Annotated in this window: 53 protein-coding genes and 1 riboswitch (1 of these 54 only partly in view); of the genes, 31 read left to right on the top strand and 22 right to left on the bottom strand. The window is 69.5% G+C overall.

Features of this window, described 5'->3' with window-relative positions:
* Positions 1-705, top strand: partial view of a methyl-accepting chemotaxis protein gene (locus AC3EGR_RS12580; protein WP_488546823.1) — the 3' portion only. The gene continues 615 nt to the left of window position 1, outside the view; the window shows 705 of its 1,320 coding nt (coding positions 616-1,320); its start codon lies beyond the left edge, outside the window; it ends in the stop codon at positions 703-705.
* A 33-nt stretch (positions 706-738) separates the two neighbouring features.
* Here the strand turns inward: AC3EGR_RS12580 and AC3EGR_RS12575 are convergent, their stop codons facing one another.
* The 5 genes from AC3EGR_RS12575 to AC3EGR_RS12555 form a co-directional block, all read right to left on the bottom strand.
* On the bottom strand, positions 739-1,962 hold the full coding sequence (locus tag AC3EGR_RS12575) for an MFS transporter (protein WP_488546822.1): 1,224 nt from the start codon (positions 1,960-1,962) through the stop codon (positions 739-741).
* Between the two features lie 107 nt (positions 1,963-2,069).
* Positions 2,070-2,687 (bottom strand): hypothetical protein, encoded by a 618-nt coding sequence (locus tag AC3EGR_RS12570; RefSeq protein ID WP_488546821.1) that lies wholly within the window; start codon positions 2,685-2,687, stop codon positions 2,070-2,072.
* Between the two features lie 102 nt (positions 2,688-2,789).
* Positions 2,790-3,809 (bottom strand): cytochrome d ubiquinol oxidase subunit II, encoded by a 1,020-nt coding sequence (cydB, locus tag AC3EGR_RS12565; protein WP_488546820.1) that lies wholly within the window; start codon positions 3,807-3,809, stop codon positions 2,790-2,792.
* Entirely contained in the window at positions 3,806-5,206 is a 1,401-nt protein-coding gene (locus tag AC3EGR_RS12560; protein WP_488546819.1) for a cytochrome ubiquinol oxidase subunit I, read from the bottom strand. The genes cydB and AC3EGR_RS12560 overlap by 4 nt, the downstream gene beginning before the upstream one ends.
* A gap of 58 nt (positions 5,207-5,264) precedes the next feature.
* A complete protein-coding gene (locus AC3EGR_RS12555) occupies positions 5,265-6,290 on the bottom strand; it encodes an AraC family transcriptional regulator ligand-binding domain-containing protein (RefSeq protein ID WP_488546818.1) in 1,026 nt (341 codons plus the stop codon).
* Between the two features lie 80 nt (positions 6,291-6,370).
* On the opposite strand from AC3EGR_RS12555, the gene AC3EGR_RS12550 reads away from it, so the two are divergent.
* The 6 genes from AC3EGR_RS12550 (at position 6,371) to AC3EGR_RS12525 (ending at position 13,402) form a co-directional block, all read left to right on the top strand.
* Complete coding sequence (locus AC3EGR_RS12550; protein WP_488546817.1) at positions 6,371-7,993, top strand: carboxyl transferase domain-containing protein; 1,623 nt, start codon at positions 6,371-6,373, stop codon at positions 7,991-7,993.
* A gap of 2 nt (positions 7,994-7,995) precedes the next feature.
* Positions 7,996-9,132: an acyl-CoA dehydrogenase family protein gene (locus tag AC3EGR_RS12545; RefSeq protein WP_488546816.1), complete on the top strand. Its 1,137-nt coding sequence runs from the start codon at positions 7,996-7,998 to the stop codon at positions 9,130-9,132.
* Positions 9,133-9,155: 23 nt separating this feature from the next.
* Positions 9,156-9,851 carry a hypothetical protein gene (locus AC3EGR_RS12540; protein WP_488546815.1) on the top strand — a complete coding sequence of 232 codons (696 nt, stop codon included), beginning with the start codon at positions 9,156-9,158 and terminating at the stop codon, positions 9,849-9,851.
* Between the two features lies 1 nt (position 9,852).
* Complete coding sequence (locus AC3EGR_RS12535) at positions 9,853-10,632, top strand: enoyl-CoA hydratase/isomerase family protein (protein ID WP_488546814.1); 780 nt, start codon at positions 9,853-9,855, stop codon at positions 10,630-10,632.
* 1 nt (position 10,633) lies between these two features.
* Entirely contained in the window at positions 10,634-11,272 is a 639-nt protein-coding gene (locus AC3EGR_RS12530; RefSeq protein WP_488546813.1) for a DUF4126 domain-containing protein, read from the top strand.
* A gap of 141 nt (positions 11,273-11,413) precedes the next feature.
* A complete protein-coding gene (locus AC3EGR_RS12525; protein WP_488546812.1) occupies positions 11,414-13,402 on the top strand; it encodes an acetyl/propionyl/methylcrotonyl-CoA carboxylase subunit alpha in 1,989 nt (662 codons plus the stop codon).
* Positions 13,403-13,456: 54 nt separating this feature from the next.
* Here the strand turns inward: AC3EGR_RS12525 and AC3EGR_RS12520 are convergent, their stop codons facing one another.
* Positions 13,457-14,533, bottom strand: coding sequence for an alpha/beta fold hydrolase (locus tag AC3EGR_RS12520; protein WP_488546811.1), 1,077 nt, complete (start codon positions 14,531-14,533; stop codon positions 13,457-13,459).
* A gap of 68 nt (positions 14,534-14,601) precedes the next feature.
* Between AC3EGR_RS12520 and AC3EGR_RS12515 the strand changes: the two genes are divergently transcribed.
* The 6 genes from AC3EGR_RS12515 (at position 14,602) to AC3EGR_RS12490 (ending at position 18,120) form a co-directional block, all read left to right on the top strand.
* Positions 14,602-15,522 (top strand): 2-hydroxyacid dehydrogenase, encoded by a 921-nt coding sequence (locus AC3EGR_RS12515; RefSeq protein ID WP_488546810.1) that lies wholly within the window; start codon positions 14,602-14,604, stop codon positions 15,520-15,522.
* Positions 15,523-15,621: 99 nt separating this feature from the next.
* Positions 15,622-16,551: a hydroxymethylglutaryl-CoA lyase gene (locus tag AC3EGR_RS12510; RefSeq protein WP_488546809.1), complete on the top strand. Its 930-nt coding sequence runs from the start codon at positions 15,622-15,624 to the stop codon at positions 16,549-16,551.
* Positions 16,533-17,039 (top strand): YbaK/EbsC family protein, encoded by a 507-nt coding sequence (locus AC3EGR_RS12505; RefSeq protein WP_488546808.1) that lies wholly within the window; start codon positions 16,533-16,535, stop codon positions 17,037-17,039. The genes AC3EGR_RS12510 and AC3EGR_RS12505 overlap by 19 nt, the downstream gene beginning before the upstream one ends.
* On the top strand, positions 17,036-17,254 hold the full coding sequence (locus AC3EGR_RS12500; RefSeq protein ID WP_488546807.1) for a DUF1289 domain-containing protein: 219 nt from the start codon (positions 17,036-17,038) through the stop codon (positions 17,252-17,254). Before AC3EGR_RS12505 ends, AC3EGR_RS12500 begins: the two co-directional genes overlap by 4 nt.
* Positions 17,251-17,892 (top strand): 2-hydroxychromene-2-carboxylate isomerase, encoded by a 642-nt coding sequence (locus AC3EGR_RS12495; protein WP_488546806.1) that lies wholly within the window; start codon positions 17,251-17,253, stop codon positions 17,890-17,892. The genes AC3EGR_RS12500 and AC3EGR_RS12495 overlap by 4 nt, the downstream gene beginning before the upstream one ends.
* A gap of 78 nt (positions 17,893-17,970) precedes the next feature.
* Complete coding sequence (locus AC3EGR_RS12490) at positions 17,971-18,120, top strand: hypothetical protein (protein WP_488546805.1); 150 nt, start codon at positions 17,971-17,973, stop codon at positions 18,118-18,120.
* Between the two features lie 107 nt (positions 18,121-18,227).
* Here the strand turns inward: AC3EGR_RS12490 and AC3EGR_RS12485 are convergent, their stop codons facing one another.
* Both AC3EGR_RS12485 and AC3EGR_RS12480 read right to left on the bottom strand, forming a co-directional pair.
* Positions 18,228-19,328: an ABC transporter substrate-binding protein gene (locus tag AC3EGR_RS12485; protein WP_488546804.1), complete on the bottom strand. Its 1,101-nt coding sequence runs from the start codon at positions 19,326-19,328 to the stop codon at positions 18,228-18,230.
* A 95-nt stretch (positions 19,329-19,423) separates the two neighbouring features.
* Entirely contained in the window at positions 19,424-19,729 is a 306-nt protein-coding gene (locus AC3EGR_RS12480) for a hypothetical protein (protein ID WP_488546803.1), read from the bottom strand.
* 168 nt (positions 19,730-19,897) lie between these two features.
* Between AC3EGR_RS12480 and uvrA the strand changes: the two genes are divergently transcribed.
* A complete protein-coding gene (gene uvrA, locus AC3EGR_RS12475) occupies positions 19,898-25,762 on the top strand; it encodes an excinuclease ABC subunit UvrA (protein WP_488546802.1) in 5,865 nt (1,954 codons plus the stop codon).
* A 42-nt stretch (positions 25,763-25,804) separates the two neighbouring features.
* On the opposite strand, the gene AC3EGR_RS12470 is transcribed toward uvrA, so the two are convergent.
* The gene (locus AC3EGR_RS12470) at positions 25,805-26,368 is read right to left on the bottom strand and encodes a porin family protein (RefSeq protein ID WP_488546801.1); all 564 of its coding nucleotides are present in this window, start codon (positions 26,366-26,368) and stop codon (positions 25,805-25,807) included.
* 184 nt (positions 26,369-26,552) lie between these two features.
* A complete protein-coding gene (locus AC3EGR_RS12465; protein WP_488546800.1) occupies positions 26,553-27,113 on the bottom strand; it encodes a porin family protein in 561 nt (186 codons plus the stop codon).
* A gap of 132 nt (positions 27,114-27,245) precedes the next feature.
* On the opposite strand from AC3EGR_RS12465, the gene AC3EGR_RS12460 reads away from it, so the two are divergent.
* The 4 genes from AC3EGR_RS12460 to AC3EGR_RS12445 all read left to right on the top strand — a co-directional run bounded on the left by AC3EGR_RS12460 (position 27,246) and on the right by AC3EGR_RS12445 (position 31,033).
* Complete coding sequence (locus AC3EGR_RS12460) at positions 27,246-28,292, top strand: histone deacetylase family protein (RefSeq protein ID WP_488546799.1); 1,047 nt, start codon at positions 27,246-27,248, stop codon at positions 28,290-28,292.
* A 106-nt stretch (positions 28,293-28,398) separates the two neighbouring features.
* The gene (locus tag AC3EGR_RS12455; protein ID WP_488546798.1) at positions 28,399-29,361 is read left to right on the top strand and encodes a tripartite tricarboxylate transporter substrate binding protein; all 963 of its coding nucleotides are present in this window, start codon (positions 28,399-28,401) and stop codon (positions 29,359-29,361) included.
* Between the two features lie 92 nt (positions 29,362-29,453).
* Entirely contained in the window at positions 29,454-30,224 is a 771-nt protein-coding gene (locus AC3EGR_RS12450) for a gamma-glutamyl-gamma-aminobutyrate hydrolase family protein (protein ID WP_488546797.1), read from the top strand.
* Entirely contained in the window at positions 30,224-31,033 is an 810-nt protein-coding gene (locus AC3EGR_RS12445) for a gamma-glutamyl-gamma-aminobutyrate hydrolase family protein (protein ID WP_488546796.1), read from the top strand. The genes AC3EGR_RS12450 and AC3EGR_RS12445 overlap by 1 nt, the downstream gene beginning before the upstream one ends.
* Here the strand turns inward: AC3EGR_RS12445 and AC3EGR_RS12440 are convergent.
* Genes AC3EGR_RS12440 through AC3EGR_RS12430 form a run of 3 tightly spaced genes read right to left on the bottom strand, consistent with a single transcriptional unit; the run spans position 31,020 to position 34,771 of the window.
* Positions 31,020-31,844 carry an HAD-IIB family hydrolase gene (locus AC3EGR_RS12440; RefSeq protein ID WP_488547016.1) on the bottom strand — a complete coding sequence of 275 codons (825 nt, stop codon included), beginning with the start codon at positions 31,842-31,844 and terminating at the stop codon, positions 31,020-31,022. The genes AC3EGR_RS12445 and AC3EGR_RS12440 overlap by 14 nt on opposite strands.
* Before the next feature lie 11 nt (positions 31,845-31,855).
* Complete coding sequence (locus AC3EGR_RS12435) at positions 31,856-33,073, bottom strand: S41 family peptidase (RefSeq protein WP_488546795.1); 1,218 nt, start codon at positions 33,071-33,073, stop codon at positions 31,856-31,858.
* A 57-nt stretch (positions 33,074-33,130) separates the two neighbouring features.
* The gene (locus AC3EGR_RS12430) at positions 33,131-34,771 is read right to left on the bottom strand and encodes a peptide chain release factor 3 (protein WP_488546794.1); all 1,641 of its coding nucleotides are present in this window, start codon (positions 34,769-34,771) and stop codon (positions 33,131-33,133) included.
* 87 nt (positions 34,772-34,858) lie between these two features.
* On the opposite strand from AC3EGR_RS12430, the gene ligD reads away from it, so the two are divergent.
* From ligD to AC3EGR_RS12415, 3 genes are all read left to right on the top strand, one after another.
* On the top strand, positions 34,859-36,079 hold the full coding sequence (gene ligD, locus AC3EGR_RS12425; protein WP_488546793.1) for a non-homologous end-joining DNA ligase: 1,221 nt from the start codon (positions 34,859-34,861) through the stop codon (positions 36,077-36,079).
* 42 nt (positions 36,080-36,121) lie between these two features.
* Entirely contained in the window at positions 36,122-36,700 is a 579-nt protein-coding gene (locus tag AC3EGR_RS12420) for a DNA-3-methyladenine glycosylase I (protein ID WP_488546792.1), read from the top strand.
* Positions 36,701-36,809: 109 nt separating this feature from the next.
* Positions 36,810-37,793: a hypothetical protein gene (locus AC3EGR_RS12415; protein ID WP_488546791.1), complete on the top strand. Its 984-nt coding sequence runs from the start codon at positions 36,810-36,812 to the stop codon at positions 37,791-37,793.
* Positions 37,794-37,886: 93 nt separating this feature from the next.
* On the opposite strand, the gene AC3EGR_RS12410 is transcribed toward AC3EGR_RS12415, so the two are convergent.
* Positions 37,887-38,963, bottom strand: coding sequence for an ATP-dependent DNA ligase (locus tag AC3EGR_RS12410; protein WP_488546790.1), 1,077 nt, complete (start codon positions 38,961-38,963; stop codon positions 37,887-37,889).
* A gap of 74 nt (positions 38,964-39,037) precedes the next feature.
* Positions 39,038-39,109: riboswitch (S-adenosyl-L-homocysteine riboswitch) on the top strand.
* A gap of 61 nt (positions 39,110-39,170) precedes the next feature.
* On the opposite strand from AC3EGR_RS12410, the gene ahcY reads away from it, so the two are divergent.
* The 3 genes from ahcY to metF are packed head-to-tail and all read left to right on the top strand — an operon-like array spanning position 39,171 to position 42,208.
* Positions 39,171-40,607, top strand: coding sequence for an adenosylhomocysteinase (ahcY, locus tag AC3EGR_RS12405; protein WP_488546789.1), 1,437 nt, complete (start codon positions 39,171-39,173; stop codon positions 40,605-40,607).
* A 33-nt stretch (positions 40,608-40,640) separates the two neighbouring features.
* Entirely contained in the window at positions 40,641-41,384 is a 744-nt protein-coding gene (locus tag AC3EGR_RS12400) for a TlyA family RNA methyltransferase (protein WP_488546788.1), read from the top strand.
* Complete coding sequence (gene metF / locus AC3EGR_RS12395; RefSeq protein WP_488546787.1) at positions 41,381-42,208, top strand: methylenetetrahydrofolate reductase [NAD(P)H]; 828 nt, start codon at positions 41,381-41,383, stop codon at positions 42,206-42,208. The genes AC3EGR_RS12400 and metF overlap by 4 nt, the downstream gene beginning before the upstream one ends.
* A 24-nt stretch (positions 42,209-42,232) precedes the next feature.
* On the opposite strand, the gene AC3EGR_RS12390 is transcribed toward metF, so the two are convergent.
* Together AC3EGR_RS12390 and AC3EGR_RS12385 are read right to left on the bottom strand one after the other, a co-directional pair.
* Entirely contained in the window at positions 42,233-42,826 is a 594-nt protein-coding gene (locus AC3EGR_RS12390; protein WP_488546786.1) for an ATP-dependent Clp protease proteolytic subunit, read from the bottom strand.
* A 45-nt stretch (positions 42,827-42,871) separates the two neighbouring features.
* Complete coding sequence (locus AC3EGR_RS12385; protein ID WP_488546785.1) at positions 42,872-43,756, bottom strand: fructosamine kinase family protein; 885 nt, start codon at positions 43,754-43,756, stop codon at positions 42,872-42,874.
* Between the two features lie 236 nt (positions 43,757-43,992).
* Here AC3EGR_RS12385 and AC3EGR_RS12380 point away from each other — a divergent pair, with 236 nt between their 5' ends.
* Positions 43,993-44,499: a CAP domain-containing protein gene (locus tag AC3EGR_RS12380; RefSeq protein ID WP_488546784.1), complete on the top strand. Its 507-nt coding sequence runs from the start codon at positions 43,993-43,995 to the stop codon at positions 44,497-44,499.
* A 7-nt stretch (positions 44,500-44,506) separates the two neighbouring features.
* Here the strand turns inward: AC3EGR_RS12380 and AC3EGR_RS12375 are convergent, their stop codons facing one another.
* On the bottom strand, positions 44,507-45,394 hold the full coding sequence (locus AC3EGR_RS12375; protein ID WP_488546783.1) for a 23S rRNA (adenine(2030)-N(6))-methyltransferase RlmJ: 888 nt from the start codon (positions 45,392-45,394) through the stop codon (positions 44,507-44,509).
* Positions 45,395-45,642: 248 nt separating this feature from the next.
* Here AC3EGR_RS12375 and rplM point away from each other — a divergent pair, with 248 nt between their 5' ends.
* Both rplM and rpsI read left to right on the top strand, forming a co-directional pair.
* A complete protein-coding gene (gene rplM / locus AC3EGR_RS12370) occupies positions 45,643-46,080 on the top strand; it encodes a 50S ribosomal protein L13 (protein WP_488546782.1) in 438 nt (145 codons plus the stop codon).
* A complete protein-coding gene (gene rpsI, locus AC3EGR_RS12365) occupies positions 46,077-46,469 on the top strand; it encodes a 30S ribosomal protein S9 (RefSeq protein WP_488546781.1) in 393 nt (130 codons plus the stop codon). Before rplM ends, rpsI begins: the two co-directional genes overlap by 4 nt.
* A gap of 93 nt (positions 46,470-46,562) precedes the next feature.
* Here rpsI and AC3EGR_RS12360 read toward each other — a convergent pair whose 3' ends face one another.
* Positions 46,563-47,453, bottom strand: a complete 891-nt coding sequence (locus AC3EGR_RS12360) for a glycoside hydrolase family 12 protein (protein WP_488546780.1) — start codon at positions 47,451-47,453, stop codon at positions 46,563-46,565.
* Positions 47,454-48,199: 746 nt separating this feature from the next.
* On the opposite strand from AC3EGR_RS12360, the gene AC3EGR_RS12355 reads away from it, so the two are divergent.
* Genes AC3EGR_RS12355 through erpA form a run of 3 tightly spaced genes read left to right on the top strand, consistent with a single transcriptional unit; the run spans position 48,200 to position 49,778 of the window.
* On the top strand, positions 48,200-48,907 hold the full coding sequence (locus AC3EGR_RS12355) for a DUF6776 family protein (RefSeq protein ID WP_488546779.1): 708 nt from the start codon (positions 48,200-48,202) through the stop codon (positions 48,905-48,907).
* A 39-nt stretch (positions 48,908-48,946) separates the two neighbouring features.
* Positions 48,947-49,354 (top strand): bactofilin family protein, encoded by a 408-nt coding sequence (locus AC3EGR_RS12350; RefSeq protein WP_488546778.1) that lies wholly within the window; start codon positions 48,947-48,949, stop codon positions 49,352-49,354.
* 58 nt (positions 49,355-49,412) lie between these two features.
* Positions 49,413-49,778, top strand: coding sequence for an iron-sulfur cluster insertion protein ErpA (gene erpA, locus AC3EGR_RS12345; RefSeq protein WP_488546777.1), 366 nt, complete (start codon positions 49,413-49,415; stop codon positions 49,776-49,778).
* Here erpA and AC3EGR_RS12340 read toward each other — a convergent pair.
* Together AC3EGR_RS12340 and AC3EGR_RS12335 are read right to left on the bottom strand one after the other, a co-directional pair.
* Positions 49,775-50,881, bottom strand: coding sequence for an anhydro-N-acetylmuramic acid kinase (locus AC3EGR_RS12340; RefSeq protein ID WP_488546776.1), 1,107 nt, complete (start codon positions 50,879-50,881; stop codon positions 49,775-49,777). The genes erpA and AC3EGR_RS12340 overlap by 4 nt on opposite strands.
* Before the next feature lie 26 nt (positions 50,882-50,907).
* A complete protein-coding gene (locus AC3EGR_RS12335) occupies positions 50,908-52,227 on the bottom strand; it encodes a peptidoglycan DD-metalloendopeptidase family protein (RefSeq protein WP_488546775.1) in 1,320 nt (439 codons plus the stop codon).
* Between the two features lie 219 nt (positions 52,228-52,446).
* Between AC3EGR_RS12335 and tyrS the strand changes: the two genes are divergently transcribed.
* Positions 52,447-53,679, top strand: coding sequence for a tyrosine--tRNA ligase (gene tyrS / locus AC3EGR_RS12330; protein WP_488546774.1), 1,233 nt, complete (start codon positions 52,447-52,449; stop codon positions 53,677-53,679).
* Between the two features lie 66 nt (positions 53,680-53,745).
* On the opposite strand, the gene AC3EGR_RS12325 is transcribed toward tyrS, so the two are convergent.
* Both AC3EGR_RS12325 and AC3EGR_RS12320 read right to left on the bottom strand, forming a co-directional pair.
* A complete protein-coding gene (locus AC3EGR_RS12325; protein ID WP_488546773.1) occupies positions 53,746-54,432 on the bottom strand; it encodes an ankyrin repeat domain-containing protein in 687 nt (228 codons plus the stop codon).
* Positions 54,429-54,920 carry a GlcG/HbpS family heme-binding protein gene (locus tag AC3EGR_RS12320; protein ID WP_488546772.1) on the bottom strand — a complete coding sequence of 164 codons (492 nt, stop codon included), beginning with the start codon at positions 54,918-54,920 and terminating at the stop codon, positions 54,429-54,431. The genes AC3EGR_RS12325 and AC3EGR_RS12320 overlap by 4 nt, the downstream gene beginning before the upstream one ends.
* Positions 54,921-55,176 lie beyond the last annotated feature (256 nt).

The raw sequence follows: 55,176 nt of genomic DNA, 5'->3' as shown, positions 1-55,176 counted from the left end.
GCGAGCCAGATGGAGGAGCTGACCTCCACGGTGGCGCAGAACGCGGACAACGCCCGCCGCGCCAGCCGGCTGGCGGGCGAGGCCGCGGCGCTGGCCACGCGCGGCGGCGAGGTGGTGGGCCAGGTGGTGCACACCATGGGCCGCATCTCCGGGTCGAGCGGGCGCATCGCGGAGATCACCGGGGTGATCGACGGCATCGCCTTCCAGACCAACATCCTGGCGCTGAATGCCGCCGTGGAAGCGGCGCGGGCCGGCGAGCAGGGCCGCGGCTTCGCGGTGGTCGCCGGCGAGGTGCGCACCCTGGCCGAGCGCTGCGCGCAGGCGGCGCGCGAGATCAAGGCGCTGATCGGCGCCTCCGGCGAGGACGTCCAGAGCGGCGCGCAGCTGGTGGACACGGCCGGCACGGCGATGCAGGACGTGGTCCAGGCGGTGCGCGAAGTCAGCGCCGTCGTGGCGGAGATCGCCGCGGCGAGCGAGGAGCAGAGTGCCGGCATCGGCCAGGTGAACACCGCCGTGGCGCAGATGGACAACGTCGTGCAGCAGAACGCGGCGCTGGTGGAAGAGGCGACCGCCGCCATGGACTCGATGCGCGAGCAGGCCCGCGCCCTGCTGGAAGCGGTCAGCCGCTTCCATCTCGGCGACGCGGCCGACCCGGCCACGCCGCCCGCGCAGCAGCCGGTGCGCGCCGGCTGGCAGGGCGCCTAGCGAAGCCGGTGCCGGGCGCGATCGCGGCAGCCCTCAGGCGGGCTTGCGGGCCAGCATGAACAGCAGCGAGCCCGTGCCCGCCACCAGCGCGAGCAGCGTGAAGCCGATGCGGTAGTGGCCGCTGGCGTCGGCGAAGATGCCGGCGATCAGCGGGCCGGCCACCTGGCCGAGCGAGACCAGCACCGCCGACAGGCCCAGGATCATGCCGATGGACTGCAGGCCGAAGTAATCGGCGCGCAGCGCCTGCATGAAGGGCCCGCGCAGGCCCCAGGCTGCGCCGTGCAGCAGCGCGAAGGCGCCCAGCATCAGCGGGTGGACCGCCCAGGTCAGCATCAGCAGGCCCGCCATGTGGGCGAGCATGCAGCCGGCGGCGACGTGGCGCTTGTTCCAGCGGTCGCCCATCGCGGCGCCCAGCAGCACGCCGCCGGCCTGCGACAGCGTCATGAGGGTGATCACGAACCCGGCCTGCGGCAGCGTGTAGTGCAGGCCTTCCTTGATGTGCGAGATGGCGTGGACGTTGACCGCCGTCACGACCAGCAGGGCGAAGGCATGGCCCACGCCGAGCAGCCAGAAGGCGCGCGTGCGCAAGGCCTCGGCGGCGGTGAAGCTGCGCTCGCGTGCCGGCATGGTGCCGCCCAGCGTGGGCTCGTCGGGCGCAGGCGCCGGCTCGCCGTCCATGGTCTCGCCGATTTCCGCCGGGTTGCGCCGCACGATGCGTGCCAGCGGCAGGCCCACGGCCAGGAAGATCATGCTGGACGCGAACGCCACGTGCTGCCAGCCGAATTTCTGCATCGCCCAGGCCACCAGCGGCGCCGCGACGCCGCCCAGCGCGAGGCCCAGGCTCATGAGCGACAGCGCCCGCGCGCGCCAGCGCCGGAACCAGTGCACCAGCGCGACCGAGAAGGGGAAGTAGCCGCAGAAGCTGGTGCCGACCACGATCAGCAGCACCGCGCCGTAGAAGCCGGGCAGCGTCTCGACGCGGCTGAAACAGAAGAAGCCCGTCGCCAGCACGACGAGCCCGCACTGCACCAGGCGGCGCGGCCCGAAGCGGTCAACCAGCCATCCCAGCAGCGGCCCGAGCAGCGCGCCTTCCACCACCTGCAGCGCCGCGCCGCCGGCCAGTGCCGTCTTGCTCCAGCCCTTCTGCTCCGACAGGATCGCGACGTAGGCCCCGAACGCCTGCACCAGCAAGGCGGAATGCAGGAAGTGGATGGCGGCGCCGGCGAAGGAGATGCGCCAGCCGTAGAAGAGTTTCAAGCGAAGGCCCGGTGTTGCGGGCGCAGTGTAGCGGCGGGAAGCTGCGCGCCCGCGGCGTCCGTTGCGGCAGCAAGACGCGCGCTGCGCGGCCGCGGGCCGTGCGCGGATCAGCGCGTGCGGCTGATCCCGTCGACCACCATCCGCGAGCCGGAGGCGACCAGCACCACCTCACCGCCAAGCTGCACGTAGCGGTGGCCCGGCGGCAGTTTCGGCAGGCTGGCCAGCAGGCCGCGCGGCACTTCCGCGACCGCGGCCCCGCGCGGCATCGGCTCGCCGATCTTCCAGCCCGCGCTGGCGGCGGGTGCGGGGTGCTCCGTGTAGTACTTGCGTACGGCGGCCCGGTGCCGGTCGCCGAAATAGGCGCCCGCACCCAGCGGCTTGCGCGCGAAGTGCGTGCCGACGCCGACTTCGCTCAGGCGCATGCCGGGATCGGCGCGGTCGTCCAGCGCCTGCTTGGGGACGTGCCGCGCGGCATTCGCATCCTGCGCCGGCGGCGATGACGTGGTCGGGCCTACGACCTTGCGCACCGCGGAGGGCCGGGGTGCAGGCTCGGGCGTTCTTGCGGCTTGGGTCGGCGTGCCCCGCGCCGGGACGATCTTGTCGAGCGGCCGGCCGACCACGGCGGGTGCGACCGGGTCCGGCATGGGCGACTCGGCCAGGACGACCGGTGCGGCCACGAGCAGCAGGACGCCGGGCAGGAGCGACAGGCGGGGCATCACGGGCATGGGTTTCCTCGAAAGCGGCTGGTGCCGCCGAACCGGACTTTGAGGTCAGCCATGGGGACGGGGCTGTGCGTCCGTGCCCGTTTTGCGGGTCGGACGGCACCGCTAGTGGTAGCCCTGGCCCGGCTCCAGCTTGCCGCGGAAGAGGTAGAACACCACGGCCGTGTAGCCCAGGATGAGGGGGATGAGGATGGCCGCACCGACGAGGTAGAAGATCTGCGTGGTCGGGTGCGAAGCCGCATCCCACACCGTCATCACCGGCGGCACCAGGTAAGGCACGTTCGAAACGACCAGCCCGGCGAAGGCCAGCAGGAAGATCATCGTCGCGCTCACGAAGGGCAGGACGGCGCCCTTCCTGCGGATGCCCCACCAGCACAGCCAGGCGAAGAGCAGGGTCGCCGCAGGCACCGGCGCCAGCAACAAGGTGTTCGGGAAGCCGAACCAGCGCTCGCGGATGCGCGGGAACTGCAGCGGCGTCCAGATGCTGACGACGGCGATGAACGCCAGCAGCGCCAGCAGCAAGGGCAGCGCCAGCCGGCGCGCGCGCTCCTCGACCGGGCCGGAGGTCTTGAGCAGCAGCCAGGTCGCGCCGAGCAAGGCATAGCCCACCGTGACCCCGGCGCCGCACATGACGGTGAAGGGCGAGAGCCACCACCAGGGCGTGCCCGCGAACTGCCCGTCGCGCACGGGGATCTCCTCCAGGATGCCGCCGAGGACGAGGCCTTGGGCGAAGGCGGCGAGCGTGGAGCCGGCGGCGAACGCGATGTCCCACTTGCGGTGGTGCGGCTTGGCGACCCAGCGGAACTCGAAGGCGACGCCGCGGAAGATCAGCGCCAGCAGCAGCACGATCACCGGCATGTACACCGCCGGCAGGATCACGCCGAAGGCCTTGGGGAAGGCGGCCCACAGGGTCACACCGCCCAGCACCAGCCAGGTCTCGTTGCCGTCCCAGAAGGGCGCGACCGAGTTCATCACGAGGTCGCGGTCGGCTTCCTGCGGATAGAACGGAAAGAGCATGCCGATGCCCAGGTCGAAGCCGTCGAGCACCACGTACATGACCACGGTGAAGCCCAGCGTCAGCGCCAGCAGCACCGGCAGCAGTTCGCCGACCTGCGACTGGTTCATGCCGGCACCGCCTCCTTGCGATCGGGCTGGCCGCCGGCCAGCGGCCGGTTGGGCAGCGTGTCGGGGCCGGGCAGGGCGGCGTGCGGGCCCCTGCCGATCATGCGGTGCACGTACCAGATGCCCACCGAGAACACGACGAAGTAGACGAGCACGAACAGCAGCAGCGAGACCAGCACCTGCGAGGCGGCCACCGGCGACATGGCGTCCGCCGTGCGCAGCACGCCGTAGGCGATCCAGGGCTGGCGGCCGATCTCGGTGACCATCCAGCCGGCCAGCAGCGCGACGAAGCCGACCGGCCAGGAACGCGCCAGCAGCTGCAGGAACCAGCGCGCGCCTTCGATGCGGCGGCGCCAGAGCAGCCAGCAACCGAGCCAGCCGGCCGCGATCATCAGGAGTCCCAGGCCCACCATCAGGCGGAAGCTGAAGAACACGGGCGCCACGGGCGGACGGTCCCGGCGCGGATACTCCTTCAGGCCCTTCACCCGGCCGTCGATGTCGTGCGTGAGGATCAGGCTGCCCAGGCGCGGGATCGCGATCTCGGCGTGGTTGCGTTCCTGCGCGCTGTCCGGCCAGGCGAACAGGACCAGGTCCATCGGCCCCTTGTCTTCCCAGTGCGCCTCGATGGCCGCGATCTTGGCCGGCTGGTGCTTCAGCGTGTTGAGCCCATGCAGGTCGCCCACCACCGCCTGCAGCGGCGCCAGGATCGCGAGCATGCCCAGGCCCATGCGCAGCATCGTCATCGCCTCCTCGCGGAAGCGCCCGCCCAGCAGGTAGCGCGCGCCGGTGGCCGCCACCACGAGCGAGGTCGTGAGGTAGGTGGCGATCATCATGTGCGCGAAGCGGTAGGGGAAGCTGGGGTTGAAGATCACCTCGAACCAGGACACGGGATAGGTCACGCCGTTCTCGATGGCGAAGCCCGCGGGCGTCTGCATCCAGCTGTTCGCCGCCAGGATCCAGAAGCCGGAGAGAGCCGTGCCCAGCGCGACGAGCACCGACGCCAGGGTGTGCAGCCAGGGCGGGAAGCGGTTCCAGCCGAACAACATGATCCCGAGGAAGCTCGCCTCCAGGAAGAAGGCGGTGAGCACCTCGTAGGCGAACAGCGGCGCCAGCGTGTTGCCCACGACCTGGCTGAAGCGGCCCCAGTTCGTCCCGAGCTGGTATTCGATGACGATGCCGGACACCACGCCCATGGCAAAGGACACCGCGAAGATCTTGGTCCAGAAGCGCGCCAGCGTGTGCAGGTGCCGGCGCCCGGTCCACAGCCAGCGGATCTCCAGCGTGGCGATGAAGGCGGACAGCCCGATGCTGAACGCCGGGAAGATGATGTGGAAGGAGATGGTGAACGCGAACTGGACGCGCGACAGCAGCGTGGCGTCGATGCCGAACACGGTCTCCATGCACGTCCCTTTCGCGGTGAAGGGCGATGCTAGCAACGGCCTGCGCGGCCTTGGGGCGCTATTCGGCGTTGCGCAGTGCTGCCGGCGACAGGCCGGTCCACAGCCGGAACGCGCGCGAGAAACTCTTCTCGTTGCGGAAGCCCACGGCGGCGGCCACCTGCTTGACCGGCTTGTCGGTGCGGTAGAGCAGGTCCTTCGCGCGCTCCAGCCGTACCTCGTCCTTCAGCTGCTGCAGGCTGGCGCCTTCTTCCTTCAGCTGGCGGTGCAGCGTGCGCGGCGACACGTGCAGCAGCGCCGCGAGCGCCTCGGCGCTGTGGCTGCGCTCGGGATGCGCGGCGAGCGCCTGCCGCACCTGCGGCACCAGCAGCCGGTCGCGGCGGTACTGGCGCACGGTGATGGACAGGGCCCGCGGCAGCATCTGCGCCAGCGCCTTCTCGTCGCGCCGCAGGGGCAGCGTGAGGTACTGCGCGTCGAAGCGGATCTGCGCCTGCGCCGCGTCGAAGGACAAGGGCGCCGGGAACATGTGCGCATAGGCGGCCGCGTGCGGCGGCGCCGGGTACGGGAAGGCGGCGGCAAGCAGCGGGATGCGCGAATCGATGTACCAGCAGGCCAGGCCGTGCACGTTGCGCAGCAGGAAGGCCAGGCTCAGTTCGCGCACCTCGGCGGGCAGGGAGGCGCGTTCCTCGACCGCGATCGTCGCGACATTGCCGCCGACCGTCAGTGCGAGCGCCACGTCGTCGGTGAGCAGGCCGTGGTGGCGGCACCAGCGCCGCAGCGCCACCTCCAGCGTGGGCGCGCTGAGCGAGGCGCGCGCCAGCATCCCGTAGCTGCCCCAGGGCAGGCGGCGGCCGAAGGCGCCCAGGCCTTCGTCGTCCAGTTCCTGCATGGCCGCGGCGGACAGCAGTTCCATCTGGCGGGCGGTCATGCGACCGTCGGGCTGCTGCAGGGCGGCTGGCGTGATCTGTGCCAGGCGCAAGGCCCCATCCGGGCGCCGGCCGCGGCCCCGGTAGGCCGCCACGATCGCTCGCGCGAAGGCCATCGGCGTGGCGGCGGCGGGGGGCGGGGCGGGCGCGCGGGAGGCCATGCGGCAAGTGTAGTGGGCTGGCAGGATTTGCAACCTGTGGGGCAAACCGCGCGCGGCGGGTCCGGCTTAAGCTCGCTCGCATGACGATCCTGGAGACCCAGCTCAATCCCCGCTCCGCGGACTTCCAGGCCAACGCCGCCGCCATGCAGGCGCTGGTGGAGGACCTGAACACCCAGGTCGCGCTGCATGCGGCGGGCGGTGGCGAGGCGGCCCGCAAGAAGCATTCGGACCGGGGCAAGCTGCCGCCGCGCGAGCGGGTGCAGATGCTGCTGGACCCGGGCACGCCTTTCCTGGAGATCGCGCCGCTGGCCGCGCACGGCATGTACCTGGAGAAGGGCGGCGTCATGGCCGCGCCCTGCGCCGGCATGATCGCGGGCATCGGCCGGGTGAGCGGCATCGACTGCATGGTGGTGTGCAACGACGCCACCGTGAAGGGCGGCACCTATTACCCCATGACGGTGAAGAAGCACCTGCGGGCGCAGGAGATCGCGGCCCAGAACCGCCTGCCCTGCATCTACCTCGTCGATTCGGGCGGCGCCAACCTGCCGAACCAGGACGAGGTCTTTCCCGACCGCGAGCACTTCGGCCGCATCTTCTACAACCAGGCCAACCTGTCCGCGCAGGGCATCGCGCAGATCGCCGTGGTGATGGGCTCGTGCACCGCGGGCGGCGCCTACGTGCCCGCGATGAGCGACGAGACCATCATCGTCAAGGAGCAGGGCACGATCTTCCTGGGCGGCCCGCCGCTGGTGAAGGCCGCCACTGGCGAGGTCGTGAGCGCCGAAGACCTGGGCGGCGGCGACGTGCACACGCGCCTGTCGGGCGTGGCGGACCACCTGGCCATGAACGATGCGCATGCGCTGGCGCTCGCGCGCAGCGCGGTGGCGACGCTCAACCGGACCAAGGAGCCGCCGGTGCAGCTGCGCAAGCCGCAGCCGCCGAAGTACGAAGCCAGCGAGCTGTACGGCATCATCCCGACCGACGCGCGCAAGCCCTTCGACGTGCGCGAGATCGTCGCCCGTCTGGTCGACGGCTCGGAGTTCCACGAGTTCAAGGCGCGCTTCGGCGCCACGCTGGTGTGCGGCTTCGCGCACCTGGAAGGCATGCCGGTCGGCATCATCGCCAACAACGGCATCCTGTTCTCCGAGTCGGCGCAGAAGGGCGCCCACTTCATCGAGCTGTGCTGCCAGCGCAAGGTGCCGCTGGTGTTCCTGCAGAACATCACCGGTTTCATGGTCGGCCGCAAGTACGAGGCGGAAGGCATCGCCCGCCACGGCGCGAAGCTGGTGACGGCGGTGGCCACGGCCAGCGTGCCCAAGTTCACGGTCATCATCGGCGGCAGTTACGGCGCCGGCAACTACGGCATGTGCGGCCGCGCCTATTCGCCGCGCTTCCTGTGGATGTGGCCCAGCGCGCGCATCTGCGTCATGGGCGCGGAGCAGGCGGCCAGCGTGCTGGCCACCGTCAAGCGCGACGGCATCGAGTCGCGCGGCGGCAGCTGGAGCGCCGAGGAGGAAGCGGCCTTCAAGCAACCCATCCTCGACCAGTTCGGCAGGCAGTCGCACCCTTACTACTCCAGCGCGCGCCTGTGGGACGACGGCGTGATCGACCCGGCCGACACGCGCCGCGTGCTGGCGCTGGGGCTCTCCGCTTCCATGAACGCGCCCATCGCCGAGCCGAAGTTCGGCGTGTTCCGGATGTGAGCATGCAGGCCTCCATCTACGACACCCCGGAACACGAGTTGCTGCGCGACCAGGTGGCGCGCTTCCTCGCACGCGAGGTCGAGCCGCAGGCGCAGGCCTGGGAAGAGCAGGGCTTCGTCCCGCGCGAGGTGTTGCGGCGCATGGGGGCGGCAGGGCTGCTCGGCCTGATGTGGGAGCCCGAGTACGGCGGCGGCGGGGCCGACGCGCTGAGCAACCTGGTGTTCGCCGAGGCCTTGTCGCAATCGACCTTCGCCGGCTTCATCATCACCGTGCTGGTCCACACCGACATGGCCGGCCCGCACCTGCACCACGCCGGCAACGCGGCGCAGAAGGACCGGTACCTGCGCCAGCTCACCGCGGGCGAGAAGGTCTGCGCGGTGGCGATCACCGAGCCGGGCGCGGGCTCCGACGTGTCCGGCATCCGCACGCGCGCGGTGAGGGATGGCGATGGCTGGGTGCTGGACGGCACCAAGATGTTCATCACCAACGGCGTGCACGCGGACCTGTACTTCGTCGCGGCGAAGACGGGGCCGGGCAAGCGCGAGGTGTCGATGTTCATCGTGGAGAAGGGCACGCCCGGCTTCAGCGTCGGCCGGGCGCTGAAGAAGACGGGCTGGCTGTCCTCAGACACCGCGGAGCTGGTGTTCGACAGGGTCCGGATCCCGGCGGCCAACCTCCTGGGCGAGGAAGGCAAGGGCTTCTACTCGGTCATGAAGAACTTCCAGACCGAGCGCATCGCCCTGGCGGCGATGGCCGTCGGCCACTGCCAGCGCGCGCTGCAACTCACGCTGGACCACGTGCGCCAGCGCCAGGCCTTCGGCGGGCCGCTGTGGGACCAGCAGGTGATCCGCCAGCGCATCTCGATGTGGGATGCCAAGACCCGCGCGGCGCGCCAGTTCCTCTACCACTGCGCCTGGCGCGTGGCGCAGGGCCAGGACGTCGTGCAGGAGGTCTCCATGCTCAAGGCGCTGACCGGCGAGCTGGCCAACGAGGTGGTGCAAGGCTGCCAGCAGTTCCATGGCGGCATGGGCTATGTGCGGGAAACCGCGGTGGAGCGGCTCTGGCGCGACGCCCGCGTGCTGGCCATCGGCGGCGGCGCGACGGAGGTGATGCTGGAAGAGGTCGCCAAGCGATACTGAGCCGACACCGACGAGGAGACTGCATGCGCTTGTGTTTTCGTGCCTTGATCCCCCTGCTGGTCCTGGGGGCCGCCGCGGCCTCGGCGACCGATGCGCCGACGGTGGCCCTGCCCGCGCCGGTCGCCGACCACCAGCTGAGCTGGGGCGCCCGCACCCTGGTGCTGCCACCGGGCGACTGGACGGCGATCGCACGCGGCGAGGGGGCCATCCGCTCGCGCGGCGGCAGCGGCAGCGAGCGCCGCTCCTCGCACTACACGGTCTACGCCATGGACACGCAGCAGGGCCGCATCCGCTCCGGCGTCGTCCTGCGCCTTCCCGTGGACAGCACGCCGGTGGGGTGGTGGACCGACGACATCTGCAAGGCCGGCGAGCCGCTGCTGCGCGACGATTTCGGCAACGACCTGAAGCGGCCGCAGTGCCTGACGGTGCGCAGGATGCGCTCGCACCTGACCAGCGACGCCGATCCCTTCTATGCGCAGGCCAGGGAGTGGGCGAGGGCGCGCAAGGTGGACACCAGGGGCGCCTTCTACGAGGTGTACTACGCACGCATGGCCACCAACGACTTCGGCATGGTTCGCGTGTTTGTCCCGGTGAGCGCCTTCGCCGGTGACGACGAGGCCATCGCCTGGGCCCGGCAGCTGCCGCCTGTGCTGCAGCCCTTCTTCGAAAAACGCGTGACGCAGGCGAGCCTGCCGCCGCTGCCGCGCAAGGAAAACTGAGATGAAACACCTGACCCTGAACTTCGAACGCGGCGTGGAGACCGTCACGCTGAACCGGCCGGAGGTGCGCAACGCCTTCAACGACGAGGTCATCGCGGAACTGGCGGCCGTGTTCGGGGAACTGGCCAAGCGGCCGGAAGTCCGCTGCGTCGTGCTGGCGGGCAACGGCAGCGCCTTCTGCGCCGGTGCCGACCTGAACTGGATGAAGCGCATGGCCGACTACAAGCGCGAGGAAAACCTCGAGGACGCCATGGGCCTGGCGCGCATGCTGGAGGTGCTGTACCACTGCCCCAAGCCCACCATCGCGCGGGTGCAGGGCGACACGTACGCCGGCGGCATGGGCCTGGTCGCGGCCTGCGACATGGCCGTGAGCGTGGACACGGCGCAGTTCTGCCTGAGCGAGGTGAAGCTGGGGCTGATCCCCGCGACCATCAGCCCTTACGTGATCCGCGCCATGGGCGCGCGCGCCGCGCACCGCTACTTCCTGACCGCCGAACGCTTCGGCGCCGAGGAGGCGCTGCGGATCGGGTTCGTGCACCAGGTGGTGAAGGCGGAGGAACTCGACGCCGCGGTGGCGAACCTCGCGCAGTCGCTGGTGAGCGCCGGCCCGGAAGCCGTCAAGGCCTGCAAGAAGCTGCTGCACGACGTGGCCGGCCACGAGATCACGGCCGGCCTGGTGCGCCGCACGGTGGAAGGCATCGCCGACATCCGGGCGAGCGACGAAGGCCGCGAAGGCGTGCAGTCTTTCCTGGGCAGACGCAAACCCAACTGGTTGCTCTGACATGGACGCGCTGGGCCACCTCGTCGACACGCCGCAGCTGCTGGCCCTCGCGGCGGCGCTGGGCTGGGCAAGCGGCTTCCGTCTTTACGCCGCCGTGTTCCTCACCGGCATCGCCGGCTGGATGGGGTGGGTGACCCTGCCGCAAGGGCTGCACATCCTGCAGCACCCGGCGGTGCTGGGCGCCAGCGGCTTCATGCTGTTCGTGGAGTTCTTCGCCGACAAGATCCCTTTCGTGGACTCGATCTGGGATGCGATCCACACGGTGATCCGCATCCCCGCCGGCGCCGCGCTCGCCGCGGGCGCGCTGGGTGCGGACAGCCAGGCCATGACCCTGATCGGCGCTTTGCTGGGGGGAGGACTGGCGGCGACCAGCCATGCCGCCAAGATGACCACGCGGGCGGCGGTGAACACCTCGCCCGAGCCCTTCTCCAACATGGCGGTGTCGCTGGCCGAGGACGGCTTCGTCGTGTTCATGATGTGGCTGTCGGCCGCGCACCCGGTGGCCTTCGCGATCCTGCTGATCGTCAGCATCGTGCTGGCCGTCATCCTGATGGTGGTGCTGGTCAAGTTCCTGCGCAAGGTGCTGCGCGGGCTGCGTGAATTCTTCAACGGGCGGCCCATGCCGCGGGAATTGGGCTGATGTTCAAGAAGATCCTGATTGCGAACCGCGGCGCGCGCGTCAGCGCGGGGGTGCGCTCATATGCGCACGCGCATGTGAGCACACACCATATCGCGTGGCACGCGCCAGCGTGCGCAGGCGATGAGCCGCGGGGGGCGCGGCATGTTTAAGAAGATCCTGATTGCGAACCGCGGCGAAATCGCCTGCCGGGTCGCTGCAACTGCCAGGCGCATGGCCATCCGCACCGTCGCCGTGTATTCCGAAGCGGACGCCGGCGCCAAGCACGTGCACGCCTGCGACGAAGCGGTGGCCATCGGCGGCAGCGCGCCCAAGGACAGCTACCTGCGCTGGGAGCGCATCATCGAGGCGGCGAAGGCCACCGGAGCGCAGGCGATCCATCCCGGCTACGGCTTCCTCAGCGAGAACGAAGCCTTTGCCGCGGCCTGCGCGCAGGCCGGCCTGGTCTTCATCGGCCCGCCCGCCGCCGCCATCCAGGCCATGGGGCTCAAGGCCGAGTCCAAGCAGCTGATGGAGAAGGCGGGCGTGCCGCTGGTGCCCGGCTACCACGGGGCCGACCAGGACCCGCAATTGCTGCAGCGCGAAGCCGACCGCATCGGCTACCCGGTGCTGATCAAGGCCAGCGCCGGCGGCGGCGGCAAGGGCATGCGCGCCGTCGAAAAGGCGGAGGACTTCCTGCCGGCACTCGCGTCCTGCCAGCGCGAAGCGCGCAACAGCTTCGGCGACGAGGCGGTGCTGGTGGAGAAGTACGTGACCCGCCCGCGCCACATCGAGATCCAGGTGTTCGGCGACACGCAGGGCAACTGCGTCTACCTGTTCGAGCGCGACTGCTCGGTGCAGCGCCGGCACCAGAAGGTGCTCGAGGAGGCGCCCGCGCCCGGCATGACGCCGGCCATGCGCCGCCGCATGGGCGAGGCGGCGGTGGCGGCCGCGCGCGCCGTGAACTACGTGGGCGCCGGCACGGTGGAGTTCATCGTGGAGCAGCGCGGCGGCGAGATGGACTTCTTCTTCATGGAGATGAACACGCGGCTGCAGGTGGAGCACCCGGTGACGGAAGCGATCACCGGGCTGGACCTGGTGGAGTGGCAGCTGCGCGTGGCGGCCGGCGAGCCGCTGCCCCTGCAGCAGGCGGACCTGCGCATCCAGGGCCATGCGATCGAGGCGCGGATCTGCGCCGAGAACCCGGACAACAACTTCCTGCCGGCGACCGGCACGCTGCACGTGTACCGCAAGCCGGCGGCCGCCGCCTTCCAGCGCGGCGCGACGCGCATCGACGACGGCGTGCGCGAAGGCGACGCGATCTCGCCCTTCTACGACTCCATGATCGCCAAGCTGATCGTGCACGGCGCCACCCGCGAGGAAGCCCTGGCCCGCCTGGACGCGGCGCTGGCAGCGACGCACATCGTCGGACTCGCGACCAACGTGCAGTTCCTGCGGCACGTGGTGAAGAGCCGTTCCTTCGCGCAGGCCGATCTCGACACCGCGCTGATCCAGCGCGAGGCGGCGGTCCTGTTCCATCAGCAGCCCGTCGGGCTGGAGCTCGCGGCCGCCGCCGCCGTGGCCAAGACGCTCATCGACGAACGCGCCGCCTCAGGGGACGACCCCTTCAGCCGGCGCGACGCCTGGCGCTCGCACGGCGTGGCCACGCGCCGCCTGGAGTTCGACTTCGCGGGCCAGCACACGAAGGCGGAACTCACCACGCTGCACGATGGCGGCCTGGTGCTCGCGATCAACGGTGCCGCCGCGCCGCTCGCGTTCCGGCCCGTGGACGAGGCGATCGCGTTGCGCTACGGCGAGCGCCATGCGCGGGCGGTGGTCTACACGCTGGGCGAGGCGGACCACGTCTTCACCGCCGACGGCGCGACGCAGATCGTGTCGATCGACCTGCTCGCGCATGCCGGCGACGCCGCCGGGGAAGGCGGACGGCTCACGGCGCCCATGCCGGGCAAGGTGGTGTCCTTCTCCGTCAAGGCCGGCGACCAGGTCACCAAGGGCCAGCCGCTCGCCGTGATGGAAGCCATGAAGATGGAGCACACCATCGCCGCCCCGGCCGACGGAACGGTGCAGGAACTGCTTTACGCGCCCGGGGACCAGGTGGCGGAAGGAGCGGAGCTGCTGAAGCTGGCGGCGTAGCCGAAGGGCATGGCGTGCCGGGTCGAGCCCGGCATGCCATGCATCCGGTTCTCCTCACATCCCCAGCCGCGGCGCCGACTTCAACACGGCATCCAGTTGTTCCTTGTAGAACCGCGCCTGCCCCGTCGTCCCATGCCCCAGGGTCTGCTCGCTGGCCGGAATGACGTAGGCGCGGCCGTTCTTCACGCGCCTGATCTCGCGCTCGAGGATGCCCAGCTCGATGGGATTGCGCTCGTCGTCGGCGGCATTGATGGCCAGCAGGCTGGCGCTGATCTTCTCCAGCCCGATCGAGGGGTTGTAGTCGGCCGAGGACTCCCACTGGTAGATGTGGTCGTTGGCGTCGCCGTTGAACGCGCCGGGCTTCAACCTGGCGTCCAGCGCCGCGTCGGCCTTCTGCCGGTCCGGGCCCGCCTTCATGTACGAGTGGTTGCCGCCGCTGGTGGCCGTGGCAAAGAACACCGAAGCGAGCTGCAGGCTGGGCGGCTGCGCCGTGTAGTTGCCGTTGTTCCAGGCCGGGTCCGCCTTGATCGACTGCACCAGCAGGCGGCGCAGCATCCAGTTGCGGCCCGACATGGGCGTCGGCAGCGAGGCCATGGGCACCGCCACGTCCATGAAGCCGGGGTAGCGCTGCGCCCAGATCCAGGTCTGCATGCCGCCCATGGAGTTGCCGGTCACCAGCCGCAGGTGCTTCACGCCGAGGTGCTCGCGCACCAGGCGGTACTGCGCCTCCACCATGTCCTCGTAGCTGTACTTCGGGAAGTTCGTGCGCAGCCCGTCGGACGGCTTGCTGGAGCGGCCGGTGCCGATCGCGTCGGGCAGGATGATGAAGTACTTGCCGGCATCCAGCGGCTGGCCGGCGGCGAACAGCTCGCCCGCATAGCCGGGCGTCAGCATGCTGGCCGCCGAGCCGGTCGTGCCGTGCAGCACCAGCACCGGTTCGCCGGTCGGCTCGCCCACCGTGCTGTACCCGAGCTTCAGCTCCGGCAGCACCTGCCCGTTCTGGAACCTGAAGTCCTTCACCACCCAGCTGCCTTGTCGGGGCGCTGGATAGTCGGCGGCGAAGGCCTGCGCGGCGGCGAGCAGCAGGCCGGTGAGCGCCAGCCAGGCGGCGCGCAAGGGAAGTCGGGTCACGGTTTGTCTCCTTTTTTGGAACGGCCGGCGCAGCTTGTCACCGGCCGGGCTCCCGCACAATAGGGACCATGCGCATCACCGTCTGCTGCTCGGACACGAAGACCGCTCCCTGGATCGAAGGGTTGCGCTCGGCGCTGCCCGGTGCGGAAGTCACGGAATGGCAGCCGGGCGCGCCGCAGGCCGACCACGCGGTGGTGTGGGCACCGCCGCAGGCTTTCCTGGACGAGCAGCGTGGACTGAAAGGCATCTTCAACATCGGCGCCGGCGTCGACGCCCTGATGAAGCTGCGCCTGCCGCCGGACGCGCTCGTGGTGCGCCTCGACGACGCGGGCATGTCGGTGCAGATGGCGGAGTTCGTGTGCCATGCGGTGATCCGGCATTTCCGCGAGCTGGATGGATACGAGCGCGATGCCGCCGCGGGCAAGTGGGGCTTCCGCAAGCCGCGCCTGCGCGCGGACTTCCCGGTCGGCGTGCTGGGGCTGGGCGTGCTTGGCCAGCGCGTGGCGCGCGCGCTGGCGAGTTTCGAGTTCCCGGTGCGCGGATGGAGCCGCACGCGCAAGGAGCTCGACGGCCTTACCTGCTTTGCCGGCAGCGGCGAACTGGACGCCTTTCTCGCGGGCACCCGCGTGCTGGTCAACCTGCTGCCGCTGACGCCGGACACGGAAAACCTCCTGGACCGCCGCACGCTGGGCCGGCTGCTTCCCGGCGGCTACGTGATCAACGTTGCGCGCGGCGCCCACCTGGTCGACGCCGACCTGATCGCATTGCTCGACAGCGGTCATCTCGCCGGCGCGGCGCTGGACGTGTTCCGCACGGAGCCGTTGCCGCCCGGGCATCCGTTCTGGAAGCACCCGAAGATCGTCGTGACGCCGCACACGTCGGCCCGCACGCTGCGCGAGGAAAGCATCGCCCAGATCGCCCGCAAGATCCGCGCGCTGGCAACGGGAGAACCCATCGCCGGCGTGGTTGACCGGCAGAGAGGATACTAAACAGCTTCACTTCAGGAGGTCGCCGGCGGCTTCCCTGAAGTGCTTGGATCCACGCGCCGCCGCGCGGAGAAGGACAGGGAACACCTTGAGGTCACGCCCATGAAATATCCCAGCAGAGTCAAGCTCGTCGACGTCGGACCGCGCGATGGCTTGCAGAACGAGAAGCAGCCGGTGCCGGCCGCGGTGAAGATCGAGCTCGTGCACCGCCTGCAGGACGCGGGGTTGAAGGAGATCGAGGTCACCAGCTTCGTCTCGCCCAGATGGGTGCCCCAGATGGCGGACAACGCCGAGGTGATGGCGGGCATCCGCCGCCGCCCGGGCGTGCGCTACTCGGTGCTGGTGCCCAACATGAAGGGCTTCGAGGCGGCGATCGCGTCCGACCCCGACGAGATCGTCGTCTTCGGCGCCGCCAGCGAGGCCTTCAGCCAGCGCAACATCAACTGCTCCATCGCCGAGAGCATCGAGCGCTTCGCGCCCGTGGTCGAAGCCGCGCGCGCCAAGGACATCTACGTGCGCGGCGCGATCTCGGTCGCCGTCGGCTGCCCTTACCAGGGCGAGGTGAGCCCGCAAGGCGTGGAGCTGGTGGCGCGCCTGATGAAGCAGATCGGCGTGCAGCACGTCGGCGTCGCCGACACCATCGGGGTCGGCACGCCGCGCAAGGTGCAGGCCGCGATGGAGGCGGCGCTGAAGCACTACGCGCTGGACGATGTCTCCGGCCACTTCCACGACACCTACGGCCAGGCCCTGGTCAACACCATGGCCACCCTGGAAATGGGCATCTGGCAGTACGACACCTCGGTCGCCGGCCTGGGCGGCTGCCCGTACGCGAAAGGCGCGACCGGCAACGTCGCGACCGAGGACGTGGTCTACATGCTGCACGGCATGGGCATAGACACCGGGATCGATCTCGACCAGCTGATCGACGCCGGCAAGTACATCAGCGACTACCTCCAGCGCAAGCCGAACTCGCGCGCCGCCACGGCCATCCTGAACAAGAGGAACAACGAAGCATGTGCGGTGCCGAGCTGAACGCGCTGCCCGAAGGCGTGCAGCGCGTCGCGCGCGCCCTGCAGGACGCGGGGCATCCCCACGGTCCCGTGATGCTGGACGATGCCGCGCGCACCGCGCAGCAGGCGGCCGATGCGCTGGGCATCGCCGTGGGCCAGATCGCCAAGAGCATCATCTTCCGGCGCAAGGCCGACGATGCGGCCGTGCTCGTGATCACCTCCGGCGACCGGCGCGTGGACGAGAAGAAGGTCGATGCGATCGTCGGCAAGACCGGGCGGGCGGATGCGGAGTTCGTCAAGACGAAGACCGGGTTCTCGATCGGCGGCGTGTCGCCCATTGCGCATGCCCAGGCCCCGGTCACGCTGATCGACCGCGAGCTGTTCCGCTTCGAGGAGATCTGGGCCGCGGCGGGCCATCCGCACGGCGTGTTCAAGCTGCGGCCGCAGGACCTGGAGAAGCTCACCGGCGCGCCGGTGGCGGACGTGGTGCAGCCGCCGCCGCAAGCATGAACAGCGCGCGCGAGCTCCTGCTCGAACGCGCGGCGGCGCTGGACGAGGAGCCGCGCGTGCCCTCGCCGTGCATCTCGGTGTGCCGCATGGACGCGGTGACCGGGCTGTGCGAAGGGTGCTTCCGCACGCTGGAGGAGATCGCGGCCTGGGGCATGGCCTCGGAAGAGGAGCGGCGCGTCGTCTGGGCGCGGCTGGTGCAGAGGGCGGCGGCATGAAGCACATCACCTTCCACTTCGACGTCATCTCTCCCTACGCCTATCTCGCGTTCGAGAAGCTGCCCGAGGCCTTGAAGGGCCTGAGCTACCGCGTGGACTACCGGCCGGTGCTGTTCGCGGGCCTGCTCAAGCACCACGGCCAGCTCGGACCGGCGGAGATCGCGCCCAAGCGCGACTGGACCTACCGGCAGGTGCTGTGGCTCGCGAACGCGCACGGCATCCCGCTGCAGTTGCCGGCGGCGCATCCGTTCAACCCGCTCGCGCTGCTGCGGCTGGCGCTCGCGTGCGGCCGCGACGGACTGGTGAACCGCTTCGTTGCGGAATCCGTGTTCCGCCACGCATGGCGCGGCGGTGCCGACGCCGCGGACGCGCAGCGGCTCGCGGCCTTGCGGGCGCAGCTGCAGCCGCAACGCGATCCGGCGTCGGAGGAAGTGAAGGCGGAACTGAAGTCCAACACCGAGGCCGCCATCGCACGCGGCCTGTTCGGTGTCCCGACCTGCGAGGTGGACGGCCGCCTGTTCTGGGGCTTCGACGGCCTGCCCATGTTGCGCGACTACCTGGAAGGCAGGGACTGGTTCGCCTCCGGCGCCTGGGAGCAGGCCGCGGTGCTGCCGACGGGGCAGGTGCGCCGGCCGTAAGCCAGCGTTGGCGGCGCGTCAGGGCGGGGTCAGAGGCACCGCGCAGAGTCGTGCCCCAGCATCCCAGGAGACAACCCCATGTGGAAACTCGCCATCGGCTTCGCCGTGTTCGCCGCCCTCACGCTCTTCGTCCTCTTCCAGGCCGGCGACAAGGTCGACATGGGCGGCGAGAAGCACGGCATGGAGGCCGCCGCGCCGGGCAGCGCGGCTTCGGACGCGAAGCACTGAGCCTTTGCCTGTCCTTGCGGGCGTGACCCGCCATCCCTGGGCCTCCCTGTCAGGCGCCGCATGGATCCCGGGGCGAGCCCGGGGGACATTCCAGGGCGGCGCCAGGCCTAGCGCTTGAACTTCCCGTCCTGCCCGATGATCGACAGGTCGGCGAAGTCGAGGCCGGTGTGGTCCTCGGGACCGTAGCTCACTTCCAGCCCGCCGAGGTCGTAGCTGCGCATGTTCTCCAGCGCGGCCTGCAGCTTGGCGCGGGTCGGGCTGGGGCCGGCGCGGCGCAGGCCTTCGACCAGCACCTTGGCCGCAGCGTAGCCTTCCAGCATGGCCGGGGTGAGCTCGACGTTCTTCGGCTTGGCCAGGGCCATGGCTTCCTTGATGAAGCCGTAGGCATACGAGCGCTCGTACGGGAAGACCTGCGTGACGATCACGCCGCGCGCGCTGTCGCCCAGGCTCTTCACGAAGCCGCTCGACGCGTTGTTGGACAGGGTCACCACCTGCGCCGCCGACTTCGCGGCGCGCAGCGCCTTCACGCCGTCGGCCACCGCATTGCCGGACGCGATCCAGACGATGGCCTGCGCATCCTTGGCCGTGACCGCGGGAATGATGGTGCCGAAGTCGGGCTTCAGCCGGTCGGCCTTGATCACGGCCAGCGGCTGGAAGCCGGCCTTCCCGAAGCCCTTCTGCGCGCCTTCCAGGCCATCCTTGCCGAAGGAGTCGTCCGCGTAGATCACCGCGATGCGGCTCACGCCCAGCGTGTGCAGGTGGGTGACGGCCTTCTCGGCCTCGCGCTGGTAGGTGGCACGCACGTTGAACACGTACTTCTTCACCGGGTTGTGCAGCGACATGGCACCGGTGGAGGGAGCGATCAGCGGAACGCCGTACTGTTCCAGCAGCGGCACCATCGCCTCGCTGTGCGGGGTGCCCCGGCACAGGAACAGCGCGGTGACGTTCTTCTCCTCGATGAGAACTTTGGCATTCGCGGCGGCGATCTTGGGATCGAACTTGTCGTCCATGGAGACCAGCTCGATCTTCTGCCCGTTCACCCCGCCCTTGGCGTTGACGTGGTCGAGCCACAGCCGGGCGCCGTCGGTGGTTTCCTTCACCCCCGCCGCGACGATGCCGGAGATGCCGGCGGTCTGGCCGATGACGATCTGGGACAGCGCCCAGGCAGGCGCCAGCGCGGCGAGCGCGGCCACGATAAGTCTCTTCACGACGTCCTCCTCCAGGGCACGCGGAAGCGCACCCGGACCCAGTGTAGGCGCCTACTCAGCCGTGCGCTAAGGTGTTACCCCGTAAGAAGTGCGTACTAAGTCGTGCCCACGAGTTCTGCGGGCAACACCTGGCGGAAAGCGGGGACCAGCGCGTCGATGCGCTCGATGGCCTGGGCCTGGCAATGCTGGCTGGAGACCACCTGGAACACGGCGTCGCGCAGAAGCCAGAGCTCCTGCGCCCTTTCCGCCATGTGCAGGCGCCACCGCACGCGGTCGACTTCGGTGCCTTCACAGTCTTCCAGCACCGCGAGCAGCTGGCCGCGAATGCTCTCCACCCCGGCCGGGGGCGCGCGGAACTGCCATTCGAAGGGGCTGTTGAGCCAGCTGGTCCATGCGGCCATGGGGGGCGTCCGGGGCTAGGGGTGCCGCAAGATAGGTGGCCGCCCCCGATTTCGGGTGTAGGACAGCGCCGATTGCCGTCGTAGGACAGGGATAAGGCCCAGCGCGCCGGCACGATCCGGGTCGCGTCCCTAGAATCTTGGGCCTCGTTCCCGGAAGGCCCCCTCTCCATGTCCCAAGGCTCGATCCGCATCCGCGGCGCCCGACAGCACAACCTCAAGAACATCGACATCGACCTGCGGACCGGCGAGCTGACGGTCGTCACCGGTCCCAGCGGCTCCGGCAAGTCCAGCCTCGTGTTCGACACCCTCTACGCCGAAGGCCAGCGCCGCTACGTGGAGACTTTCTCCGCCTATGCGCGGCAGTTCCTGGAGCGCATGGACAAGCCCGCCGTCGACCGCGTCGAAGGCGTGCCGCCGGCGATCGCCATCGACCAGACGAATCCCGTGCGGTCCTCGCGCTCCACCGTCGGCACGATGACGGAGCTGAACGACCACCTGAAGCTGCTGTTCGCGCGCGCCGCGCAGCTGTTCGACCGGCAGACCGCGCTGCAGGTGCGGCACGACACGCCGGAGACCATCTACGAGCAGCTGATGGAGCGCACCAGGGAGGGCGATCCGCGGCTGGTCGTGACCTTCCCGGTGGAGCTCCCCGGCGGCACCAGCGCCGAGGAAGTGGAGCAGTGGCTGGCCGCCAGCGGCTTCACCCGGGTGCAGGCGGAGCGCGAAGTCGCCACGGTCACCGGGCCGCGCAAGATCCTCGACGTGGTGGCGGACCGCTTCCGCATCCAGGGCGTGGAGAAGGTGCGCGCGATCGAGGCGATCGAGGTGGCGCTCAAGCGCGGAGCCGGACGCCTGGCGGTCTATGCGGGCGATGCCCCCGACCCGGCCCTCCCCCAGGGGCGGAGCGAGCAGGAAGTGTGGAAGTTCTCCACCGGCCTGCACTGTCCCGAGTCCGACATCCGCTACACGGACCCGGTGCCTTCGATGTTCTCCTTCAACTCGCCGGTGGGGGCCTGCGAGGTTTGCCGCGGCTTCGGACGCGTGATCGGCGTCGACTACGGGCTGGTGATCCCGAACGACAAGCTCACGCTGCGCGCCGGCGCCGTGAAGACCTTCCAGACGCCGGCCTGGGCCGAGAACCAGGACGACATGATGAAGTACGCGGAGTCGGCGGGCATCCCGCGCGACACGCCCTGGTCCAAGCTCACGCAGGAGCAGAAGAACTGGGTGATCCACGGCGCGCCCAACTACCGCGAGGGCAACTGGAACCGCCAGTGGTACGGCGTCAAGCGCTTCTTCCAGTACCTGGAGAGCAAGGCCTACAAGATGCACATCCGGGTGCTGCTGTCCAAGTACCGCAGCTACACCCCGTGCGAGGCCTGCGGCGGCGCCCGCCTGAAGACCGAGTCGCTGCTGTGGCGCCTGGGCAGCAAGGAAGACGCCGACGCGGCGCTGGAGCCGGCGCGACGCTTCATGCCGGTGGGCGTGCAGTGGTCGCGCGAACAGCTCGAAGCGCTGCCCGGCCTGACCGTGCACGACCTGATGCTGCTGCCCATCGAGCGGCTGCGCCGCTTCTTCGACCGCGTGGAACCCGAGGCCGAGGCGCATGCCGGTGCCGGCGAACTCCAGGCGCTGAAGCTGCTGTTCGACGAGATCAACACGCGCCTGAAGTACCTCGTCGACGTCGGCATCGGCTACCTGACGCTGGACCGCCAGAGCCGCACGCTGTCGGGCGGCGAAGTGCAGCGCATCAACCTGACCACCGCGCTGGGCACCTCGCTGGTGAACACCTTGTTCGTGCTGGACGAGCCCAGCATCGGCCTGCATCCGCGCGACATGGGCCGCATCACGCAGGCCATGCACAGGCTGCGCGATGCCGGCAACACGCTGGTGGTCGTGGAACACGATCCCGCGGTGATGGTCGCGGCCGACCGGGTCATCGACATGGGGCCGGGTCCCGGCGAGAAGGGCGGGCAGGTCGTGTTCGACGGCACCGTGGACGCGCTGCGCAACGCCGACACGCTCACCGGCGCCTATCTCGGCGCGCGCAAGCATGTCGGCATGGGGTTCAAGCGGGCGGTGACGGAGTCGACGCCGCGCCTGGTGCTGGAGGGCGCCCGCGAGCACAACCTGCGGGACCTGTCGATCGAGTTCCCGCTGCAGCGCCTGGTCGTCGTCACCGGCGTGTCGGGTTCGGGCAAGTCCTCGCTGGTGCAGGACATCCTGGCGCCGGCGCTGCTGCGCCACTTCGGCCGCTCCACCGAAACGCCGGGCGCGCACGATCGCCTGCTGGGGGCGGACCACCTGGGCGACGTGGTGTTCGTGGACCAGTCGCCGATCGGCAAGACGGCGCGATCCAACCCGGTGAGCTACGTGGGGGCGTGGGACGCGATCCGCGAAATCTTCGCGACGTCGCCGCTGGCCAGGCAGCGCGGCTACACCGGCTCGAAGTTCTCCTTCAACTCGGGCGACGGCCGCTGCCCGACCTGCGGCGGCTCGGGCTACGAGCACGTGGAGATGCAGTTCCTCTCCGACGTGTACCTGCGCTGCCCCGATTGCGACGGCAAGCGCTACCGCCCCGAGATCCTGGAGGTCACCATCGAGCGGCAGGCCATCGGCGCGGTGGTGCCGCGCGTGCTCAACGTCGCCGACGTGCTGGAGCTCACGGTGAGCGAGGCGGCGGCGCTGTTCGCCAGCGACCGCGACGTGATCCGCGCGCTCCAGCCCATCGTCGACGTGGGGCTGGAGTACGTGAAGCTGGGGCAACCGGTGCCGACCCTGTCGGGCGGGGAGTCGCAGCGCCTGAAGCTGGCGGGCTTCCTGGCGGAGGCGGCGCGCGGCGGAACGCAGAGCCGGCAAGGCGTGGCCAAGAGGGGCACGCTGTTCATGTTCGACGAGCCGACGACGGGCCTGCACTTCGACGACATCGCCAAGCTGATGCGCGCGCTGCGCAAGCTGCTGGAGGGCGGCAACTCGCTGGTCGTGATCGAGCACAACCTGGACGTGATCCGCGCGGCCGACTGGCTGGTGGACCTCGGGCCGGAGGGGGGCGACGGCGGCGGCCTGCTGGTGGCGGAAGGGCCGCCGGAGGAAGTGAAGCTGCATCCCACCTCACACACGGCGCTGGCGCTGCGCGAGTACGACGCGACGCTGGGCACGTTCGTGGCGGAGCCGCGGGTGAAATTGGAATCTGACCCCAATTCGCGTCCCAACGCGATCCAGATCGTCAACGCCAAGGAGCACAACCTCAAGAGCCTCAGCGTCGACATCCCGCACGGCAAGTTCAGCGTGATCACCGGCGTATCGGGATCGGGCAAGTCGACGCTCGCCTTCGACATCCTGTTCAACGAAGGCCAGCGGCGTTATCTCGAATCGCTCAACGCCTATGCGCGCTCGATCGTGCAGCCGGCCGGCCGGCCGGAGGTGGATGCGGTCTACGGCATCCCGCCGACGGTGGCCATCGAGCAGCGGCTGTCGCGTGGCGGGCGCAAGTCCACCGTCGGCACGACGACGGAGGTCTGGCACTTCCTGCGCCTGCTGTACGTGAAGCTGGGCCTGCAGCACTGCGTGCACGACGGCGCCGAGGTGCGGCCGCAGACGCCGGACAGCATCGTCGCGCAGATCATGAAGCGCTACCGCGGCCGGCACGTCGGGCTGCTGGCGCCGCTGGTGGTGAACCGCAAGGGCGTGTACACGGAGCTGGCGGACTGGGCGCGGCCGCGGGGCTACACGCACCTGCGCGTGGACGGCAACTTCCTGCCGACCACGGGCTTCCCGCGCATCGACCGCTTCAAGGAACACACCATCGAGCTGCCGGTGTGCGACCTGGACGTGACGCCCGCCAACGAGGCGCTGCTGCGCGAGAAGCTGACGCTGGCGCTCGAACACGGCAAGGGTGTGGTGCACGTCCTCGCGCCGCTGGACGAACTGCGCACGGCCTTCAGCAAGGGCCTGGCGAAGCACGAGGGCATCGGCAAGGTGGAGGTCTTCTCCGTGCTGCGCGCCTGCCCCGTCTGCGCCACCAGCTACCCCGAGCTGGACCCGCGCCTGTTCTCCTACAACAGCAAGCATGGCTGGTGCCCCGACTGCGTGGGCACGGGCGTGAAGCTGACGCGCGAGCAGCGCAAGGCGCTGGACGACACGCTGCTGGCCGACGGCGAGGACAAAGGCCGCGAACAGACCTTCGCCGAAGTCGAGGTGGAGGACGTCTCGGACGAAGCCTGCCCCACCTGCCACGCGACCCGCCTGAACGCGCAGGCGCGCGCGGTGCTGTTCGACCGCGCGCCGATCTCCGACATCGCCGCCTTGTCCGTGCGCGAGGTGCGGGCCTGGGTCGAAGGGCTGTCCACGCGCGACGTGCTGAGCACGCGCGAGCAGGGTATCGCCCGCGACCTGATTCCGGAGATCCGCTCGCGCCTCGAGTTCCTGGAGGAAGTGGGCCTGGGCTACCTCACGCTGGACCGCGGCGCGCCCACGCTCTCGGGCGGCGAGGCGCAGCGCATCCGCCTCGCCGCGCAGCTGGGCTCCAACCTGCAGGGCGTCTGCTACGTGCTGGACGAGCCCACGATCGGCCTGCACGCACGCGACAACCAGATCCTGCTGGACGCGCTGCACAAGCTGGGTGACAAGGGCAACACGCTCGTCGTGGTGGAGCACGACGAGGACACGATCCGCCGCGCCGACCACATCATCGACATCGGTCCCGGCGCCGGCAAGCGCGGCGGCCGCGTGGTCGCGCAAGGCACGGCGCAGGAGGTCACGCAGGCGCCGGACTCGCTCACCGGCCGCTACCTGCTGCACGCAATGAAGCACCCGCTGCGGCCGCGCCGCGCCGTCGACCCGATGGCACATCGCGCGCCGCTGGGCTTGCCGGTGGCCGAGACGCCGATGCCCATCACCAAGGGCAAGAAGCCGCGCTCGCTGCTGGCGCAGATCGCCAGCGCGCTGCCGCAGCCCGAGGCCGGCCCCACCGGGTTCCTGCGCCTGGAGGGTGCGAACCTGCACAACCTGGACGACGTCGCCATCGACGTGCCCCTCAAGCGCCTGGTGGTCGTCACCGGCGTGTCCGGGTCCGGCAAGTCGACGCTGGCGCGCGACGTGCTGCTGCACAACGTCCAGATGGTGGTGCAGCAGCGCTCGACCAAGGCGGGTCGCGACGCCGACGCCGCCGGCAAGCGGCCGCGCTGGGTGGGCGCGAAGTCGCTGGCCGGCTACCAGTCCGTCGACCGGGTGCTGGAGGTGGACCAGACGCCGATCGGCAAGACGCCGCGTTCCTGCCCCGCCACCTACATCGGCTTCTGGGACACCATCCGCAAGCTGTTCGCGGACACGCTGGAGGCGCGCGCGCGCGGCTACGGGCCGGGCCGCTTCTCCTTCAACACCGGCGAGGGCCGCTGCCCGACCTGCGAGGGGCAGGGCGTGCGCACCATCGCGATGAGCTTCCTGCCCGACGTGAAGGTGCCGTGCGAGGCCTGCCGCGGCGCCCGCTTCAACCCGGAGACGCTGGCCGTCACCTGGCGCGGCAAGAACATCGGCGACGTGCTGCAGATGGAAGTGGACGAGGCGGTGGAGTTCTTCGGGGCCATGACCAACATCAGCCATCCGCTGCAGCTGCTGCGCGACGTGGGCCTGGGCTACCTCACGCTGGGGCAGCCGTCACCGACGCTTTCCGGCGGCGAGGCGCAGCGCATCAAGCTGGTGACGGAGCTGTCCAAGGTGCGCGACGACGTCACGCGCCGCGGCCAGAAGGCGCCCCACACGCTGTACGTGCTGGACGAGCCGACCGTGGGCCTGCACATGGCCGACGTGGAGAAGCTCATTCGCGTGCTGCACCGGCTGGTGGACGGTGGCCACAGCGTGGTCGTGATCGAGCACGATCTCGACGTGATCGCCGAGGCCGACTGGATCATCGACCTCGGCCCGGACGGCGGCTCCGCCGGCGGCAAGGTGGTCGCAGCCGCGCCGCCCGAGGAGGTGGTGCGGCTCGGAACGCACACGGGCAAGGTGCTGGCGCCGGTGCTGGCGCGGAGCTGAGCAGGCGCTGGCGGGCCGCGCGTCGCGGCCCGCCATGCTTGCCTAGAAGTGGTAGCCGAAGCCGAGCGTCAGGCCGTCGACCTTGTGGTTGCTCTGGTTGGAATAGCGCATCCAGTCCAGCCCGACGTACATCCGCGGGTTGAAGCGGTAGTTGATGCCCAGGCCCCACGCGAAGTCATCGTCGCTGTGGGACTCGTTCACCAGGCCGTTGTTGGTCGACTCCGCCTTCACTTTCGTGTGGGCGTATCCGAGGCGGCCGAACAGCTCGAGCTGGTTCATGACGTAGCGCGGCTTGATGAAGATGCCGTACATCGTCTTCAGGTCGGCGTCCACGTTGGTGGAGACGCCGTTGACGACGATGTTCTTGTCGTCCTTGTTGGCGCCGAAGGCGGCCATCACCTCGATCGCGGCCATCGGGTGGACCTCCCAGCCCAGCACGCCGCGGACGGCGCCGGGCCGGAAGCTGGTGCCCGCGGCATCGATCTTCATGAAGGTGTAGCCGAGCTCGCCGTACAGCGTGGATGCCGTGGGCATCGCCATCTGCGCGTGCGCGCTGCCAAGCGCGAAGAGTGCTGCGGCGGCAGCCGCCGTGACCATGCGTTTCATTTCGTTTCCTGTCCTGAGTGTCTTTGTGGAGCGGCTCGGGGGAGCAGCCTTCGGCAGTGTCGAGTCCGCTCACGCGGGGCGTCCATTGGACGAAAGGGCATGCGCGTCGTCCGCGCAACAGGTCGCCCCGAAAACAAAAAAGGCCCGCGACAAGCGGGCCTGAGCATGGCAGGAAAGAGGTGCTTCAGAAGCGGTACTTGAAGCTGACGGTCCAGCCGTCGACCTTCGTGTCGCCCTTGTCGTAGTAAACGGTGTAGTCCAGGCCGACGCCCATCCGCGGGTTGAACATGTAGTTGGCGCCCAGGCCCCAGGAGAAGTCGTCGTCGCTGTCGGAGCCGCTGCCGGTGAGGCCGAGGGCGGAGACCGACGTCTTCACCTTGCTGCGGGCCCAGCCGAGGCGGGCGAACAGCTCGATCTGGTTGTTCCAGGTGTACTTCGGCTTCAGGTACAGGCCGTAGGAGTTCTGCAGCTTGATGTTGACGTTCGTGGGCACGCCGAGCACCGAGACGGTGGTGTCGTCGTCGTTCACGCCGCCCATCAGCATCAGTTCGGCGCCGAGGTAGGGATGGAAGTCGTAGCCCAGGATGCCGCGGATGGCGCTCGGGCGCACCGAGAAGTCGCCGCCGTCGATCTTCAGGAAGGTCCAGCCCAACTCACCGTAGGCGTTGGCGGTGGAGAACTGCTGGGCGTGGGCGCTGCCCAGCATGGCGAGGGCGGCGGCGGCCGCGATTGCGAGTCGTTTCATGGGTTCCCTGTGGATGGTTGCTGTTTTTTCTCTGGCGACCCCGCGTGGGGTTACGCCAGTGTCAAAGAACGCGTGCGCGCGCGTCAACAAAGCGTGATGCCGCCGCGTAGCCTTCGCGCCACAATCCAGAACATGCAGGTTTTTCACAACGATCGCCACGCGCTGCACCATGGCCGCCACGAGATGTTCCGCGGCCGGCTGGTGCCTTGCTTCGAGGTGCCCGCGCGTGCGGACTTCGTGCTCCATGAAGTGCAGGTCCGGGGGCTGGGGCCGGTGCTCGACGCGCCGGAGGTGCCGCTGGAGGTGCTGGAACGCATCCATGCGCCGCGTTACCTTCAGTTCCTGTCGACGGCCTGGGAGGAATGGCTCGCACTCGACCCCGCGAATGCGCAGCGCGATGCGCTGCCCTCGTACTGGCCGATCCGCAGCTTCCGCAGCGACGTGCTGCCGGCAAGTTTCCCGGCGCGCATGGGACTGTTCTCCTTCGATGCGGGCTCGCCGATCACGGTCGGCACGTGGAGCGCCGCGCGGCAGGGTGCGGCCTGCGCGGCCGCCGGTGCGCGCGCGCTGCTGCAGGGCGCGCGCAGCGCCTTTGTGCTCACGCGTCCCCCCGGCCACCATGCGGGACATGATTTCTTCGGCGGCTATTGCTTCCTGAACAACGCGGCGATCGCCGCGCAGGTCCTGCGCGACGGCGGGATCGATCGGGTCGCGGTGCTGGACATCGACTACCACCACGGCAACGGCACGCAGGCGATCTTCTACGAGCGGCCGGACGTGTTCTTCGCCAGCGTGCACGGCGATCCGCACACCGAGTACCCCTACTACCTCGGTTACGCCGACGAGCGCGGCGCCGGGGCGGGGCTGGGTTGCAACCTGAACCTGCCGCTGCCGCGCGGCACCGGCTTCGCGCGTTGGCGCGAGGCGCTCGCCACGGCCTTGCAGGCGATCGCAGCTTCGGGGGCGCAGGCGCTGGTCGTGTCGCTGGGCGTGGACACCTTCGCGGGCGACCCGGTCGCGGGTTTCATGCTCGCAAGCGACGATTACCTTCGCGTCGGCGAAGACCTGGCGGCGGCGGGACTGCCGACACTGTTCGTGTTCGAAGGCGGCTACGCGGTGGCGCAGGTGGGCGTCAACGCGGTCAACGTGCTGGAGGGCTTCGCGCAGCGCAGCGCCTGAGTCGCCTGAGTCGCCTGCGCGACGAGTGCCGGGACACTCCCGATGCTGGGTGCAGCGTTCCTGCGCTCCAATGGCGGCTTTCGCCTTCCGCCACACAGGAGTCCCGATGCGCCGTCGCCATCTCATCCAGCTCGCCGCCGCTGCCCTGGCCGTCGCGAGCGCGGGTGCCCAAGCCCAGGCCTTTCCCGCCAAGCCGATCAAGCTCGTGATCGCCTTCCCGGCGGGTGGCCCCACCGACATCACCATGCGCCAGCTCGCCGACAACGCCGGCAAGATCCTCGGCCAGACCGTGGTGGTCGACAACAAGCCCGGCGCCGGCGGCACGCTGCCCGCGCAGCTGCTGCAGACGTCCGCCGCCGACGGCTACACGCTGGCGCAGATCCCGCTGGGCGTGTTCCGCCTGCCGTACACGACCAAGATCAGCTGGGACCCGGTCAAGGACATCAGCTACATCATCAACGTCACGGGCTACGCCTTCGGCATCGCCGTGCCCGCCGACAGCCCGTTCAAGAACTGGAACGACTTCGTCGCGTACGCCAAGGCGAATCCCGGCAAGCTGAGCTACGGTTCCACGGGCACGCTCACCAGCCCGCACCTGACCACGGAACTGGTCGCGCAGATGGTGGGCATCCAGCTGAACCACATTCCCTACAAGGGCAGCGCCGACCTCGCCACCGCCATCTCCGGCGGCCACATCATGGCGATGGCCGACTCCACCGGCTTCGCGCCGCTGGTGCAGGCCGGCAAGGTGCGCGTGCTCAACACCTGGGGCGAGAAGCGCCTGGACAAGTTCCCCGACGTGCCGACGCTCAAGGAGCTGGGCATCGACGTCGTGCAGAACTCGCCCTTCGGCATAGGCGCGCCGCGCGGCACGCCGCCGGAGGTCGTGAAGAAGCTGCACGACGCGTTCAAGAAGGCGATGGAGGAGCCCAGCTACCAGCAGGCCCTGGCGCGCTACGACATGGTGCCGATCTACATGGATTCCGCGCAGTACACGCGCTTCGCGCAGGACACTTTCGCGCGCGAGAAGGCGCTGGTGGAGAAGCTCGGGCTCGCCAAGCCGAACTGAGCTGGGCGTCGGCATCGTCCGACGCGCGCAGGCGCCGGCGCGGCCAGCACGGCCGCGCGCGGCAGGGCACCATGGGCGGGCGAGACCGCCGCATGCCCAAGCAGAAGTTCCACAAGCCCCTGGTGTGGCTGCCTGCCTGCCACCGCAACCTGGACCTGGACGATCCCGGCGGCTACAGCGTGCTCGCCGACCGCTATGCGCTGGCGGTGACGCAGCTCGGGCTGCAACCGGTGCTCTATCCGATGGCGCAGGTGGAGGACATCCCCTGCCTGCTGCCGCTGGTGGACGGCGTGCTGCTCACCGGTTCGCCCTCCAACGTGGAGGCCACGCACTTCGGCGCCACCGCGCTCCCCACCGACCTGCTCGATCCGCGCCGCGACCAGCTCACGATGCATCTGGTGCGCCAGGCGATCGTGACGCAGGTGCCGTTGTTCGGCGTGTGCCGCGGCCTGCAGGAGATCAACGTCGCGCTCGGCGGCAGCCTCTACCAGACCGTCCACGTGGAGAGCGGCATGCTGGACCACCGAGAGCCGGAGCACGAGGACCTTGCCGTGCAGTTCGCCGAACGCCATGACGTGCTGCTGGCACCGGGCAGCCGCTTCGCCGAATGGGCAGGGGGCACCCGGGCCAGGGTGAACTCGCTGCACGGCCAGGGCATCAAGCGCCTGGGCGAAGGGCTGGTGGCCGAGGCGCACGCGCCCGATGGCCTCGTCGAAGGCGTGCGCGTGCAGGGCGCGGGTGCCTTCGCGTATGGCGTGCAATGGCACCCCGAGTGGCGCCACGAGCAGCATCCCTTCTACCAGCGCACGCTGGAGGCCTTCGCCAGGGCCTGCCGCGCGCACCTGGAGCGGACGGAGGACTGATGGCGCCGGCGCCGGCCGTGCCCCTGGTCTGGGTGGTGGCGAGCCACCGCCTGCTCACCGGCCCTTCGCGCCACGAGCAGCTCTATACCGTGATGGACCAGGCCGGGCAGCGCACGGTGCTCAACATGGGGCTGCAGCCGCTCTGCTATCCGCGCGTGCCGCCCGAGCGGCTGGAGCCCTTGCTCGCGGGCGTCGACGGCATCCTGCTGGGCGGCTCGGACACCAACGTGGACCCGCGGCTCTGGGGCGAACAGCCCGCCAGCGGGCAGTTCGAATACGACCACGAGCGCGATGCGCTGGCGCATCCCCTCATCCGCCTGGCCATCGCCCGGCGCGTGCCGGTGCTGGGCACCTGCCGCGGCTCGCACGACATCAACGCGGCGCTGGGCGGCAGCCTGCACCAGTGCCTGCGCGACCGGCCCGGCACGGTCAAGCACTGGGAGGACCCCGACGAGGACCTCGAGGAGCAGTACGCGGAGCGGCACTTCGTGACCTGCACGGCCGGCGGCGCGCTCGAGCGCATCGCCCGCATGCACCGCTTCCCGGTGAGCTCGCTGCATTCGCAGGGGGTGGACCGCCTGGGCGAAGGGCTGGTGGCGGAAGCGCATGCCGACGATGGACTCGTGGAAGCCTTCCGCTGGCACGCGGAGGAAAGTTTCTGCTGGGGCTTCCAGTTCCATCCGGAGTGGGGCTGGCGCTGGCACCCCGCTTACGGGCGCATCATGAACGCGTACGTGCGGGCGTGCTGGGAGCGGCTGGCGGGCCGGACGGGCGCGAAGGAGTGGCCGCTGACGCCTATCGTTGCTTGATGCAGGGCGAGGGCATGCCCTGGCGGGCCGCGAGGATCGCGCGCGCCACTTCTGCAAACCCCGCGCCGCGCTCCCCCTGCGTCACATACCGCGGCTTGTGCGCCAGCTGGGCCTCGAACCGGCGGATGTTCGCCACGCCGACGCTGTGCGGGAAGTGCTCGAACATCAGCACGTCGTTGGTCGAATCGCCGACGTAGACCCAGCGATCCAGCTCCGCATCCAGATCGCGTCCCAGCAGTTCGCGCACGACCCAGCGCGCGCCCGCCAGCTTGTGGTGGCCGCCGTACCAGCCGTTGACGTGGATGGAGCTGACCGTGGCGTTCATGCCTTCGCTGCGCATCAGGGCGACGACGTGCTCGATCGCCTCGGCCGGCAGGCGCGTGAACTCGCTGTGGTCGATCGCGATGTCGGTCTCGCGGCCGCTGCTGTCGCGCGACAACGTCGCACCGGGCACTTCGCGCAGGATGCGTTGCGCGACCTGCTGCATGCGCTCGTAGTTGGCCGCGCGTTCGGCGGCGTCCTGGAGGTAGAGCTTGCCCAGCGCGCCGGAGCGCGCATCGCGTGCCAGCGCCACCGAGCCGTTCTCCGCCACGATGGCATCGACCGGCCAGGACAGCGCGAAGGGCTCGCTCCAGCCCACCGGACGCCCGGTGATCGGGATCACGTGCAGGCCCCCGTCCGCCAGCGCGGCGAGCGCCCCCAACGCGTCCGCCGTCACCGCACCCTCGGTGGTGAGCGTGTCGTCGATGTCGGTCAGGACACCGCCGATGCGCGCACGCTCCACCGCCGGCCAGGTGGCCAGCGGCGCCATGCCGCGTGCGCTCAACGCTGGTCCGGCCGCAGCAGGCGACCCGCCCAGACCGCCCGCCGCGAGGTCTCGTCCTTCAGGTGCGGCCTGGACGCGCTCTGGACGCCGGTCGCCGTGCCGCCCGGGCAGGCGCCGGTGTCGATGTAGGACTTGGCGGCCGCCAGCAGCGGGTCGCCGCTGCTGCCCGCCGCCGCCGTGCTGTCCTGCACCTCGCAGGTCGGCGTGAAGCCCGTCGTGTAGTCGCCGAAGCCCTTGGCGTTGGTGCCCTGGAACTCGATCGGGAAGTAGGCCAGGCCGCAGTTGTTCCTCTGCCGGAAGCCATACGGCTTGCCGCAGGTGGTGGTGCCCACGCGGACCACCTGCACGTCGATGCCGCGCAGGGAGTTGATGATGGATTCGCTGGCGGAGCAGGTCTGGCCCGAGGTCAGGACGAACACGCGCTGCAGGTTCAGCTGGGGCAGCGGCGTCCCGACCGGGTTCTGGCTTTCCGCGAACTGCACGGTGTTGCCGAACACGAGGGTGCTGGCGTCCGACTCCGCCGTGCGCTTGTCGTTGTAGCGCAGGCGTTCGAACACCTGGCCGGCCTTGGTCGGGCCCGTCACCATCGATGCCGCGGTCACCGCGATGTAGAGGAAGCCGCCGGAATTGGCGCGCAGGTCCAGGACCAGGTCCTGCACGCCTGCGTCGCGCAGCTGCCGGAAGGCCGCGATCAGCTGGTCCTGTGCGCCGACCTCGTGGTCATTGAACTGGATGTAGCCGAAGCGCCGGCCCCCGGCGGTCGTGTCGGAGAAGACCACCGGGACGAGGTTGCCGGTGCCGGCCGAACGCAGCTGCGTCGTGTCGAACTGCGCCGGCGCGCCGAGCAGGGCCTGCGCTTGCGACACGGGGATGACGGCGCTGAAGTGGTCCTTGGGCACGCCGTTCACGTCGGGCGTGCGCACGAGCAGGGCGTTGAAGTAGTCCGGGACGCTGCTGAACGCCGCCGGATCGACGTCGCGGATTTCGTTGTACCAGAGGTAGACCTCGTCCAGGTAGGAGCGGACGAAGCGCTTCTGCGTGTCCAGGGAGCAGCCGGCGACATCGCCTTCGAACTGCGCGGATGCGCCGAAACGGCCGGTCGCGCCAGGCCCCGGCGCTCCACCGCTGTCGCCCCCGCCGCCGCCGCAGCCGGCGAGCAGCAGCAGGGCGGCCGACCAGGCGGTGACGGTCCGGAACAGTGGGTTTTTCTTCATGTGTACTTCTCCCATCGACGCCGGATTATGGCGACGGGCACGGTTGCGTGGGGGCGTTCAGGCCGCGCTTTGCAGAGCAAGCCCTGCGTGTTCGCGTAACAGATGGAAATGAATCTTCGGGAAGCGTTCCTGGGCCAGCCGGACGTCGTACGGCGAGGTGCAGAGGAAGGCGAGCGCATCGGCCGCATCCAGCGCCAGCCTCTGCGGGTAGGCGTCGGTGAACGCCTTGAGCTCGGCCGGCGTGTCCGCCGTGATCCAGCGCGCCCCGGTGTACGGGCTGCTCTCCAGCCGGACGTCGCAGTCGTACTCGGTCTTCAGGCGATGCTGCACCACCTCGAACTGCAGCTGGCCGACCGCGCCCAGCAACATGGGGCCGCCGATTTGCGGGCGGAACACCTGGATCGCACCCTCTTCACCGAGCTGGGCCAGGCCCTGCTGCAGCTGCTTGGTGCGCAGGGGGTTGCGCAGCACCACGACCTGGAACAGTTCGGGCGCGAAGAAGGGCAGGCCGGTGTACTGCAGGTTCACGGAGCCGTCGGTGATCGTGTCGCCCAGCTGCACGCCGCCGTGGGTGGTGAAGCCGATGATGTCGCCGGCGAAGGCTTCGTCCACCGCTTCGCGCCGCTGCGACAGGAAGGTCACCACCGACGTGGGACGCAGCTCCTTGGACGTGCGCTGCACCTTCAGCTTCATGCCCGGCGTGTACTTGCCCGAAGCCATGCGCACGAAGGCGATGCGGTCGCGGTGCGAAGGATCCATGTTGGCCTGCACCTTGAACACGACGCCGGAAAAGGCTGCGTCGTCGGGTTCGACGATGCGCTCCACCACCTGGCGGTTCACCGTCGTGTGGCTCTTGCGGGACTGCGGCGGCGGGGCGAGGTCGACCAGCGCGTCCAGCACCTCCATGACGCCGAAGTTGTTCACGGCCGAGCCGAAGAACACCGGCGTCTGCTTGGCGGCGAGGAAGGCGCCGTGGTCCCAGTCGGGGGAGGCGCCGGTGGCGAGCTCCATGCTCTCCGCGGCGGAGTCGTACTCCGGGCCGAAGCGCTGTGCCAGCGTGCCGGCGTCGGACAGCGCGATCGTGTCGAAGTCCTGCGGCCGCCGCTCGCTGCCCGACTCGAACACCGTCATGGCCTGCGTGCGCAGGTTCATGATGCCGCCGAACAGCTTGCCCTTGCCGACCGGCCAGGTCATGGGCACGCAAGGCATGCCCAGCTCGCGCTCCACCTCGTCCAGGATGTCCAGCGGGTCGCGCACCTCGCGGTCCATCTTGTTGACGAAGGTGATGATGGGCGTGTCGCGCTGGCGGCACACCTCGATCAGCCGCCGGGTCTGCGCTTCCACGCCGTTGGCCGCGTCGATGACCATCAGCGCCGCGTCGACCGCCGTGAGCACGCGGTAGGTGTCTTCGGAGAAGTCCTTGTGGCCGGGCGTGTCCAGCAGGTTGATCACGTGGTCGCGGTACAGCATCTGCATGACCGAGGAGGCAACCGAGATGCCGCGCTGCTTCTCGATCTCCATCCAGTCGGAGGTCGCATGGCGCGACGCCTTGCGGCCCTTCACGGCGCCCGCGATCTGGATCGCGCCGGAGAACAGCAGCAGCTTTTCCGTCAGCGTGGTCTTGCCCGCGTCGGGGTGGGAGATGATGGCGAAGGTGCGGCGGCGCCGGACTTCGGCGCCCAGGGGCGAGGCGGACAAGGGGGGCTCCGGAATAACAAACGGCCGCGCTCTGTTCACGGCCGTGTCTGACTCGCCATTGTCCCATGCCGGTGTAGTTTGGGTCCCATGGCGACGGCAAAGGACGAGGTCACGCTGGAGATTGGCGGGCGGGAGGTGATCATCACCCACCCGGGAAAGCTGCTGATCCCGTCCGCGCAGGTCAGCAAGCTGGACCTCGTGAACTATTACCTTGCCGTGGCCGACGGCGCCTTGCGCGGTGCGGGCGGGCGGCCCTGCATCCTGGTGCGCTACCCGAACGGGATCGCCGACGAGTTCTTCTTCCAGAAGCGTGCGCCGGCCAAGCGGCCCGACTGGCTGGAGGTGGCCGAGATCCACTTTCCTTCCGGGCGCAGCGCGCAGGAGGTCGTGCCGCGCCATCCGGCCGACCTTGCCTGGATGGCCAACCTGGCCTGCCTGGAGCTGCATCCGCATCCCGTGCGCGCCGAAGACCTGGACCATCCCGATGAGCTTCGGGTGGACCTCGATCCCGTGCCGGGGGTGGAGTGGCCACAGATCCAGCAGGTCGCGCAGGTCGTGCACGAGGTGCTGACGGAACTCGGGCTCAAGGGCTGGCCCAAGACCTCGGGCTCCCGGGGCATCCACGTGCTGGTGCGGATCGAGCCGCGCTGGACCTTCGACGAGGTGCGGCGGGCCGCGCTGGCCCTCGCACGCGAGGTCGAACGCCGGGCGCCGACGCTGGCGAGCAGCAAGTGGTGGAAGGAAGAGCGGCAAGGCGTGTTCGTCGACTACAACCAGAACGCCAAGGACCGGACCGTCACCTCCGCGTATTCGGTGCGGCCGAAGCCGGATGCGCGCGTGTCCGCGCCGGTGAGCTGGAAGGAGCTGGCGGAGTGCGATCCGGCGGACTTCACCTTGCACACCATGCCGCAGCGCTTTCGCAGCATCGGCGATCCGCATGCGGACATCGACCAGTGGCCTTGCTCGCTGGAGCCGCTGCTGGGGCTCGCCGATTCGCAAGGGCAAGGCGATGCGCCCTGGCCGCCGCACTATCGCAAGGGCGCCGACGAGCCGCGCCGCGCCCCGCCTTCGACCGCGCCGCGCGTGAAGAAGCCGCTGATCGAGGTCGCGCGCAGCCAGCGCGAGATCGAGGCGGTCGCGGCGGCGGAGGAATGGAAGGCGAAGCACCCCAAGGCCGCCGCGCACCTGCAGGCGGCCGACGTGCTGGTCGACCGCATGCGGGGAACGTCGTCGCTCTGGTACCGCGTGCGGATCAACCTGGAACACGTGCCGGCCCGGCTGCGGCCGAAATCGGACAAACCGCGCTGACGGCATTCCCGCCGGCGCGGGAATGACGGAAGATCCGCGCCCATGGCGAACAAGAACCCGACGCGCTGCGCCTGGGCCGAGGGCGACGACGCTCTCATGGCCCGCTACCACGACGAGGAATGGGGCGTGCCGCAGCGCGATCCGCGCATGCTCTGGGAGATGCTGGTGCTCGAAGGCTTCCAGGCCGGGCTGTCCTGGCGGACCATCCTGCACAAGCGCGAGGCATTCCGTGCCGCCTTCGCCGGTTTCGATCCCGTGAAGGTCGCCCGCTTCGGCGACAACCAGGTCGCGAAGCTGCTGGAGAACCCGGGCATCATCCGCTCGCGCGCCAAGATCGAGGCGACGATCGCTGCCGCGAAGATCTACTGCGACATGCAGCAGCGTGGCGAGGACTTCGCGGACTTCTGCTGGGCGTTCACGGACGGCAAGGTGCTGCGGGGGGACGGCCAGCACGTCCCCGTGAGCACGCCGAAGTCCGAGGAGATCTCCAGGGAGCTGAAGCGACGCGGCTTCAAGTTCGTGGGGCCGGTGATCGTGTATGCCTGGATGCAGGCCGTGGGGATCGTGAACGACCACGCCGCCGACTGTTTCCGCCGCCGCAGCGCACCGGCGAAGAAGTGACGGCGTGATCCTGCGCCTTGTGAACGAAGCCACCGCCCCATTGCGCGATCCCGCTCGCGCCGTTCGCCGCCCCCGCACTTAGCATCCCCCGCACCACAGCGGAGGTGCCATGGAGAAGAGGAAAGGGATGCTGCGCTGGTGCGCGGTACTGGCTTGCGCGGCCCTCGTGGCCTGCGGCGGCGGCGGCGGTACAGGGGCAGCCGGCGGTGCAGGCGGCGCCGGAGACAGCGCGCTGGCAGCCGGCCGGCCGGCGGCGGACAGCCGCAACGGCGACTACGTGATGTATGCGGGCGATGCGCGCGAATACACGCTGAGCCTGGACTTCGACGCCCGCAGCTACCGCGTGACCGGCAACGGGCAGGACCTGTCCGGCTCCCTCGGTGAAACCGCGACCCCCGGCCGGTTCGGTTTCGACCGGACGAGCGCCACCCCGGCGACGCCGAATGCGCCGAGGTTCGACTGGTTCCAGGACACCGTGGTTGGCGGCTTCCGCCTGCCCTCCGGCACCGTGCCCTTCATCGCCGCGCGCTCCTTCGCCACGTCGCTGGCCGAGGCGGCGGGAACCTACAACATCCTCGTGGCGACGCGGGACACGGCAGGGCCGCCGAACACCACGGTGTCCAGCGGCGAGCTGCTGGCGTCCGGCCGGCTGCGCACCTGCACGGACCCGTTGATCGTCAGGATCTCGCGCTGCGCCAGCGTCGCCATGGCGAACGTCACGGTCGATGGCAACCGGTTCACCGCCGACACCGGAGCAGGCAGCTATTCCTTCCGCGTCGCCAAAATCGGCTCCGAGCGCATCTACCTGCGCGCCGGGGCGTCCGGCGCAAGCGCGCGCCGGCTCGAGGTGGGCATTCCGGAGGGCAGCTTCGCGGACGGCAGCTTCAACGGCGCCACAGCCGGGGCGACGGGACCTTCACCATCATTGACGCAGCGGCGTACCGGGCGAACTGGCACGACGGAACGAACAACCTGGCCCTTGGCGGCGGGGTCGCCACGCTGGGCGCCGACGGTCCCCTCGGAATGGTGGGCATCACCACGCCGGACCAGGGCCACTTCCTCGCCCTCCGCAACAGCGAACTGGTCGTCGTGATGGCCGGCCCCAACAACGCCAGCGTGCCCGGGTACGTGGAGTTCGGGAAGAAGTAGCCCCCGGGGCGTGGGCTGGCGGCCGCACGCGTCCGGCCTAGGCCCCGAACACCTTCGCCAGCTCGAAAGGCGTGGTCACCTCCATCTGGTCGTAGCGGCAGTCCTGCGCCGGCTTGTCCGGACGCCAGCGCAGGAACACGGCGGCATGGCGGAAGCGGTTGCCCTGCAGGTGGTCGTACTTGACTTCGCAGACGCGCTCGGGCCGCAGCGGCTCCCAGCTCAGGTCCTTGCCGCCGCTCCAGCGGCTTTGCGCGCCGGGCATGCGCTGCGCGTCGCCCACCGCCGCGCCGCCCCATTCGCGCCAGGGGTGCTCCTGCAGCCCGTCCTGGCGCAGGGGCGCCAGCTCCTCGACCAGCTGTTTGCGCATCTCCATGGTGAAGGCGGAGGTCACGCCGACGTGCTGCAGCACGCCGGCGTCGTCGTAGAGGCCCAGCAGCAGCGAGCCGACGGCGTCCTGGCGGTCCTTGTACCAGCGGAAGCCCGCCACCACGCAGTCGGCGCTGCGCACGTGCTTGATCTTCAGCATCGCCCGCTTGCCCGGCTGGTAGGTGGCCGATTCCAGCTTGGCGATCACGCCGTCCAGCCCCGCGCCTTCGAACTTCTGCAGCCATTCCTCGGCCTGCGCCCGGTCGCGCGTGACCGGCGTCAGGTGCAGCGGCGGTTTGGCCTTGCCCAGCAGGCGCTCCAGGCGCTCGCGCCGTTCCCCTTGCGGCAACTCCATCGTCGATTTGCCGCCGGCCGCCAGCAGGTCGAAGGCAACGAAGCTGGAGGGCGTCTCCTTGGACAGCCTGGCCACGCGCGAAGCCGCCGGGTGCAGGCGCATCTGCAAGGCGTCGAAATCCAGCCCCTGCTTCGTCGCGACGACGATCTCGCCATCCAGCACGCAGCCCCTGGGCAGCAGTTCGTGCAAGGCCTTCTCCAGTTCGGGGAAGTAGCGGTTCAACGGCCGCAGGTCGCGGCTCTGCAGGTAGGTCTGCTCGTTGCCGCGGAACACAAGAGCGCGGAAGCCGTCCCACTTGGGCTCGAAGAGGAAGCCGGGTTCGGCGGGCAGCACGTCGGCGGTCTTCGCCAGCATGGGTTCGATGGGAGGGGCGGGTTGTCCGGCGGAAGCCATGCCGCCTTGTACCGGAATCGGGGCTTTTCGTGGGGGTACGGTCGTGCATCCGGCCCCTTTCCCTTAGAATCGCGGCAACCGAGGAGCGTTGCAGCGTCCGCCATGGACGCGAGGCTCGGTGAATCCTGCAACGACGCTCACCCACGCTTCCGTGCGGTGAGAGCTCCGGAAGGGTGGGTTCCACCACCTCTACGTTCCGGAGCCACCATGAACGCCGTTCTCAAGCCCGCTGCCCCCGCCGACAGCGTGATCACCGACATTTCCCTGGCCGACTGGGGCCGCAAGGAAATCCGCATCGCCGAGACCGAGATGCCCGGCCTGATGGCGATCCGCCAGGAATTCGCCAAGGCCCAGCCGCTCAAGGGCGCCCGCATCACCGGCTCGCTGCACATGACGATCCAGACCGCGGTGCTCATCGAGACGCTGCAGGCGCTGGGCGCCACGGTGCGCTGGGCCTCGTGCAACATCTTCTCCACCCAGGACCATGCCGCCGCCGCGATCGCCGCGACCGGCACCCCCGTCTTCGCCAAGAAGGGCGAGTCGCTGGAGGAGTACTGGGACTACACGCACCGCATCTTCGACTTCGGCGCCAAGGGCACGGAAGGCGAAGGCCCCAACATGATCCTGGACGATGGCGGCGATGCCACGCTGCTGATGCACCTGGGCCAGCGCTGCGAGAAGGACCTGTCGCTGATCGACACGCACTCGTCCGAGGAAGAGCGCATCCTGCACGCCTCCATCCGCAAGAAGCTCAAGGAAGACCCGAGCTGGTACAGCCGCAAGTCGGCCCAGATCATCGGCGTGACCGAGGAAACGACCACCGGCGTGCACCGCCTGCAGGACATGGCCAACAAGGGCCTGCTGAAGTTCCGCGCGATCAACGTCAACGACTCCGTCACCAAGAGCAAGTTCGACAACCTGTACGGCTGCCGCGAGTCGCTGGTCGACGGCATCAAGCGCGCCACCGACGTGATGATCGCCGGCAAGGTCGCCCTGGTGGCGGGCTACGGCGACGTGGGCAAGGGCTCGGCCCAGGCCCTGCGCGCGCTGTCGGCGCAGGTGTGGGTCACCGAGATCGACCCGATCAACGCGCTGCAGGCCGCCATGGAAGGCTACCGCGTGGTCACGATGGAGTACGCCGCCGACAAGGCCGACATCTTCGTCACCTGCACGGGCAACCGCGACGTCATCACCTACGCCCACATGGCCAAGATGAAGGACCAGGCGATCGTCTGCAACATCGGCCACTTCGACAACGAGATCGACGTCGCCTCGCTGGAGCAGAAATGCCAGTGGGACGAGATCAAGCCCCAGGTCGACCACGTGATCTTCGAAGGCGGCAAGCGCATCATCCTGCTGGCCAAGGGCCGCCTGGTGAACCTGGGCTGCGGCACGGGCCACCCCAGCTACGTGATGTCCTCCTCCTTCGCCAACCAGACCCTGGCGCAGATCGAGCTGTTCACCAAGCCGCAGGCCTACGAGAACGGCAAGGTCTACGTGCTGCCCAAGCACCTGGACGAGAAGGTCGCGCGCCTGCAGCTGTCCAAGCTGGGTGCGCAGCTGACCGAGCTGACCAGGGAGCAGGCGGCGTACATCGGCGTGGACAAGGCGGGCCCGTACAAGCCCGATACCTATCGCTATTGAGTCCCTCCCCCGGCGGGGGAGGGAGCAAGACGGATGCGTGCCGACCAGCTCCTCGTCGAACGCGGCCTCGCCGCCTCCCGCTCGCAGGCGCAGCGCCTGATCGCGGCGGGCGTGCAGTGGTTCGATGGCCGGTCCTGGAAGCGCGTCGCCAAGAACGGTGACGAGCTCCCCGCGGCCGTGCAGCTCGAATTGCTGGACGCGGCCGAATCGCGCTACGTCTCGCGCGGCGGGCTCAAGCTGGAAGGCGCCCTGCGCGCGGCCGGCCTCGATGCCGCGGGCTGGAACTGCCTCGACGTGGGCCAGTCCACCGGCGGCTTCACCGACTGCCTGCTGCAGCACGCCGCCGCGCGCGTGACGGGCGTCGACGTGGGGCATGGGCAGCTGCACGGGAAGCTGCGGCGCGACCCGCGCGTGGTCGCGATCGAGAAGCTCAACGCGCGCGAGCTGCGCGGCGAGCAGGTGGCCGCTCCCTTCGACCTCGTGACCGGCGACCTGTCCTTCATCTCGCTCACGCTGGTGCTGCCCGCCCTGGCGCCGCTGCTGAAACCGGCGGGCCACCTGCTGATGCTGGCCAAGCCGCAGTTCGAGCTGCAGCCCGGCGACATCGGCAAGGGCGGCCTCGTGCGCGATCCCGCGCTCCACCGCCAGGTGGAGCAGCGGCTGCGCGATTGCTGCGCCACACTCGGACTGGCCGTGACCGGCTGGTACGACAGCCCGATTGCGGGCGGCGACGGCAACCGCGAATTCTTCCTCCACGCCCAGACCCGGAGCCATTGATGCTTCCCATCAGCCTGGAATTCTTCCCGCCCAAGACGGCGGAAGGCAGCGAAAAGCTGCGTGCCGCGCGGGCCCAGCTCTACGCGCTCAAGCCCGAGTTCTGCTCGGTGACCTACGGCGCCGGCGGGTCGACCCACGCCGGCACATTCACCACCGTCGCCGAGATCCTCGACGAAGGCGTGGAAGCCGCCTGCCACTTCTCCTGCATAGGCGCGACACGCTCGCGCGTGCGCGACCAGCTCGCCCAGCTCAAGGCGATGGGCGTCAACCGGCTCGTGGCCTTGCGCGGCGACCTGCCCAGCGGCTACGGCCTGGGCGGCGAGTTCCAGTACGCCAGCGAGCTGGTCGAATTCATCCGGGCCGAAACGGGCGATGCGTTCCGCATCGAGGTCGCGTGCTACCCGGAAGTGCACCCGCAGGCGAAGACGCCGCAGTCGGACCTGGACGCCTTCGTGCGCAAGGTCAAGGCCGGCGCCGATTCCGCGATCACGCAGTACTTCTTCAATGCGGACTCGTACTTCCGCTTCGTCGACGAGGCACGCAAGCAGGGCGTGGGCGTGCCGGTGGTGCCCGGCATCATGCCCATCACCAATTCGAGCCAGCTGCTGCGCTTCTCCGACGGCTGCGGCGCCGAGATCCCGCGCTGGATCCGCCTGCGCCTGCAAAGCTACGGCGACGACGCGAAGTCCATCAAGGCCTTCGGCCACGAGGTCGTGGCGGACCTGTGCCGGCGCCTCGTTCAGGGCGGGGCGCCCGGGATCCACTTCTACACGATGAACCAGGCCCAGGCGACGCTGGCGCTGGGGCGGGAGCTGGCGGGCTGAGATCGGTGGGGCCGTCCGCCGACCTCAGCGCTTCAACTCGCTCTTGTTCTTGATGATCCGGCCGACCAGGCCGTACTCGATCGCTTCCTCGGCCGACAGCCAGCGGTCGCGCTCGATGTCCTCCAGCACCCCATCCAGCGGCCGCCCCGTCTCGCGGGCGATCGTGGCGGCGATGCGCTCGCGGGCCTTGATGATTTCCTGCGCATGGATGGCGATGTCGCTCGCCGGGCCGCCCGCGCCGCCGGACGGCTGGTGGATCAGGAACCGGGTGTTGGCCGTGCAGAAACGCCGCTCCTTGGGCACCGACAGGTACAGGTGCGTCGCCGCGCTGCCCACCCAGCCCGTGCCGATCATGTTCACCGGCGCGGCGATGAAGCGGATCATGTCGTGGATGGCGTCACCCGACTCGAGGTGGCCGCCCGGTGAGCTCACGATCATGTCGATGGGCGCGATCGAATCGGCGTCCAGCGCGATCAGGCGGCGGGCGACGTCGCTCGCGGACTGGTCGGAAATGGCCCCGAACAGCAGCACCGTGCGGGACTTGAACGCCTTCTCTTCCAGGAACGCGTTGCGGGGTTCGGCCGTTGCGGCCGGGGTTTCGGGATCGGGATGCTCCATGCTGACTCCTTGCATGCGCAGCATCATGCACGAAAGCGCGAACCCTCAGACGAGAGAGCGCGCCACCTGCAGCGCCTGGGCCCCATAGCCGCCCCCGAACAGCACCACGTGGTTCAGGAGGTGGTAGAGCTGGTACAGCTTCATGCGCTGGGGCGTCGGCCAGTGGCCGCCGGCTGCTTCGTAGGCGGCGCGGAAGCCCGCGGGCGGGCTGCCGAACAAGTGCATCATCGCGATCTCGGCTTCCGGGTCGGAGCAGGACACCGCCGGATCGAAGATCACCGGCGTGCCGTCGGCGAGCATGTCCCAGTTGCCTTGCCACAGGTCGCCGTGGATGAGGGCGGGCCGCGGCTGCCAGCCGTCGGCGAAGAACTCCGGCATGCGCGCGATCACCGCGTCGACCGCGTCGCGCAGCGCGGTGGCCGACGCCGGCAAGCGGTCGCGCATGGGGCACAGGCGCGAGCGCGCCCAGAAGGCCAGCCAGCCGCCCCAGCTCGCGGGCTGCAGCGGCGTGTTGCGCTGGGGCGTGGCGCCTATGCAGTTGTCGCCGCGCCAGCCGAAGCCCGCCGGCTCCAGCGGACAGGGGTGCGCGTGCAGGGCGGCCAGCGCCTCGCCGAAGCGCGCACCAAAGCCGGCATCGGGGGTGCGGAAGTCCAGCCACTCCAGCGCCAGCGCGGCGCCTCCGCCCGCAAGGTCGGCGAGCGCATGCACGGCGGGCACCCGTATGCAGCCCGTGGCCGCGAGCGCGCGCAGGCCGTCCGCTTCCGCGCGCAGCTGTCCCGCGCCGGTGCGCGGCGCGCTCTTCACGAACAGGCGCAGATGGCCTTGCCGTGCTTCCCAGGTCTCGCAGAAGCTGCTCGCCGCCAGCGGGCGCAAGCTCCATTGCCCGCCCAGTGCGTCTTCCAGCGCCGGCGGTGATTCGACGATCTCCATGGGCGCATTGTCCGAGCCGCGGCGGGGCGCAGCTGTAGCCAGGCGGCAGCTTTGTGACAGCTTGCGCCACCGCGGCCTGCTGGGCGGTACGGCGTCACGCCTGTCCGCCCCAAATCAGCCTCGTTCTGGCATGGGGAATCGCTCGCGGCGGACAAGGCGCGGCCGCCAGCCGGGGCAACCTCTGCCTCATGCACACCGTCCTGCCATCGACGTTCGTTCGTGGGGCAGTTGCCGCGTTGATCGCGCTTGCCGCCGGTTGCGGCCAGGCGCCACTGGCGCGCCCCGACACCGCGGCACTCGGTGCCGGCGCGGCGCCCGGCCGTTGCGAACTGCAGCGCATCGAGGCCCTGCGCGCGGTCAACGCCGCGCGCGCGTCGGCCCGCCGGTGCGGCGACCGCGCCATGTCGGCGGCACCGCCCCTGCAGTGGAACCAGCAGCTGTACTGGGCGGCCGACCTGCACGCGCGCGACATGGCCCGCAAGGACTACCTGGAACACCGCGACCCCGGGGGCGACTCGGTCCGGGAGCGCGTGCGGGCGCAGAACTATCCCTGGCGGCACGTGGGCGAGAACATCGCCGGCGGCACGGACACGCTCGAACACACCGTGGAAGCGTGGCTGGAAAGCCCCTCGCACTGCGAGAACCTGATGGAGCCGGACTACCGCGACGTGGGCCTCGCCTGCGCGGAACGCACCGGCACCGAATACGACAACTACTGGGCGCTCGTGATGGCGCGCAGGTGAGCGCGGCTCAGGACGATTCGACCAGCTGCATCTGGCCGCGTCCGCGCCCGAGCACTTCCAGCAGGGCTGGCAGCGCCTCCTGGAGCGAGGCCTTGAGCGTGTGCGGCGGGTTGACCAGGAACACGCCGCTGGCGGTCAGCCCGGGCCGCTGGGCCTGCTCGCCCGGCTCCTGCGGCGCCTGGCCGATGTTGAGCACGGCGTGCAGCCAGGGCCTGCCGGCCTGGTTGGTGACGGTCTTCAGGCGCCGCGGCAGTTCGTGGGCCTCCGGCCGCGGAATGACCGGATACCAGACCATGAAGGTGCCGGTGGCGAACTTCTTCAGCGACTCCTGCACGCAGTGCGCCACCTTGCCGTAGTCGCTCTTGATCTCGTAGCTGGGGTCGATCAGCACCAGGCCGCGGCGCGACGGCGGCGGCAGCAGCGCCCGCAGCCCTTCGAAACCGTCCTCGCGCTTGACCACCACCTGGCGTTTGCGTTCCAACTGGTCGACGTGTCCCTCGAGCGCCTTGGTGTCCGTCGGATGCAGTTCGAACAGCCACAGCCGGTCGCGGGGCTCCTGCCTCAGCAGGGCGCCGGTCACGAAGGGAGAACCGGGGTAGACCTTGTGGCGGCCCGAGGAGTTGAAGCCCGCGAGCATCTCCAGGTAGTCGGCCACGAGCGGCGGCGGCTCGCTGGCCAGCGGGCTCGCCAGCAGCTTGACGATCCCGTCCTGCGCTTCGCCGGAGGTGCCGGCGAAGTCGCTGTCCAGGCGGTACAGGCCGGCGCCGGCATGGGTGTCCACCACCGTGATGGCCGTAGGCTTGGCCTGCAGGTGCTTCAGCACGGCGACCAGCACCATGTGTTTGAGGACGTCGGCGTGGTTGCCGGCGTGGAAGCCGTGGCGGTAGCTGAACATGGGGGGTGGATGGTAGCCGGGTCGGTGGGTTCGGCGCTCCGCTGCCGCACCGTCACCCTACACCCAAGCCACGGTTCGCAGGGGGTGCGGCGCACCGGCGGACCCCACCGCCGGCTTGCCGCTATAATGCCGGGTTCCGTAGCGCATTTGGGTCCCGCGACGGAAGCTTTGCCTGCCTCCTAAGAGGTCCCCGCCAGAGGGACACCGACCGAGGAAAAGGACCCGCCAAACCTTACTCGAGAGTCTTTATGACCAGCACTGTCAGCGCCAAGCCCGCTGACGTGAAGCACGAGTGGTTTGTGATTGACGCCACCGACAAGGTGCTCGGCCGGGTAGCCAGCGAAGCTGCCCTCCGACTGCGCGGCAAGCACAAGGCCATTTACACGCCTCACGTCGACACCGGCGACTTCATCGTCGTCATCAACGCCTCCAAGCTCCGGGTCACCGGCGCGAAGGAGACCGACAAGATCTATTACCGCCACACCGGCTACCCGGGTGGCATCCGCCAGCAGACCTTCAAGGAAATGCAGGCCAAGCACCCCGGCCGCGCGCTGGAGAAGGCCGTCAAGGGCATGCTGCCCAAGGGCCCGCTCGGCTACGCCATGATCAAGAAGCTGAAGGTTTACGGCGGCGCCGAGCATCCGCATACCGCGCAGCAACCCAAGCCCCTGGAGATCCGCGCATGATCGGTGAATGGAACAACGGCACCGGCCGCCGCAAGTCGAGCGTCGCCCGCGTGTTTCTGAAGAAGGGCGCCGGCAAGATCACGGTCAATGGCAAGGACATCGCCGAGTTCTTCGGCCGCCAGACCTCGATCATGATCGCCCGCCAGCCCCTGGTGCTGACCGGCAACAACGAGGCCTTCGACATCCAGTGCAACGTGCACGGTGGCGGTGAGTCCGGCCAGGCCGGCGCCGTGCGCCACGGCATCACGCGCGCCCTGATCGACTACGACGCGAGCCTCAAGCCCCAGCTGTCCGCAGCCGGCTTCGTGACCCGCGACGCCCGCGAGGTCGAGCGCAAGAAGGTGGGCCTGCACTCCGCCCGCCGCCGCAAGCAGTTCAGCAAGCGCTAAACCGCTCCGGCATCCACCTGGCCCGATGGGCCCACGATCCGCCCCAGTCGTTGACTGGGGCGTTTCTTTTTCTGCCGATGGTGTGGGGAGTTCCTATTTCCAGACGCGGTAGTTGAACATCGTGAGGTCGCCCGTGCCGTCCACGGGCTCCACGCCCAGCTCCACGCTCACGCAGTACTCGTTGCCGGTGGCCCAGGTGGCGCCGGTCGCGTCCTTCTGCGTGGCGACGTAGTTGATGAACTTGGCGAGGTCCAGGCTGCCGGGCTGGATGCCGGGCTGATCGGGTTCGAACACGATGAACTTCCACAGGCCGTTGAAGTTGGGCGCGTAGTAGACGTGCCAGAGGCGGCCGTCGATGGTCGCGTCGTGGCTGTACCAGCTCGGGTTGCGCGTCGGATAGGCGCCGTAGCCGCCCCAGTAGTCCAGCGGGATCATGATCTCGTGCGTGATCTCGCCGGCCGCATTGAAGCCGTGTATCTGCTCCGGCGTGTTCTGCAGCCAGATGTCGTAGCTCAGGTGCCCGCGACCCGTAGGCGCCGCGTTGTGCTGGTAGGAGGCCGACGACTTGAGGGACGCGATCGGCAGTTGCAGCGGGAAGATCGTCCCGGGCGTCTTGCCGCTCGGATAGGTCTGGCTGATGGTGCCATCGAGGAGCAAGACCTCGTAGCCCGCGGGCACGATCCAGGAGTTCGCGTAGCCGGGCTTGTTGCCCGAAAGAAACGCCATGTAGCTCTTGACCTCGGTGGTCCCCGTGGGCCACCCCCAGGTGATGCGGCCTGCGACTTCGCCGTTGGGCCCCATGGTCTTGCTCACGCCCATGCTCTGCTGGAACTGCGAGCCCGCCAGCCCCGTATAGGTGCCGCGGGTGAGGGACCCGGCACCCCACACGCCGTCCTGCAGCCAGTAGGCGCTGGTGTCGAAGCCGGTCTGGAGCAGCGTCGAAGGCCAGATGCCCAGGGTGATGTCGGTCGGCGCTGCGGGCACGGGCGCAGGAGCGGGTGCGGGCGCCGGAGCGGGCGCTGGGGCCGGCGCAGGCGCCGGCGCGGGCGCAGGCGCCGGAGCAGGGGCGGGAGCAGGCGCAGGCGCAGGCTTGGGAGCCTGGGAGGTCGGCGGCGGGGCAGGCGCCTTGGACGGCTTGCCGCTGAGGAGGGATCCGAGGGAACCGGAGTCGACGGTCGCGGTCGCACTGCCGGAAGCATCTCCGCCGCCGCCGCAGCCCATCAGCGCAGCGGAAAAAAGAAACCCAAGGGTGAACGTGCTTTTCATTGCGATGCTTGAACGGGGTATGGCGCCGACCCGGCTGTGCGCTGCCGCTGAGCACAGCGGCAAAAAGACTCTACAGCCGAGCTGCCGCGCAGCTGTTCGCAATCGCAGAGCCATTCACGGGGCGCGTGCGTGATTTTCTTGGCGGGGTCTCTGGCGTTGTCACTCCGAATGCCGCGCCACTTCAGGCTTTGTCCGACGCAGGAGCAGGAAGCCCTCCTACAAAGCGGTTTTATGTAATTGCACTTAGCGGTACACCGTTACGATGAAGTGAAGAATTTTCCGCAGCCGGTGTTGCGTCGGCGACATCTCGCGGCACTCGGCATCCCCGAGCGGCAGGAAAAGGTCGGCCGGGGTAATGGCCGAGTTGTTGAGGTTGCCTCCGCGCCTCGCGGCGTCTGATCCGACACAAAGCTGCACAAGATTGGACTTGCCCGGGGATGGCCCTTTGGGCAGCATCCTCATCCATGCGTTTCAAACTGCTCAGGCGGAGACTGACGATCAGCGCGCCGAGGATGAAGGTGCGCAGCGCCATGCCCTGGCCGGTGCAATGGGCCGCCGCCGCCGTGGTGCTCGGCTTCTGCGGCGCGATCAGCCTGTGGGCCTTCGAGAAGGGCAAGGAGATCGCCGGCGTCGACCAGTCCGCCAAGGATGAGCTGGCGCAGCTGCGCGACGAGGTCGGGCACCTGCGCAGCGAGCGCGACCGCGTCCAGTCGATCCTGAATACGTCGGGAAGCGCCATCACCGTGGAGCGAGCCGCCCAGGAACGCCTGTCCGCGCAGATCCGCACCCTGGAGGCCGAGAACCGGTCGCTCCGCGAAGACCTCGGCTTCTTCGAGAAGCTCACGCCGGTCAACGGCACCGAAGCCGTGGCCATCCGCGGCCTGCAGGCCGAGGTGATGGGCGGCAGCCAGCTGAAGTGGCAGGTGCTGGTGATCCAGCCGGTCAAGAACGCACCCGAATTCCGTGGCAAGCTCGAACTGAACCTTTCGGGTACGCAGGACGGCAAACCCTGGGCCATGCCTTTCCCGGTCGGGGGGCAACCGTTGCAATTCCGCCAATACCGCCGCCTCGAAGGGATGGTCGACCTGCCGCCGCAGGTAGTCGTGAAAAACGTCTCGGCGCGGGTGGTCGAGGGCACGGTGAGCCGGGCCGTCCACAATGTATCGTTGTAGTCAGAATTGCAGTAGTTCCGTTCGTTGAGGAGTTCCCCCATGTTTGGCAAGAAAGCCCAGCCGCCCATCAAGAGCCTGATCGCCCAAGGCACGCGCATCGAAGGCAACGTGAAGTTCACCGAGGGCCTGCGGGTCGATGGCGAGGTCTATGGCGACATCCAGGCGAGCTCCGAAGAGGCGGGCAGCCTGCTCGTGATCTCCGAAGCCTCGGTGGTGGAGGGCGGCGTGATCGCCGACCACGTCATCATCAACGGCACCGTGCGCGGCGCGGTCCACGCCCGCGAACTGCTCGAGTTGCAGCCCAAGGCCCGGATCGAAGGCGATGTGTCCTACGTGGCACTGGAAATGCACCAGGGCGCCACCATCTCCGGTCAACTGAAGCCGCTGGTGACCGCGGCGCCGGGCGAGGAGGAAAAACCCTTGCTGAAACTGGCCAAGAGCGCCTGAGCCGTGCGGCCTGTCCGCGGCGCGGTACTATGGTGTCCAATCTGAGGAAAGAATGTCCATGAGCGCTGTTGCCGAGAACGTTTCCACCGACATGCCCGCGCCGCTGCTGTTCACGGACAGTGCCGCGGCCAAGGTCGCCGAGCTGATCGCCGAGGAAGGCAACCCCGACCTCAAGCTGCGCGTCTTCGTGCAGGGGGGCGGCTGCTCCGGCTTCCAGTACGGCTTCACCTTCGACGAGATCGCGAACGACGACGACACCGTCATGACCAAGAACGGTGTCTCGCTGCTGATCGACGCGATGAGCTACCAGTACCTGGTCGGCGCCGAGATCGACTACAAGGAAGACCTGCAGGGTGCGCAGTTCGTGATCAAGAACCCGAACGCCACCACCACCTGCGGTTGCGGATCGAGCTTCTCGGCCTAGGCCGGGTAGATCCCACCCAACACACGGGCGCCTCGGGCGCCCGTGGTGCTTTGGAGCTCCAGTTTCCCGCCGCGCAGGCACTGCATGGCGAGCCAGGCGAAGGCGGCGGCTTCGACCTGCAGGGGCGGCAGGCCTTCGTCCTCGCTGGAGACCACCCGCGCCCGGGGCAGCAGCGCCCGCAGCCGTCGCATCAGGTGCCCGTTCAGCGCACCACCGCCGCAGGCGATCAGCTTTTCGAGTTCGGGCGCGTGCCGCTGCACGTCGTCCGCACAGGCCCGCGCGGTCAGCTCCGTGAGCGTGGCCTGCACGTCGGCCGGTGCGGCTTGGGCAAAGCGTGCGAGGTGCGCATCCAGCCAGGGGCGGTTGAACAGGTCGCGCCCCGTGCTCTTGGGCGGCGCCTGCGTGAAGTAGGCCTCGGCCAGCAGCGCCGCGAGCAGCTGCGGCAGCACCTGTCCGCTCGCGGCCCAGCGACCGTCCTCGTCGTAGGGCTTGCCGGTGTGCTGCGCGCACCAGGCGTCCATCAGCGCGTTGCCGGGGCCGCAGTCGAAACCCTGCATGGAGCCGTCCGCGCGCAACAGGGTGATGTTGCTGATGCCACCGATGTTCAGCACGCCCACGGTCTGGCCGGGGTGGGCGAACACGGCCTGGTGGAAGAAGGGCGCAAGCGGCGCGCCTTGCCCGCCGGCGGCCACGTCGCGGCTGCGGAAGTCCGCCACCACGCGGATGCCGGTGAGCTCCGCCAGCAAGGCAGGTTGCGCGAGCTGGATGGTGTATCCGGTGCCGTCGAACTGCTGCGGCCGGTGGCGCACGGTCTGGCCGTGGGCGCCGATCGCCGAGATGGCGCTGGGCGGCAGCCCCGATTGCGCCAGCAGCTGCGCCACCACGCGCGCGTAGACGCGCATCAGGCCGTTCCCGGCCAGCCAGCCGCGGTGCAACTCGTCCGGTCCGGAGGCGTTGAGCGCCATCAGCTCGGAGCGCAGGGCGTCGTCGAAGGGGGCGCTGGCGTGCTGCAGCACGCGCACGCCGGAGGAAAAATCGGCGATGACGCCGTCCACGCCGTCCATGGACGTGCCGGACATCAGGCCGATGAACAGATCCTGCATGGGGCGCATCCTAGCGCCCCGCCGGTTCAGCGCGCGCTGGCGACCAGGCTGGTCGAGCCGGCCACGGCCAGCTGCGACTGCATGGCCTGGGCCACCTGGGTGAAGCGGGCACGCGTCTGCGCGCTCAGCTCCTGGGCCGGCGCATTGCGGCGGGCCACTTCCAGCGGGTCCTTCAGGGCGCCGCCTTCGCGGAACTCGAAGTGCAGGTGCGGGCCGGTCGCCCAGCCGGTGGAACCGACCGCGCCGACCCGGTCGCCGCGCTGCACGCGCTGGCCCTGGCGCACGTCGATGCGCGAGAGGTGGGCGTACAGCGTGCTGCTGGCGTTGCCGTGCTCGATCTTGACCACGTTGCCGTAGCCGTTCATCTGGCCCGCGAAGTCCACCACGCCGTCGCCGACGGTGCGCACGGGCGCGCCGGTGGGCGCGCCGTAGTCCACGCCGTTGTGCGCCCGCCAGGTGTTGAACACCGGGTGCAGGCGCATCTTGAAGGTGCTGGTGATGCGCGTGATCTCCATCGGCGAGGCGAGGAAGGCGCGCTCCAGGCTGTGGCCCTGGGCGTCGAAGTAACCGCCGCGCTGGCCGGGCTCCTGGAACCAGAAGGCCTGCAGGCTGCGGCCGCCGTTCTCGAACTGCGCCGACACGACGCGGCCGGTGCGCAGCGGTTCGCCGTCGGCTTCCAGCGTCTCGTAGACGACCGAGAAGCGGTCGCCGGCGCGCAGGCGGTGGAAATCGATGTCGCCGGAGAACACGTCCACCAGCTGGTTGGTCACCGCGTCGGGGATGCCGGCGTCGTCGACGGCCGCGAACAGGGAGGTGCGGACGCTGCCGCTGCCCACGCGCAGCGATGCCACCAGGGGCGCCGTCTCGACGCGGCTGGCGAACTGGCCGGAGGCCTGGCGCTCCACGACGAGGCGCTGGAACTGCTTGTCGTCGGTGGCCCAGCGCACCTGCAGGCCCTGCAGGTTGCGGTTGTCGCTGACCGTGGCGGTCACGTTGCGGCCGGCGGCCCCCAGCACCTGCGTGCGGGCGAGCGTGTCCTGGCGCAGGAAGGCCGCGGCGGCGGGATCGTTGACGCCCAGGCGGGCGAGCAGGGCTTCGGCCGTGTCGGTCGAGCGGACCTGTTCGGCGAAAAAGAGGTTGAAGCGGTGCGCATCCAGCGCTTCGCTCTGCGCGGCCAGCGGCAGGGGCTGCACGTTCTCCAGGATCTCGCGCACGGGCAGCAGGGCCGGGTCCGGTCCGAGGGAGGCCACGGCCAATGCGCCACCGCCCCCGGTCAGCAACAGGGCGGCGACCAGCGCCGTGACCTGGCGGGGATGGTGTTCGAGCGCGCGGGCTACGCGGGACACGCACTGCTCCCCGAGAGTCCACCAAGTTTGCTTCACTGATTGTCCTCGTCGCCCGCCAGCAGTCTTGTCCTACAGGCCGGTCGGGTGTTGTCCTGCACACTGGCGCGGCGCGCGCCTATGGCGGGAACTGTGGACGGGCTGCCCCAACTAGAATCGGCAGCCCACGAAAGGTGCCGCAGTATAGCCAGCCAGACGCCCCGAGTCGCTGTAAAACCCCTTATGAATCAAGAGCTTGTTACAAAATACCCGGTCACCCCCCGCGTCGGGGAGGCCATGGCCGTGAGCTTGCGAGGGGCCGAGGAACTGCTCCCGAAGGACGATTGGGAGCAGAAGCTGGCGCGCTCCGAAGCGACCGGCGTGCCGCTGCGCATCAAGCTGGGGCTGGACCCCACCGCCCCCGACATCCACATCGGGCACACGGTGGTGCTGAACAAGATGCGGCAGCTCCAGGACCTGGGGCACCAGGTGATCTTCCTGATCGGGGACTTCACTTCCATGATCGGCGACCCGTCCGGCCGCAACACCACGCGGCCGCCGCTGACCGCCGAGCAGATCAAGGTGAACGCCGAGACCTACCGCGCCCAGGCCGACAAGATCCTGGATCCTTCCCGGACCGAGCTGCGCTACAACAGCGAATGGAGCGACCCGCTGGGGGCGCGGGGAATGATCCAACTGGCCGCCAAGTACACGGTCGCGCGGATGATGGAGCGCAACGACTTCCACGAGCGCTTCAAGGCCGGCACGCCGATCTCCATCCACGAGTTCCTGTACCCGCTCATGCAGGGCTACGACTCGGTCGCGCTGAAGTCCGACCTGGAGCTCGGTGGCACGGACCAGAAGTTCAACCTGCTCATGGGCCGGCACCTGCAGCAGGAATACGGGCAGGAGCCGCAGTGCATCCTGACCATGCCGTTGCTGGAAGGCCTGGACGGCGTCGAGAAGATGTCCAAGAGCAAGGGCAATTACATCGGCGTGACCGAGGAGCCGAACAGCATGTTCGCCAAGGTGATGTCGATCTCCGACACCCTCATGTGGCGCTGGTACACGCTGCTGAGCTTCCGGAGTTCCGCCGAAATCGAAACGCTCAAGCGCGAGGTCGCCGGCGGACGCAATCCGCGCGATGCCAAGGTGATGCTGGCCAAGGAGATCACGGCGCGCTTCCACGACCCGGCGGCCGCCGACGCCGCGGAGCAGGACTTCGTCAACCGCAGCAAGGGCGGGGTGCCGGACGAAATCCCGGAAGTGACCTTGTCCGGCGCGCCCCTGGGCATCGCGCAGTTGCTCAAGCAGGCGGGGCTCGCGCCCTCCACCAGCGAGGCCAACCGCCTGATCGATGGCGGCGGCGTGCGGGTGGATTCCGGTGCGGTCAGCGACAAGGGCCTCAAGCTGGAGCCCGGCACGTATGTCGTGCAGGTGGGCAAGCGCAAATTCGCGCGGGTGACGCTGGGATAGCCGGCGTTCGACCCCTTGCCCGGGTCGAGCCAGCCTTGATGATGTACCCCGGCCGGCCCCACTGACTCAGCGCATCTTCGCGGCCTGCAGCATCTTCACCATCTCCCCATGACCGCGCGCTGTCGCCAACTGCAGCGGCGTCCGGCCTTCCCGGTCGGCGAGCTTCAGGTTCGCGCCGGCATCCACCAGCGCCTTCAACGTGGCCTGGTGGCGCGGTCCGCCGTCGCCCAGCACGATGGACTCGATCACCGCGGTCCAGTGCAGGTTGTTCACGTGGTCCAGCGGCGCGCCGGCGGCGATCAGCTGCTGCACGACGCCGGCGTGGCCCAGGTGCGCCGCGGCGATCAAGGCCGTGCCGTCGTAGCGGCTGGTCACCTGCCTGGCGCTGGCACCCAGGGACAGCAGCAGGCGCAGCGTCTCCTCGTCGTTGGCGACGGAGGCGATGGTGACGGCGTCGTAGCGGTCGTTCTCCAGCAGGTCCAGCTTCGCGCCCGCCTTGGCCAGCGCCTGGACGGCCGCGCGCTGCCGGGCGAAGGTCGCGACGTGCAGCGGCGTGCGGCCGTGCGCGTCGCGGGCGTTCAGGTCCTCGCCCCTGGCCGCCAGCGCGGCGATGCGGACCGCGTCTCCGGCTTGCGCCGCCGCGTGCACGCCTTGGTAGCCGGCGGCCTCGGCGCTCGTGGGGCCGACCTGCGCCTGCGCGGCGGCCGTCGCCGCGAAGCCGAGGGCCAGCACCAGGACGCGCAGCGATTTCATTGCAGCTGCCCCTTCACCTTGTCGATCGCCGCGACCGCGCATTGCTCGTCGAGCTGGCCGCCCGGCGCGCCGCCGACACCCACGGCGCCGATGGTTTCGTTGCCCACCTTGATCGGCACGCCCCCTCCCAGCAAGAGGAAGCCCGGCAGGTAGACCAGGTTCGCGCCGGCGGGGTTCTTCTGCGCGCCTTCCATCATGGCCTGCGTGCTGTTCTTCGCCGAGGCCGAGGTCCAGGCCTTGCGCTCGCTGGAGGCGAGCGTGTGCGGGCCGGCATTGTCGGCGCGCATCACGGCGCGCACGGTGCCGGCGCGGTCCACCACGGTGGCGGCGACCGCGTAGCCGTTGGCGGCGCAGGCGTTCACCGCCTCCGCCGCGACCTGGCCGGCCAGCGCCAGCGAGATGTTGCGTTCGCTGCGGACGGATTGGGCGTGGGCCACGGAGCCGGCGAGGGCCAGGGCAGCGATGAAGGCTGAAGCGATGGGGCGCATGGGTTCTCCTTTGGGTTGGTGGGAGAACTGTAGGAATTGCAGGCCGGGACGACCATTCGTACGGCTACGCCTTGGGGTCCGTAGAACTACGCAGCGGTGGGGTTCGCGTGCGCTCACCGGCCGACGCTGGCGCGTCGCCACCCTTGTATTGTTCATGATTGAATTTCCAGAGTTCGGCGAGAGCCGAGCGGAGCGGGTGTACGCCGTCGCCACCCTTTGGACCTCAGCCTGAGCTGTAGATCAAGCGGCACTCGCT

It is taken from the genome of Ramlibacter sp. G4-7 (genome assembly GCF_057784995.1).
Note: the sequence above shows the minus strand (reverse complement) of the source record. Positions and strands in the feature narration are given on the sequence as shown.

Bases quoted from the DNA above. Each gene is read 5' to 3' on its own strand.
- ligD (WP_488546793.1), top strand. From the start codon at position 34,859: ATGGCGACGGCAAAGGACGAGGTCACGCTGGAGATTGGCGGGCGGGAG.
- AC3EGR_RS12505 (WP_488546808.1), top strand. From the start codon at position 16,533: ATGTGCGGTGCCGAGCTGAACGCGCTGCCCGAAGGCGTGCAGCGCGTC.
- AC3EGR_RS12535 (WP_488546814.1), top strand. From the start codon at position 9,853: ATGAAACACCTGACCCTGAACTTCGAACGCGGCGTGGAGACCGTCACG.
- AC3EGR_RS12445 (WP_488546796.1), top strand. From the start codon at position 30,224: ATGGCGCCGGCGCCGGCCGTGCCCCTGGTCTGGGTGGTGGCGAGCCAC.
- AC3EGR_RS12460 (WP_488546799.1), top strand. From the start codon at position 27,246: ATGCAGGTTTTTCACAACGATCGCCACGCGCTGCACCATGGCCGCCAC.
- AC3EGR_RS12560 (WP_488546819.1), bottom strand. From the start codon at position 5,206: ATGGAGACCGTGTTCGGCATCGACGCCACGCTGCTGTCGCGCGTCCAG.
- AC3EGR_RS12435 (WP_488546795.1), bottom strand. From the start codon at position 33,073: ATGAAGAAAAACCCACTGTTCCGGACCGTCACCGCCTGGTCGGCCGCC.
- AC3EGR_RS12490 (WP_488546805.1), top strand. From the start codon at position 17,971: ATGTGGAAACTCGCCATCGGCTTCGCCGTGTTCGCCGCCCTCACGCTC.
- erpA (WP_488546777.1), top strand. From the start codon at position 49,413: ATGAGCGCTGTTGCCGAGAACGTTTCCACCGACATGCCCGCGCCGCTG.
- AC3EGR_RS12375 (WP_488546783.1), bottom strand. From the start codon at position 45,394: ATGTTCAGCTACCGCCACGGCTTCCACGCCGGCAACCACGCCGACGTC.
- ahcY (WP_488546789.1), top strand. From the start codon at position 39,171: ATGAACGCCGTTCTCAAGCCCGCTGCCCCCGCCGACAGCGTGATCACC.
- AC3EGR_RS12555 (WP_488546818.1), bottom strand. From the start codon at position 6,290: ATGGCCTCCCGCGCGCCCGCCCCGCCCCCCGCCGCCGCCACGCCGATG.
- AC3EGR_RS12525 (WP_488546812.1), top strand. From the start codon at position 11,414: ATGTTTAAGAAGATCCTGATTGCGAACCGCGGCGAAATCGCCTGCCGG.
- AC3EGR_RS12530 (WP_488546813.1), top strand. From the start codon at position 10,634: ATGGACGCGCTGGGCCACCTCGTCGACACGCCGCAGCTGCTGGCCCTC.
- AC3EGR_RS12340 (WP_488546776.1), bottom strand. From the start codon at position 50,881: ATGCAGGATCTGTTCATCGGCCTGATGTCCGGCACGTCCATGGACGGC.
- AC3EGR_RS12570 (WP_488546821.1), bottom strand. From the start codon at position 2,687: ATGCCCGTGATGCCCCGCCTGTCGCTCCTGCCCGGCGTCCTGCTGCTC.
- AC3EGR_RS12480 (WP_488546803.1), bottom strand. From the start codon at position 19,729: ATGGCCGCATGGACCAGCTGGCTCAACAGCCCCTTCGAATGGCAGTTC.
- AC3EGR_RS12500 (WP_488546807.1), top strand. From the start codon at position 17,036: ATGAACAGCGCGCGCGAGCTCCTGCTCGAACGCGCGGCGGCGCTGGAC.
- AC3EGR_RS12465 (WP_488546800.1), bottom strand. From the start codon at position 27,113: ATGAAACGACTCGCAATCGCGGCCGCCGCCGCCCTCGCCATGCTGGGC.
- AC3EGR_RS12415 (WP_488546791.1), top strand. From the start codon at position 36,810: ATGGAGAAGAGGAAAGGGATGCTGCGCTGGTGCGCGGTACTGGCTTGC.
- AC3EGR_RS12355 (WP_488546779.1), top strand. From the start codon at position 48,200: ATGCGTTTCAAACTGCTCAGGCGGAGACTGACGATCAGCGCGCCGAGG.
- rplM (WP_488546782.1), top strand. From the start codon at position 45,643: ATGACCAGCACTGTCAGCGCCAAGCCCGCTGACGTGAAGCACGAGTGG.
- AC3EGR_RS12390 (WP_488546786.1), bottom strand. From the start codon at position 42,826: ATGGAGCATCCCGATCCCGAAACCCCGGCCGCAACGGCCGAACCCCGC.
- AC3EGR_RS12320 (WP_488546772.1), bottom strand. From the start codon at position 54,920: ATGCGCCCCATCGCTTCAGCCTTCATCGCTGCCCTGGCCCTCGCCGGC.
- AC3EGR_RS12550 (WP_488546817.1), top strand. From the start codon at position 6,371: ATGACGATCCTGGAGACCCAGCTCAATCCCCGCTCCGCGGACTTCCAG.
- AC3EGR_RS12540 (WP_488546815.1), top strand. From the start codon at position 9,156: ATGCGCTTGTGTTTTCGTGCCTTGATCCCCCTGCTGGTCCTGGGGGCC.
- rpsI (WP_488546781.1), top strand. From the start codon at position 46,077: ATGATCGGTGAATGGAACAACGGCACCGGCCGCCGCAAGTCGAGCGTC.
- AC3EGR_RS12510 (WP_488546809.1), top strand. From the start codon at position 15,622: ATGAAATATCCCAGCAGAGTCAAGCTCGTCGACGTCGGACCGCGCGAT.
- AC3EGR_RS12400 (WP_488546788.1), top strand. From the start codon at position 40,641: ATGCGTGCCGACCAGCTCCTCGTCGAACGCGGCCTCGCCGCCTCCCGC.
- AC3EGR_RS12515 (WP_488546810.1), top strand. From the start codon at position 14,602: ATGCGCATCACCGTCTGCTGCTCGGACACGAAGACCGCTCCCTGGATC.
- tyrS (WP_488546774.1), top strand. From the start codon at position 52,447: ATGAATCAAGAGCTTGTTACAAAATACCCGGTCACCCCCCGCGTCGGG.
- AC3EGR_RS12545 (WP_488546816.1), top strand. From the start codon at position 7,996: ATGCAGGCCTCCATCTACGACACCCCGGAACACGAGTTGCTGCGCGAC.
- AC3EGR_RS12350 (WP_488546778.1), top strand. From the start codon at position 48,947: ATGTTTGGCAAGAAAGCCCAGCCGCCCATCAAGAGCCTGATCGCCCAA.
- AC3EGR_RS12420 (WP_488546792.1), top strand. From the start codon at position 36,122: ATGGCGAACAAGAACCCGACGCGCTGCGCCTGGGCCGAGGGCGACGAC.
- AC3EGR_RS12410 (WP_488546790.1), bottom strand. From the start codon at position 38,963: ATGGCTTCCGCCGGACAACCCGCCCCTCCCATCGAACCCATGCTGGCG.
- uvrA (WP_488546802.1), top strand. From the start codon at position 19,898: ATGTCCCAAGGCTCGATCCGCATCCGCGGCGCCCGACAGCACAACCTC.
- AC3EGR_RS12455 (WP_488546798.1), top strand. From the start codon at position 28,399: ATGCGCCGTCGCCATCTCATCCAGCTCGCCGCCGCTGCCCTGGCCGTC.
- AC3EGR_RS12325 (WP_488546773.1), bottom strand. From the start codon at position 54,432: ATGAAATCGCTGCGCGTCCTGGTGCTGGCCCTCGGCTTCGCGGCGACG.
- cydB (WP_488546820.1), bottom strand. From the start codon at position 3,809: ATGAACCAGTCGCAGGTCGGCGAACTGCTGCCGGTGCTGCTGGCGCTG.
- AC3EGR_RS12450 (WP_488546797.1), top strand. From the start codon at position 29,454: ATGCCCAAGCAGAAGTTCCACAAGCCCCTGGTGTGGCTGCCTGCCTGC.
- AC3EGR_RS12495 (WP_488546806.1), top strand. From the start codon at position 17,251: ATGAAGCACATCACCTTCCACTTCGACGTCATCTCTCCCTACGCCTAT.
- AC3EGR_RS12470 (WP_488546801.1), bottom strand. From the start codon at position 26,368: ATGAAACGCATGGTCACGGCGGCTGCCGCCGCAGCACTCTTCGCGCTT.
- AC3EGR_RS12385 (WP_488546785.1), bottom strand. From the start codon at position 43,756: ATGGAGATCGTCGAATCACCGCCGGCGCTGGAAGACGCACTGGGCGGG.
- AC3EGR_RS12440 (WP_488547016.1), bottom strand. From the start codon at position 31,844: ATGGCGCCGCTGGCCACCTGGCCGGCGGTGGAGCGTGCGCGCATCGGC.